Here is a 57,671-nt window from a genome sequence, read left to right as displayed (position 1 = left end):
CGTTTTCGCCGATGAGCGCTACGAGATCCGTGCGCTCTTTCACGAGCGCGATCGTCTCCGGAGTGATCATGGGCTGCCTTGATGGCCCCGTGCGCGCGGGGCCCGCAGAACATCGCGGGTGGACCCAGACAGCGTGGCGCCGTTTGCGCCAGCGCCTTGGCGGTGCGGGTAGCTCGCGAGGCGGGAGATCCCCCAGCTCCTCGCGGCCTGTGTGGAGAACAGTGTCCTGTGCGGCGGCCGCGCGCGCAAGGCGGTAGCCGCCAGGTCCGTCACTTCGGATCGGGGAACGGAGAGCCGGGTCTCTTGTGGTCCGTGAGGCTCTCGTCGGGCTGGGAGGCCTCGACCATCTCCTCGACCGACGGCGCCTCGGCGTGGTCGGCGAGGAACCGCGTATCCTCGCGAACCATCGGAGGAGGCGGATCGCCGATGAGCTCGAGCTCGGTGGCGAGCCACTGCTCCTCTTCGATGAGCTCGCGGCGGCGCGGATCAGTCAGTTCGCCTTGCCAGTGGTCGAGCTCTGCATCGACCTCCTTGAGCCGGCGGCGCACCCGGACGACGTCGACATCATCTTTCTTGGCGAAGCGCTCGGTGAGCAGCAGCGCGGTATCGTTGGCGACCTCGACGAATCCGTGGTGAACGGCCAGGCGGTGCTCCTGGCCGTTCTGGTGGTACGTCACGAGGCCAGTCCGGAGGGCGGCGAGCAGAGGCAGGTGACCCGGGAGCACACCAAACTCGCCGGCGACGCTCGGCGCGGTCACGTCCGTGACCTGCTCGCGCAGCGCGACGCCGGTCGGCGTCACGATTTCGAGGAGGATTGTGTCGGCCATGGCCGCGTCAGGCCGCCTTCCTCGACGCTCGAGCCTTCACCTCGTCGATACTGCCTACCATGTAGAAGTCCTGCTCCGCGATGTGGTCGAGCTTTCCGTCCAGGATCTCCTCGAAGCCCGAGATCGTGTCCTTGAGCGAGACGAGCTTGCCCTCGAGCCCGGTGAACTGGGCCGCGACGAAGAACGGCTGCGACAGGAACTTCTGCATCTTGCGGGCGCGCGACACGACGAGCTTGTCGTCCTCGCTGAGCTCGTCCATCCCGAGGATGGCGATGATGTCCTGGAGATCCTTGTAGCGCTGGAGCGTTTGCTGCACGCGCCGCGCGACGGAGTAGTGCTTCTCGCCGACGATCTGGGGATCGAGCATCGTCGAGTTCGAGTCGAGCGGATCGACGGCCGGATAGATGCCGAGCTCCGAGATCGCGCGCGAGAGAACGGTGGTCGCGTCGAGGTGGGCGAAGGCCGTGGCCGGCGGGGGCGGCTCCCTGTGGATCGGCGACAGCTTCTTGGCATGCACGGGGCCGGCGTCATCGATCGGTACGCCGACGACGTTCAGGATCCGGCCGAGGCACTCGTTGCCGACCGGGACCATGATGGGCTTGCCCGTGTCGCGGACTTCCATCCCGCGCACGAGGCCGTCGGTGGAGTCCATCGCGATGGTGCGCACCGTCGACTCGCCGAGGTGCTGGGCGACCTCGAGCACGAGGTTGTCGGGCTCGGCCGAGATGCTCGGGTTGCTCAGCTTGAGCGCGTTCAGAATCTTGGGTAGCTGGCCGGACGGAAAATCGACGTCGACGACCGGTCCGATGACCTGGGTGATCTTTCCAACAACCATGGAGCGGGAGTCCTCCTCGTACGAGCTTTGACGAGTCGCGCGGCCCACTAGCATGGACCTGCGCGTCCGACTAGTGGCCGCGCGCCAGAAATCCTGCCGCGCTTCGTGCCGACGCTTCGCGGCGGGTGTGCATGGCATCAGGCCCTTGGGTTCTCAAGCGGGGTCTCGTGCCTCGCGACCCGCTCCTCGGGGAGGGAACGCCCGCGTGCGGCTGCGGTCAGCGATCTCGGAGGGCGGCGATCCGCGCGAACGCCTCGACGCTGAGCGTCTCGCCGCGCGCGTCGAGCGAGATGCCGGCGTCCTTCGCGTGGCGCTCGAGCTCCTGGGACGACCAGCCGTAGAGGTTCTTCCAGGCGTTCCGGAGCGTCTTGCGGCGGGCCGAGAAGGCGGCGCGCACGGCGGCGCGGAAGGCGTCCGTCTCCTCGGCGCGCCGCGGGCGCCTCGGCGTCAGGACGACGACGGCGGAGTTCACCTCCGGCCTCGGGTAGAACGCGCCGGCGCGCGCGATGAGGAGGCGGCGCACGTCGAACGCGGCCTGCGCGAAGACCGAGAGCGCGCCGTAGTCGCCGCTGCCCGGGGCGGCGATGAGGCGCTCCGCCACCTCCAGCTGCACCATGAACACCGCGCGATCGATCTGGTCCGCGACGATGGTGGCCTGCTCGAGGAGCCGGCCGGTGAGCTGGTACGGGAGGTTGCCGGCCACCGCGTGCGGGCGCGGGTGGCCGGAGAGCGAGGCGACCCAGTCGACCTGCGCGGCGTCGGCCTCGAGCAACGTCAACCGGCCGCCCTCGATCGGGTCGGCGAGCTGCTCGCGGAGGATCGGGACGAGGTCACGATCACGCTCGATCGCGACGACGTGCGCGGCGCGAGCGAGGAGCGGCCGCGTGAGCGCGCCGAGCCCCGCCCCGATCTCGAGCACCGCGCCACCTGGCGGCGTCGTGGCTGCCTCGGCGATCCGGCGCGCCGCCTCGACGTCGACGAGGAAATTCTGTCCGAACCCCTTCTTCGGGGAGAGGCCGCGTGTGCGCAAGAGCTCTGCGATGGACATCCCTCGACCTCAGGTCTGCGGTGGGTGCGCCCCGTCGTGGGGCGCGACCGCGGTCGCGCTCGGCGCGGCCGCGGTCATGGGGCGAAGCCGCGCGACGCGCACGCCGACCTTGCGGAGCACCGCCTCGCGGCGGGTCTGCGCCACCCGCGCGCGGATGAGCACGGCCTCGGCCGCGATGGGCGCGAGCTCCTGGAACGCCTTGTCTGCCGGCGTGGGGCTCCTCTGCTCCTCGTCCCCGTCGCTCTCCAGCGGTCGCGGCGCCTCCCAGGGAGGAGCGAGTCCCGGCTCGAGATCGGGGAGCGTCCACATCACGTGGACCGCCTTCCGCGAGAGCCGTCGCACCGCCTCCGAGAGCCGGCTCAGCTGCGCGTCGGCGGGCGGCGGCGCCAGGACGTAGACCATGCTCGCGCGCGGCTTGGCGCGCGCGATGTGCGTGAGCGACTCCGCGACAGTCACGGTGGGATCGCGTCGATCCAGCTCGGACCGCGCGGGCGATTCGATGCCGTAGCTCGCGAGGTAGCGGCGCAGCGTGCGCTCGCGCTGCGAGCGTCCGAGCGGCGCCGGCGCCGAGAACGGCGCACGGGCGCGCATCGACTCGGCGCGGGCGGCCAGTCGGTCGAGGTCGCCGCGGCGCAGGTCGTCGAGGCCTCGCGCGTCGAGCGGCCTGAGGTGCTCGAGGACGCGCGCCGCGACGTCCGCCTCGTCGAGCTCGCTCCGATCCGCGTCGTACGTGCCGCACCCGACGGTGAGCGCATGCGCGATCTTCTGGCCGTGCCCGGGGCCGTGGTCGGGCGTGATCGTCACGCGAGGGCCGGGTGCCAGGAGGATGAGCCCGACGCGATCGCCGCGCCCGAGGTGCCTCGTGGCGATGGCCGAGGCCTCGTCGATCATGAGATCGAGCGGGGCGCGGCCGAGCGGGCCCGCCCAGAGCTCCACGGCCGCGTCGACGAGGATCCAGACCACATCCCGCTCCTCGCGCTCGAACTCCCGCACGAGCAGCGTGCCCCGGCGCGCGCTCGCCTTCCACGCGATCTTCCGGAAGGGATCCCCCGGCTGGTGCTCTCGCAGCTCGCGCAGGTCGTCCCCTTCGCCGCGCACGCGCCCGGGCTTGCCGGAGGCCGCGAGCAGGTGGCTGCGCCCGCCGCGCGGCTGCGTGAGGTACGCCATGAACGGCCGCGGGAGGACCTCGATCCCGTACGGGTTCGCGAAGGTCAGGGGCACCTCGAAGAGGCCCGGGGCGCCGTGCACCTCGAGCGCGAGCCCGTGCAGCCCGTGCTGGCCGACGCGCGGCGTGCGCACGACGACCTTCACCTTGAGCCGCCCCGAGGCGGAGACCTCGCCTCGGCTCGGCTCGATGCGCACGTCGAGCTGCGACGAGGCGATCGCGCGCAGCTTGACGTAGCGGGCCGCGAGCGTGTCGCGGTTCCGCACCTCGGCCTCGATCTCCACGGTGCCTCCGCGCGCGGACCGGAGGACACGCCGCGAGCCGCCCCAGAGCATCTCGAACCCGGCCGCGCGGATGCGCGCCACCGACACAAGCGTCACGCCGCGGGCGAGCGCGATCGCGACAAGGATCGCCCCGCCCCAGCCGACGATCGCCGGCTCGCGCGCGATGAGCCCTGCGCCCATGACCGCGACGCCGGCGATGGCCAGGTGGGCGGCGGTGCGCGTGGGATAGAGCTGCATGGGGGATCTACGCCGGCCGCGCCGCGCGCCGGTAACCCACGCGCTGCACCGCCTCGTCGATGATCGCGTCGCGCGCCTTCGGATCCACGTCGGCCTCGGGCACGAGCACGAGGCGGTGGGCGAGCGTCGCGGGCGCCATGCCGCGCACGTCGTCCGGGGTCACGAACGGGCGCCCGCCGATCACCGCCGCCGCCTTGGCCGCCTGGATCAGCGCGAGCGTGGCGCGCGGCGACGCGCCGAGCAGCACGCGAGGGTGCGTCCGCGTGAACCCCGTGAGGTTCACCGCGTAGTCGTACAGGTCCTCCTCGACGTGGATCCGTCGCGCGACGCCCTGCAGCATGAGGAGGTCCTGGACGGCGAGCGTCGCGCGCGCCCGCGGCGGCTCGACGTTGTGCGCGCGGAGCATCGCCACCTCGTCCTTGTGCTGCGGGTAGCCGATGCTCACGCGGATGAGGAACCTGTCGATCTGCGCCTCCGGCAGCGGGTAGGTCCCCTCGAGATCGATCGGGTTCTGCGTCGCCAGCACCATGAAGGGCGACGGCAGCTCGAAGCGATCGCCCTCGATCGTCACCTGCCGCTCCTGCATGGCCTCGAGGAGCGCCGACTGGGTCTTCGCCGGGGCGCGGTTGATCTCGTCAGCGAGCACGAGGTTCGCGAAGATCGGGCCGGGGCGCAGCGTGAAGGTCCCCTCCTTGGGCGACAGGACGTACGTCCCCGTGATATCGGCGGGCAGGAGGTCGGGCGTGAACTGGATCCGCCGGACGGACGCGCCCAGCGCCGCAGCGAACGCCTTGACCAGCGTGGTCTTCGCGACGCCGGGCACGCCTTCCAGCAGCACGTGCCCCTGCGCGAGCAGGGCGGTGATCATCAGATCGATCGCGCGCGGCGATCCGATGTAAACGCGCGTGATCTCCCGCCGGACCGCCTCGATCCGCTCCCTGGCAGCGGAGATTTCGTCGACGGCGACGGCCTGAACCTGGTTCATCGAGCGCCTTTGTCAGAGGGTGGTGTTGCGAGCTGCGCATCCGGCGGTGAGGGCCGCGCCTCCGGGGATGCCGTCGAAGGGTCGGCTGGCGCGCCGGGGTGAGGCCCCCGCGGTGGCTTCCGGCCGTCGGCGCCGCAGGCGGCGAGGACGCGCCGCACGACGTCGGCGGCGTGCAGGAGCGCGGGCCTGGACACGCTCGCCGGCTTGCCGGCGACGACGGACGCTTCGACTCGGTACATGGTGCCCAGGACCTCCTTGAAAGCCGAGAGGGCTCGTTCGTCAAGAGATCCCTCTCGGGCCACGAGCCGCGCGACCGTCTCCTGCGCCGGGTTGGCCTCGAGACCGAACCGCACGGACAGGGCCTCGAACAGCGCGCTCTTCAGCTCGAGAAACGCGAGCCCGCGCGGGGACGAGGGGGCGGCGAGGACGGCGAAGCGCCCGGCGGCGCCTCCCTGCGCGACGAGCGGCGTGGGACGGGCGTATCGAGGGAGCGGGCCTCGGTAGGGCCTCGCCGAGGCGCGCGCGGTCCAGATCGCGAGGGCGAGGCCGGCGAGGGCGGCGAGGGCGAGGAGGGCGCCGCCGGGGAGCCCGTCGCGGCGGGCGTCCTCGACGGCGCTCGCGAGCGCCTTGAGCTGCGCGTCGAAGTCCTTGCGGAGCGACGTCTCGCCGCCGAACGAGCTCTCTTCGTCGAACCGGTTCGCGACGACGTAGAGCCGCCCTCGGCGCGGCTGAGCTCCATCCTCGTCGACCAGGTAGCGGGTCAGGCCCGAGGCGAAGGCGCGGTTGCCCGGGTACCGGAGCATCATGTTCATCAGCGCCGACGGGTCGCCCATCGCGAAGAGCCGGCCCTTGCCGACCTGCCCGGCGACGGCGACGATCACGTCCGGCTCGCTGACGGCGCGGATGCGCAGCACGGGCGAGAGATTCGGGTGCCGGAGGCCGGTCGCGTGGTTCGTGACGAGCCGCTCGACGTGGCTGACGACCGGGTGCCGGCCGACGGCGTGGCCCCCGACGGTGTCGGCGACGGGCTCCGCGATGGCGAGGGCGGGGCGGTTCCGGAGCGCGGCGAGCGGCCGGGCTGGCGTCGGGACGCGCTCGATCTGGAACCGCCGGAGCGTGTCGTCGCCGCGGCCGAAATCGTCGACGATGGCGAGCCGCCCGCCGGCCTTCATGAAGGAGGTCGTCTCGTCAGCGTCGAGTGCCTGCTGCGGATGGAGCACGAGGATGCCGTCCTCCGGGCCGACCTGGCTCCAGTCGAGCACAGCGACGGGGTGGACCCTGGCGACGCCGAGCTCGGCGCGCGCGATCTCGAGAAACTCCGAGCAACCCTCCCAGCTCGTGTCGTTCACGTCGAAGGCAGCGCTCGCTGTTCGGGCGGGCGCGAGCAGCGCAATCAGAGCGACCAGAGCGAACAGCGCGACCAGAGCGCCCCGCGCGACCCGCGCGCCTCGGAGGGAGCAGGATGTGGCCCGCCGGTGCACCGGCAGACGCCGATGATCCCTGTGAAATTCGAAGGATGCGTGCGCAAGCCACGCGCCGTGCCGCGTCATGAGCGCCGCGAACATACCACTGTCAGCCCGAGCGATAACCTTGACCCGCCATCCCACATTGCTAGATTCGTTTTTAAGAGCGGGGTGCTTTCTCGCAGGCCTCGTTTCCACCAACTCGGCCGAGCACTCTACGGGGTTAGTCGATGCTTCCTCCGTTCATCATCGAGCAAATACGGCAGCGCGAAGAAGAGAAGGATCGGTCAAGAAGCGAAGAAATTCGACCGCGCCTCGAGCTGCCGATCGAACGCTACCCCGCACCTCGTCGTCTTCCCGATACGGAAGAGGACGATCCCAACCGGGGCGTCATCATCCTCGACTTGGGCTGACGCCACGTGTAGCACGCCCCCATCGCGGTCCCCGTGGAGACGCGAGACGCCGCCCCAGCGGCAAAAGCCCACGGAACGTCCCCGATACTTCCTCCGCTTTCCCCGTAAATCCCGAAAAACGGGCACCCACGCATCCTCCGATGCGCGCGCGTGGGGCTCCGTTTCTTGCCTGAACCGAGCTCGTCTGGTCCGTAGGCGACGTCCGCGGGCCCGTTCCTTGGTTCGCTGTGCGCGGCATGGCGCCGAGCGGCGTGAGGCCGAAAAATTGTCCTTCGTGGAGCTGAACACGCTCGTGCGGGGTTGACCCGAGGCGGGAACTTCGCCTAGGTTGCGCCCCCACTTCTGGCGTCGAGCACTGAACGAGCTACGCTCCGGCGCTTCAGAGCAGACCGTGCGCAACGTGAGCACGGGCTCTTCCATATCGATCGAGGTTCTACCGATGGCCGTTCATATTCGCCTCGCCCGCGCGGGCACCAAGAAGACGCCCTTCTACCGCATCGTCGTCGCCGACCAGCGCAGCCCGCGCGGCGGCAGGTTCATCGAGCGGTTGGGCACATACGACCCGCGCAGGACCGAGATCCGCCTCGATGTCCCCCGCGTGAGGCACTGGATCTCGAACGGCGCCCAGCCGACGCACACGGTGGCGCTGCTCCTGAAGCACCCTGGGCTCGCCCAGGCAGCCGCTCCGGCGGACGCCGCCAAGTAGCATGATCTCCTCGACGTCTCCGCTGGTCGATCTCGTGGCGCTCGTCGCCCGCGCGCTCGTCGACCAGCCGGACCGGGTCGTCGTTCGCGAGGTGGCGGGCGACCGCTTCCCCCGGATCGAGCTGACGGTCGCGCGCGAGGACATCGGCAAGGTGATCGGCAAGGACGGGCGCACCGCGCAGTCGATCAGGACACTGCTGAGCGCCGCTGCGAGCAAGTCGGGGCGGCGCGCGCACCTCGACATCCTCGACTGAGGCGAACCCACCGTGGAGCGACGCTACGTCCCCGTCGCCGAGATCGCCCGGCCGCATGGCGTCCAGGGAGAGCTTCGGCTTCGTATCTACAACGAGTCGTCCGACCTGCTGCTCGCGCGGCCTCCGATCAGGCTGCGCCTCCCCGATGGCGCCGAGCGGGACGCGAAGATCGTCGCGGCGCGCCCCACCGACAAGGCGCTGCTCGTGCGGCTCGCCGGGATCGACGGTCGGGACGCGGCCGAGGCCCTGCGCGGCGCGGCGGTGTGCGTGCCGCGGGACGCGTTCGCGCCGCTCTCCGAGGGCGAGTTCTACGCGTGCGACATCGAGGGCGCGCGCGTGATGACCCCCGAGGGCGACCTGCTCGGGCACGTGAAATCGCTCCAGTCGTACCCGACCTGCGACGTGCTCGTCGTGGAGAGGCGCGGCGCTGCTTCGATCGAGATCCCGTTGACCGAGAGCTTCGTCGGCAGCGTGGACGTGGAGCAGCAGATCGTTCAGCTGGTGACGCTGGAAGGCCTCGTCTGAGCCGCCGTCCGGCGCGAGGCGGCCCGCCGCGGCAAGTTCGATGCGCATCGATGTAGTCACCCTGTTCCCCGAGCTCTTCGAGGGATTTCTGGCGATCGGCATGGTCGGGCGCGGGCTCGCTTCAGGCGCGTTCGCGGTCCGGACGCGCAGCCCGCGCGAGTTCGGCCTCGGCCGGCACCGGAGCGTGGATGACACGCCCTACGGCGGCGGTTCGGGCATGGTGATGCGCGTCGACTGCATCGTCCGCTGCCTGGAGGCGCTCGACGAGGCCGCCGCCGAGGGCGAGCCGGCGGGCGCGCCCCCCGGAGAGGAGACGGCGCCCTCGGGCCCTGCGCAGCGAGCGCACCGGGTGCTGCTCACGCCGCAGGGGCAGCCTTTCCGCCAAGAGAAGGCGATCGAGCTCGCGGCGCGCCCTGCCGTCGCGCTCGTGTGCGGCCGGTACGAGGGGTTCGACGAGCGGGTGCGCGCGTTCGTCGACGAGGAGATCTCGCTCGGCGACTTCGTGATGACGGGCGGCGAGGTGGCGGCGATGGCGGTGATCGATGCGTGCGTGCGCTTGCTCCCGGGGGTGCTGGGCAACGCGGGGTCGGCGGAGCACGAGTCGCATAGCCCCGCGCTGTCCGGGCTCCTGGAGTACCCGCAGTACACGCGTCCCGTGGAGTTCCGCGGACACAAGGTGCCCGAGGTGCTGCAGCAGGGGAACCACGCGGCGATCGCTCGCTGGCGACGGGCGCAGGCCGAGCAGCGCACGGCCGAGCGCCGGCCCGACCTGTGGTGCAAGACGCGCGGAGGACAGCCTCCGCCGGACGAGGGCGGCGAGGTGCGGCGATGAGGCTGGCGCTCGCGCTCGTTCACTACCCGGTGCTCGACCGCTCCGGCGAGACGGTGACCACCGCGATCACGAACCTCGATCTGCACGACATGGCGCGGAGCGCGCGCACGTACGGGGCCGAGCGGTTGTTTGTCGTGCACCCGGTGGCCGCACAGCGCGCGCTGGCAGAGCGGATCAGGGAGCACTGGGTGCTCGGATCCGGCAAGCGCCGGATCCCGGATCGCGCGGTCGCGCTCGATGTGCTGACCGTGGTCCCGAGCCTGGACGACGTGTATGGCGCGCTGAGCAGCGCAGGGCGCACCGGCGTCGAGGTCTGGACGACGGCGGCGGCCTCGCGAGGGCTCCAGGTGACGAGCTATGCAGCGACCCGCGCTCGCCTCGCGCAGGCGAGCCGCCCGGTGCTGATCCTGTTCGGCACAGGCTGGGGGCTCGCGCCAGAGGTCATCGACGACGCCGATCTCCGGATCGAGCCCATCCGGGCGGCCGCGAGCACCGGCTACAACCACCTGAGCGTGCGCGCGGCGTGCGCGATCACGCTCGATCGGCTGCTCGGCGACTGGCACGCCGGGTGAGCCCTCGCGGTGCGCGGTGGCCGAGCGTGACGCCAGCGCCGCCGTCCGCCCCGCGGTCCATCCTACGGCCATGAGCAAGCGCGAGGCCCATCGTCCCGCAGAGGAGGCGAGCTCGGAGCGACCGACGCACGATCGGCTGGTGCGCGAGCAGGCGTTCGCGCTCGGGTTCGACGTCGTCGGCGTCGCGCGCGCGGACGAGCCGATCGGGGTCGAGCACGCGCGGTATCTCGAGTTCATCGAGCGGGGCATGCACGGGGAGATGGGCTACCTCGCGGAGTACGCGGAGCAGCGGCGCCGGGTGGACACCGGCGCGATCCTCGAGGGGGCGCGCTCGGTCGTGTGCGTCGGCCGCAGGTATGCTCGGCCCAAGGACAGCGAGGAGCGCGACCCTTCGCTCGCGCAGATCATCGCGCGGTACGCGCGCGGCCAGGACTATCACAACCACCTGAAGCGCCGGCTGCGGCGGCTCGCGTCGTTCATCCGGTCGCTCGCGCCGTCCGTCCTCGCGCGGCCGCTCTGCGACGTCGAGCCGGTGATGGAGCGCGTCTGGGCGGTGCGCGCCGGCCTCGGCTTCGTCGGCAAGAACGGGCTGCTCATCACGCCGGGGCAGGGGAGCTACCAGCTGCTCGGCGAGGTGGTGACCACCCTGCCGCTCGTCCCCGACGTGCCCATCGCAGAGCGCTGCGGCTCGTGCACGCGCTGCCTCGACGCGTGCCCAACGCAGGCGTTCGATGCGCCCTTCGTGCTCGATCCGCGGCGCTGCGTCGCGTACCTGACGATCGAGCAGCGAAGCGCGCCCGCCGAGGAGCTGCGGCCCGGCATGGGAGAGCACCTCTTCGGCTGCGACGTGTGCCAGGAGGTCTGCCCGTTCAACAGGACCGCGCCGCCGCCCCTCGATCGCACCGCGCCGTTCCATCCGCTCGCACGATGGGAAGCGCGCGACGTCGACGATCTCACGTCGCTGGATGAGCAAGAGTTCGACGCGCTGACCGTCGGGACGCCGGTGCGGCGCGCGCGGCGCGGCGGGCTCGCCAGAAACGCGACCATCGTCGCTGCGAACCGGCTCGCGCGCGGAGCGGAAGGCGAGGCCGCGGCGAGCGCGAAGCGCGCGCTCGCCGTGGCGCTCACCCATGACGACCCCTCCGTGCGCGCCGTCGCCGCGTGGGGCATGCGCCGCGCGGGCTGCGGTGAGTCGACGAGCCCGGACGCGGCGGAGCCTGCCGGGTCGCTCGAGGATCCCGGTGCAGGTTGAGGCGCAGAGAGCGTCGAGGTCGTTCGTCGCGCCGAGGCGCGGCGGCGCTCGGGCGCCCTTCGCGGGCGGCCGATGATCCGCTACGGTGTCCGCCGGCAAGACGCCGCGCGCACGAGCAAGAACGTGGATCTCCCCCCCAGGCTCCGAGCGCTCCTCGACGATCTGCGCCGGCACGACTCCGTCCTCTGGCGGCGCGCGGTCGACGCCGGGGTGACCTACGGCCCAGATCTCCTCGTCCGGCACAGCCCCGCGCTGTTCGGCCTCGTCTGCGGGGCCGTGCTGCCGGAGCACCGGCGGGCCGTGCGCAGGAACCTGCGGCTGGCGCTCGGCGAGCGGGGGGCGCTCGACGAGTACCGCGACGTCGCCCGCGTGTTCATCAACTTCGCCAGCTGCCTCACCGACGCGTTCATCGCGGGCAGCAGCCGGTCCGAGCGGCTCACCGGCCTGTGCGTGAACGACGAGCACTTCACGAGCGCGTTCCGGCGCGGCCGCGGCGTGATCGTCGTCACGGCGCACACCGGCGGATGGCAGGCCGCCGCGCCGCTGCTGCGCTCGGTGCACGCGGCCGACGTGCTGATCGTGATGCAGCGCGAGCGCGACAGCCGGGCGCAGGCCATCCAGGACGGCGCGCGCGATCGGGTCGGCGTGCGGATGCAGCACGTGGATGACGATCCGCTCGCGGTGCTCCCGCTGCTTGCGCACCTGCGGCGGCAAGGCGTCGTGGCTATCCAGATCGATCGCCTCCCGTCCGGGATGCGCGGGCGCGATGTCGAGCTCTTTGGGATGCCCTGGCGCGTCCCGGAGGGGCCGCTCCAGCTCGCCGCGGTGAGCGGCGCGCCGATCGTCCCGGTGTTCACCCGGCGGACCGACTTCATGAAGTACGAGATCTGCATCGCGCCGCCCATCTCGCTGCCCAGGCGGCCAGGACCGTCCGAGCTCGACGTCGCGGCGCGGCAGATCACGGCGGAGATGGAGCGCTTTCTGCGGGAGAACCCGACGCAGTGGTTCCACTTCGAATAAATCAAGGACTTTGAGCCTTGAATGAGAAATCACGCCGCGGTCGGCCACGCGCTGCATCGGCGCGCAACCTGGGTTAAGAGTCCGCGCTGATGGCCCGCCTCCTCGTCGGACTGCCCTCGCTCAAGGGGGATATCCAGAAGTACAAAGATCGCTTCGATCTGGTCGAGCTCCGTCCGATCGATACGTCGCTGCCCCGCGCGACCACGCTGCGCAAGTGGCGCAAAGCGGTGCCGCCGGGCTTCGTCTTCAGCGTGGTGCTGCCGCGCGTGGTCGGCGAGCTCGCGGCCGGGAACGAACTCGACGAAGCGCTCTCGACCTCGCTCGAGGTGGCGGCCGTGCTCGAGGCCCGGTGCGTCGTGCTCCAGACGCCGCCGTCGCTGCGCCCGACGGCGAGCAACCGCAAGAAGGTCGCGGCGCTCTTCGAGCGTCTGCCCGCCGAAGGGGTCGTGCGCTGCTGGGAGCCCTCCGGGATGTGGGAGCGCGACGACATCGTCGCGACCGCGCGCATCGCGAAGGTCATCCCGGTGCTCGACGTCGCGCGCGACGCGCCGCCGCCCGGGCCGATCGTCTACACACGGCTGCGCGCGCTCGGGAAGTCGTCGTCGATGGGAGCGGCCGCGCTCGAGCGCGTCGCGGATCGCCTGCGCGGACGGCGTGAGGTGTTCCTGGTCGTCGAGGGCGACCGCGCGCCACAGATCAAGTCCCAGCTCGCCGCGTCGCTCGCGCGCAAGCCCGATCGCTCAACATCGTCCGCCGTGGTAAGGCCTACCATGCCTATGCCGAACACCCTCGTCGCCGAGGACGAGGAGCAGTGATCCGCGGCGCGGCGGCCACGGCGAGTGACGCATTCGCGGCTTCGGCCGCCCGGGCCGCGCTCGAGTCGTCCGGCAGCGCGATCGATGCGATCATCGCCGGCTTCTTCGCCGCAGCCGGCGAGCAGCCCGACGTGCTGCTCGCGCCCACCGTCGCGCTTGCGGCAGGCGTCGGCGTTGGCGCGCGGGCCTTCGATGGACGGGCGATCCAGCCCGGGCGCGGCGCGCCGCGCCCGCGCGGGTTCGTCGACGGGCAAAGCGTGCCGGAGGCCGCGCGCGTCGCGGTTCCGCGCTCGCTCGGGATGCTGGTCCTGCTGCACGGCTACCTCGGGCGCGCGCGCCTCCGCGAGCTGGTTCGGGCCGGCGTGGCCGCAGCCGAGCGCGCGGGCGCGAGCGGGCGCGCCGAGCTGCTCCGCGAGGTCGGCTCGCTCGGCGCGATAGCGCTCCGGTCGCGCGACGTGGAGCGGGCGCTGCTGGCCGTGGGCGGGCCGGTCGCCGGTGGGACCCTGACCGCCGAAGACCTCGCCGAGGCGGTCCCGGCCGAGGTGGAGGCCGCGTCGACCACGATCGCGGAGGGCGCGACAGCGCTCCAGGCGCCGTGGCCGGTCGGGGACCTGGTGCGACCCGCGGACGCCATCGTCGCCTGCGATGGATGGGGTACGGTGGCCGCGCTGGCCTACGCGCGTACCGACGATGGGATCACCGTGCCCGAGCTCGACATCGTGCTCGGCCGCGACGCCGTCCCGGTGCGCCGCGGAATCACGCGCCTCGCCCCAGGCACGCCCCTGCCGGCGGCGGCGCCGATCGCGATCCTCCAGCGCAGCGCCTTCGCCGCCGCGATCGCGGTGACCGGCAGGCCCAAGCTGGACGTGACCGCCCTCGGCGCGCTCCTCCGCGGCAACGCGCTCGAGGCGGCCCTCCACGACGTCCGCACGCAGCTGAGCGCCGACGGCGCGCTCGCCGTCCTGCGCGACGACCGCGACGCGCGTGCGGTCAACCTCGCGGCCGGATTCATGGCAGGGGCACGGACGCCGCCAGCAGAGGGCTGAGGCGACGCCGACGCAGGCTGGCCGAGATCGGCCGAAGCCGACGCAGGGGAGCCGAGCGAGCAGCCGAAGCGGGCGCGAGAGGCCGGCGATCCGTCAAAGCCGGCACGGAGAGGCCGGGCGGGTTCGGCTAGCCGGAGAGCCTGCGCGGGCCGTCGAAAGGCGTTGTGGGCGGAGCGCTGCTGGCCCGAAGCGGCAGCCGTACCTCCAGCGGGTGCGTCAGCGCGGAGGCCATGGCGGTGGTCTACGAGAAGCGATCAAACCGCCAAAACACCAAGGACACCACGAAGAGGAACTCTCGGTCCTCCTGGTGTCCTTGGCATCCTGGCGGTTTTCTCGTCCGGGTCGCTATCCGCTGGCTCGCTGTTCCAGACGCGACCGAGCGCCGCTCCAGCTAGAGCGTGACGCCGTAGCGCTTCGCGTAGGCAACGACGCCGATCTTGTCGATCGTACGGATGTCACGCGTCGTGAGGTTGAGCTTCACGAAGCGGTTGAGCTCGGGGACCCAGACGCGCCGGGCCTGGATATTCACGAGCTGCCAGCGCTTCGTCTTGATGTTGGAGTGGGAGACATTCTGCGCCAGAAGCTTCCGCTTCCCAGTGATGTCGCTCTTCGCCATGACGTCCTCGGTTGGAAGGGGGACCGGACTCGGTACCCGATCCTGTATCGAACAAGCTGGCCGGGCGCACGCCCTGCACGGGGGAGCAGGGGGGCTCGGGAGCGCGGGAAAGTGAAGGAAGCCGGGGGACATGTCAAGCGTCCACCGGGGGTACTTCGTCGCAATGCACCGGAATCGCCCGCGGAGGGGTCGGGACCGCCCGCAGAGCTAGGTCAGCCACTCGCCGCCCGAGGGCGGTCGCCGGTCCCGGCCATCCTTGTCGTTGTCGTTGTCGGGGCGGTGCAGATCGATACGCCGGGCGTCGGCGGCAAGACGCCAGGCCAGGATCTGGAACAGGCCAAGGCTCGTGATCGCAGACGTCGCGGCGAACGCCAGGCCTGCGGAGAGCACGCTGACGAGATCGCGGGGCGAGAAGGCGCTGAGCTGGGTGAGCCTGCCGACGACAAGGTCGGCCGTGAAGGCAAGCACCACCGCGACCGCAAGGGATGAACCGGCGCCCGTCGTCTCCGACCCCATGAAGCCGGTGAGGCTCGACAGCACCGCCAGGATCACCATCAGGGCGCCGAGCTGGCCCAGGTGCGGATCGAGCAAGGCGAGCTGCGCGACGGCATGCCCGAACGAGGGGAGCGCGACAAGGAACGCGACGACGAGCAGCCAGCGGGCGCCGGTGTACGCCCTGTAGCGGGACCGGAAGACGAGCGCCGCCGGGAGCGCTATCGCCGCCCCAGCCCGGGCAGCGCCCCAGCCGACCGCAGGACCGGCGCTCTGGAGGCCGATGACGGTCGCGATCGTCCCCAGCACCACCATGGCGACGGCGCGCTGCCTGTAGCTCACCGACGTGAGCGCGGTGAACAGCGTGACGATGCCCAGAACGAACGCAGGCGGCCCCGCGACCACGCCGTCCGGGCGGAGCCCCGCGACCGACAGGCCACCGAACAGAAGGAAGCTCACGCCCACCACGGCGCACCAGACCCGCGCCGCGTCCTGCGCCGGACGCATCGGCGCCAGGTCCTCCATGAGCGCCTCGGACGCGAGCAGCGGCTTTGTGACATGCTCGCGCGCGCTCGGGGGCGTCTCCTCGTGCGAGATGGCCGGGCTCGACCCGGAGAGCCGCTCGGCCGGCGCGGCGCCGGATGGCGCCGCAGGAGGCCCTGCCGGGGGCGGTTCGGCCGGGCTGTCGCCGCCTGCGGCGCCCTCCGGCTGGGCTGGTGCTGCCTTGTCCCGTTCGGCGATCGCGCGACGACTCGCTGGCGGGCGGTCGCGGTTCGCCTCTCCGTAAGGCTTTTCCATGGATGGAGCTGGATCAGATCTCACGGGCGTCGATGGGGTTGCTGCGGAGCTGACCAAGCAGCTCGGCCGAGGTGAGCCGCGCGACCAGGGTGCGCCCGAAGTTTCGCACGGTAGTGAATCCTTGCCCATCCATGGCGAGGGATTGCTCGTCCATGTACAGCCGGCGTGCAATCTCGATCTGCACGGCGTGGACAGCACGGCGCGGTTGGCCGTAATGCGCGGTGCTGAACCCCCCCTTGTAGGGGTCGTCATGACGCACGGAGAAGTGGCAGGCGCGCGCGTGCTGATCGACGGCGTCGATCACCGCGCTCGCGGCGGTCGTCCGTCCGCGCGTGCCGGGGACGATGTCGGCTCGGCCGACCGCGCCCTCGGCATGGCCGCGGCGGCTCTGGCTCGGCATCGAGTGGGCGCAGAGGAGGATCGCGAAGCCAAAGCGCTCGCGCTTGCGGGCGAGGATCGCGCTGAGGGTAAGGTGGTAGGGGCGATAGAAGAGGTCGAGCCGGCGCTCGACCTCCCGCCTCGGAAGTCGAGCGCCAAGGATGGGCTCGCCGTCGGTGGTCACGCGCCAGATGAGCCCCCTCGGGAACGGCGCCCGGCCGCCGCCCTCGACCGCGTCGCCGTCGCAGTCGGACTCGCTGCGGTTGAGATCGACGACCAGCCGGCTCATCCGCGAGAACAGGAGGGTCGCTCCCTCGGCCGGAGCGTCCTGGAAGAGCGCGTCCACGTAGAGATCGGCGTCGCGCCCGATGCTGCGCGCAGGCGCGATGGTCCAGGACAGCGACTCGGGATCCATGTGGACCCCCGCGTGCGGTACTTCGACGAGGACCGGGCTTTCCGCTCCGCGGGGCTCGACGACCTCGATGGCTGACACCACGAGGCCCACTGTGACGCATTCCGCGTCCGGCTGGAACCAGGACGGGGAGGTTCCCGACCGGAAGGTAAGGACGACGTGTCGCCGTCCGGGGCACCCTGGGGGCACCTGCTCCGCCCGGCTTTCTGGCGTACTTGGCGGGTTCCGCAGTAGCGTTGGCTGTGGACCTCGCGACCTGGGTGGACGCATACCTGGACCACCTCCGCGTCGAGCGGGCTCTGGCGCCCCTGACGCTCGAGGCGTACGGGCACGATCTCGCCAAGCTCGTCGCCCATGCGGAGGCGACCGGGATCTCGACCGTCGACGGCGTCGACCAGGCGCTGATCGGCACCTACCTTGTCGCGCTCGGTCAGGCGGGTATCAGCGCGAGCTCGGCGGCTCGCCACCTCTCTGCGGTCCGCGGGTTCATGCGCTTCCTGCTCCGCGAGCGCCGGATCGAGCGGGATCCATGCGCGCTGATCGAGCGACCCAGGGTCGGGCGGCGGCTGCCCAAGGTGCTCTCGTTCGACGAGATCGCGCTCCTCATCGAGGCGCCCGAGCAGGGGAGCTTCAAGGGGCTGCGCGATCGCGCGATGCTCCACGTGATGTACGCAGCCGGCCTGCGCGTCAGCGAGGTGGTGTGCCTCAAGGTCGCCGACATCGAGCGGCGCAAGGGGATCGTGACGGCGCTCGGCAAGGGCGGGAAGCGGCGGCTCGTGCCGCTCGGCGAGCCGGCGCTCGCGGCCATCGACGCGTACCTGGAGGCGCGCGCCACGCACCCGCGCAGCGCAGCGACGCAGGTGCTGTTCCTGTCCCCCCGCGGCGGGCCGCTCACCCGGCAGGCGGTGTGGAAGCTCCTCGGGGGATACGCGCGCGCCGTGGGGATCGGCAAGCCGAGCTCGCCGCACAAGCTCCGCCACTCCTTCGCAACGCACCTGCTCGAAGGGGGCGCGGATCTCCGGAGCGTCCAGGCGCTCCTCGGCCACGCGAACGTGGTGACGACCGAGATCTACACGCACCTCGCCGACGATCATGTGCGCGCCGCGTACCGACGGGCGCACCCTCGCGCGTGAGCGCGCGGACCGCGGCTACTTGCAGCGCTTGAGGAACTTACCGCAAGGCTTGTTCGTGGCCTGCCCCGCGGGCTGAGCGGGCGCCGGGGGGATCTGGGTGAGCTGGAACTCCTGCACGAGCGGCGTGCCGGCCTTGACGACGATGCTCATGCTCCGCGGGAAGTAGCCGGCGCGCTTGACGCTGACCTTGTGCACTCCCGGCTTGAGCCCGAGCTCGACCTCAGGGGCTCCGGTCGCCTTGCCATCGACGGTGATCTCCTCGCACGCGACGGGCTTGCAGGAGATCTTCACGAGCGGGTCGGTCGCCGCGCCCGCGTCGGTCGCCGCGCCTGCGTCGGTCGAGGCGCCTGCATCGATCGGGGGCGCGATCGCCGGGGCTCCGGCATCGGCCGCCTGCGCGCTCGCGGTCGGCTCGGGCAGCGCGGGCGCGGCCGTCGGCACGGGGGCCATGGAGGAAGCTGTCGTCGATGCGGCGGGGCTCGGCTGCGGCTCTTCCCTGCGATCCATGACGTACCACGCGGCGGCCGTGCCCCCGACGAGCAGCACCGCAGCGATGCCCACCGTCAGGGAAGCCGCCTTGCCCCAGGGCGACCGCGGCGCGCTGACCGCGGTCAGCACCGCGCCGGCGCTCCGAGGGGATGCGGCAGCAGCGCTGTGGGCCGCAGGAGACGGCGCCTGCCCGCGGTTCGCGTCAGCGAAAGGGGGCGGCGGCTGCGGTGAAGAGGACAGGGCCGGCGAGGGCGAAAACGGCGCGGGTGGCGGCGGCGGCGAGGGTGAAAAAGGCGAGGGGGCCAGCTGCGTCGACGCCGCAAAAGGCGAGGGGGCCAGCTGCGTCGATGCCGCAAAAGGCGAGGAGGCCAGCTGCGTCGACGCCGCAAAAGGCGAGGAGGCCAGCTGCGTCGCGTCGACCGCCGGCCGAGGCGCGGGCGCGCCCGCCGCGGGGACGGCGTGGGCCGGCGGCCCGGGCGCCTCGTTCGCCGAGGGGGACAGGGCGAGCGTCGAGCCCACCTCGATCGCCGCGGCCGAGAAGCCGCTGAGCATGGCCGCGAGCTCGCTCGCGGAGCGGAAACGATCGCGCGGATCGTGCGCCAGCGCGCGCGCGAAGGCGGCGTCCAGCACGGGGCTCACCGGGACGCCGAGCTCCGCGGCGCGCGCCGACGCCGACAGGCGCGGCGCCATGAGCTCGCGCTGCCAGGCCGGCACGTCCACCTGACCCTGGCAGGATCGCCAGTACGAGCGGCCGGTGAGCGCGAAGAAGGCGACGAGCGCCGCGGAGAAGATGTCGGCGGCGGCGCCCGCGGGGGCGCCCGCCTGCAGCTGCTCGGGCGCGAGCCACGGGGCGGAGAGGACGTAGCCCTCCGACGTCGGCAGCAGGCTCCGCGCGACGGACGGCCCGAAATCGGTGACCTTCACGCTGCCCGGAGCGCTCGGGTCGATGAACAGGTTCGTCGGCTTGAGGCCGTGATGGGGCACCTCGCGCGCGTGCGCCGCGTCGAGCACCGCCGCGAGCGAGCGGAGCATCGCCCCGACCTCCTCGAAGCTCATGGGCCGGCGCAGCGCGAGCTCCGCGAGCGACGGGACGTGGATCATGTCCGTCACCGTGAAGGGCGCGGCCGTCCCCGGGTCGTAGCCGGCCTCGAGGATGTGCGCGACGAGCTCGTGCGGCATCCTGTTCGTCTCGGCCACGTACCGCTGCAGGTGCTGCATCGCGTCCGGCCGCTGGCCGATGGCCGGCGCGTACAGCTTGAGGGCGACGTCGCGCGCCTGCGCCGTCACCGCGCGGAAGGTGGCCGTCGCGCCCCCGTAGCCGAGGAGCGAGCGGACGGAGAACCTCCCCGCGACGACGCTGCCCGGCGCGACGTTCGGTGCCGTCACGAGATCACTCCCCCGCGACCGAGATCGACTCGATCGACTGCAGGATGGTCGCGTCGGCGCCGGAGTTGTCGTCGTCCGGCACGAAGCCGAGCCCGATCACGACCTCCCCGTCCTTGCCGGCGTCGGCGAAGATCAGCAGCGGGCCCTTCCGGGTCCCGCGCGCGGCGCCCTCCCTCTGCCACAGGCCGATCTTCCGTCCGGCGATCTCCTTGACGTCGTCGGGCTTCTTCCAGCTCACCTTCTTCTTGGGCAGCGTGACGTTGATCTCGAGCGCCAGCGCCTCGAGCGCGGCGTCGCGCTTGTCGGCCGCCTGCTTGCCCTCGCCCGTATCGACCTGCGCCGTCGCGAGGGCAGGGCCCTCGTCCGCGGCCTGCGCGATCGTGGCGCTCTCCGCCTGGGCGTAGGTCCAGCCCTTCGCGGGCGTGAGCACGAGCGAGCTCCCGGCGATCTTCGCCCGGGTCGACTCCTCTGCCTGGCACTGCTCGTCGAGCGCCTTGCAGGGCTTCGGGGCAGGAGGGGGCGGAGGCTCAGGCGCCGCGGTCACGACCGGCGCCGGCGTTACGGGTTGCGGTGGAGGCGGCGAGCTGCACGCCGTGGCGAGCGCCGCCGCAGCGCTCAGCGCCAGGGTGGGCCATCGTCGGAAGATCATTGCGCACGAGCGTTGCAGGACCGGCCCCGGGACGGCAAGTAAAGAGCGATGCCGGGGGGGCAGCTTGCGCCGCGGGACGCGGCCGGCGCCCCGTGGAACGGCGAGCGCGCCGGGGGGCTGCCCCGGCGCGCTCGCGAGGCGCAGCGGCTACTTGACGACGGCGCCGACGTCCTGTTCGACCTGCTCCGCGACGCCCACGGGCACCTTGCCGTAGAGGCGGGTGCGCTCCGTGACCAGGAAGTAGTCGGGCTTGCCGCTCGCCCCGGGAGGCCCCTTCACGAGCTCGATGAAGCCGATGTCGCCCGAGCGGCCGGTGTACTCGATGCGCGCCACGACCTCCTTCTGCTCCGGGGCAACGGCCACGTACTCCGTGGGGCGGAGGCGGTCGAGCTTGCTCATCCAGTTGCCGACGGTCTCGTCGTTCTGCTCGGGGCTCGCTGGATCGGCCCAGAACTTCTTGCCCTCATCGCCGCTGCGCACGAGCTCGCGGCGCTTGTCGCCCGCGATGACGCGCGCCCGGGTGAGATCGACGTCCTTCCACTCGTGCAGCTCCCGCTCCATGAGCCGCGACTCCGCGGTCTCGAGATCGCGGTAGACGTCGCCCTTGATGGCGTACACCTCGCCGGTGGCCTCGTCGCGCGCGTAGCGGTCCGCGCCGCCCGGGGTCGCGCCGCCGACGACCAGCTTGCGCTCTCCGCCGCGCAGCTTGACGGTGATCGTGCCCTCCGGCTCGGCCAGGCCGAACTCGCCGGCGCGGTCGTCCGCGACGCGGCCGATGGAGCGCAGCGCCTTCAGCGGCGCGATCGTCTCGGCGAGCTTGTTGCCGCCGCTCACCGAGACGAACGTCGTCGTCTTGACCGTCGGCTCCGGCTCCGCGGGCGGGTCCTCGTGCGGCTCGTCGCCGTGGTCCGCGTGGGCGTCGTCCTTCGGCTTGTTGGCCGCGGGCGTCGTCCTGCGCTCGGCTGTGCCGACGAAGTAACGGCCGTCCTTGTCCTTCTTCGCCTCGAGGACGACCGTCTTCGACTTGCCCTCGAAGGTGATGCGCTCGACGTCCTCGGCGCGGCCGGCCCAGACGGTCACGTCCGCGACCGAGAGCGCGGCGGCCGTCTTGTCGCGCGTCCAGACGACGACCGCGAACAAGGTCGCGACGACAAGAAGACCGAGGTGCACGAAAAAGCTGCGATCCAACCTCATGCGCGCCTCCCGCTCGCGCGCCGCCCGCGGCGCGTGATGAAGAGCCCGAGCCCCAGCACCATGGCCGGCGCCACGAGGATCGTGGCCCAGAACCAGACCTGGTCCTTCTCCTTCGTGTGCTCGATCCGGACGTCCTCGTTCGTCGTGATCTCCCCGGCGAAGCTCTCCTCGCCGCCGAGCCACCGGAACGCGTCGAGCGCGAGCACGATGTTGGGCTCGTTCCTGAATGCTGCGTCGCTGAACACGTCGGCGTCGGCGACGACGAACGCGCGCAGCTCCTTCTTGTCCTTGCCGTCACCGCCGCCGGGCGCGAGCTCCTTCGAGACCGCCGCGGCGAGGTTGTAGGCGCTCCGCTTCTCGCTCCCGTCGTCGAACTTGAAGTTGCCGTTCGCGTCGGCGAACGTCTCGCCCAGCGAGCGGACGACGAAGTCGATCTTCAGGTCGCCGCCCTCGACCTTGTCGAGCGACGACGCGCCCGGGAAGATCGTCGGCGCCTGCTGCGCGTGGCGGCTCAAGGTCGAGACCGAGGCGTGCGAGGAGTACCGCGTCGAGACCAGCATCGCGTGGTCCGAGTCGTTGAAGCGCCGCCGCACGTGGACCCGATCGTTCGCCAGCACCTCGGGCTTCCACGTGAGGCCCACGGCGCCGGCGAGCGGCGACAGGTCGACCTTCGCCTCCGGATCGAGCGCGAGCAGGAGGTGCCCGCCGCCGTCGGCGTACCGCTTGAGCGCCGCGACCTCCTCCGGCAGGAACTCCTTCTGCGGGCCGAGCACGATGACGACGCCCGCGTCCTTCGGGAGCTCGCTGCCGAGCCCCTGGGCGAGCCCGAGATCCTTGATGGCGTAGTTCTGGGACTCGAGCAGCTTGCGGAGGTTCTTGGCCGTCCGCCCCTCGGCGGCGGTGGTCGCCTCGTTCATCTCGCCGTGGCCGACCGTCAAGTAGGCGGTGCGCTGCGCGCGGATCACCTTGAGCAGCGCCTTCTGGAAGTCGGCGTCGAGGCTCTTCAGCTTGGCGCCCGCGGTCTTGATGTCGGCGCCGATGGTGAGCGTCTCGCGCGAGGTGTCGCGCGAGAGCACGATCACGCCGTCCTGCGTGACCTTCGCCTCCTTGGCGAGCGCGGGGACGAGCAGCCGGTCCTGCATCTCCACGGTGATCTGCGGCGACGCCGCCTTCACCTCGCGCAGGTAGCCCTCGACATCGGCGCCCACCTCGCTCTGCTGCGGGAAGAAGGCCGTGAGCTTGAGCGGCTCGGTCAGGCTCTCGGCGACGCGCTTCGTCGAGTCGCCGGGGCGGGCCGTGCGGTAGTACGAGAAGTCCGCCTTGAGATCGAGCTGGCTCGCCGCGTACACGAAGAGCGCCGAGTAGACCGCCGCGAACGCGAGCGTCACGCCCGAGAGCGTCGCGGCGCGCACCCGCCGGCCCTCGATGCGCTCGGCGCGCCGCATCGGCGCGAGCGCCGCCTCGCCGAAGAACAGCGGCACCGTCGCGATGACGAGCAGCGCGATCCATCCGACCATCGTGGCCGCGTCGATGCGCGCGCGCAGCTCGGGCGCGGCCTGCGAGACGCCGAGCAGGTCGCGCCCCGCGTCGGTCGTCGTGAAGTAGGCCGCCACCGCGACGACCCCGAGCGCCGACAGGATCGCGAGCGAGCGCTCGACGACGCGGCGCTCGCCCGTCTCGCGCACGGCCGTCGCGAAGCGCAGCGCGGTGACGAGGACGAGCGTCAGGAGCCCGAGCCCCGACAGCGCGTAGCGGAGCCCCTCGATCGTGGGCACCACGCGCTCGCCCAGGAAGATGGCGAGGAGCGCGCCCCCGTACGCCGGCACCATCCAGCCCCCGGCGCTCAGCGCGGGCGCCCCGGGCTGCGCGGCGGGCGCCGGCTGGCCAGCCGGCGGGGCGTCTTGCTCCGATCCCGGCGCAGGCGCGGCGGCGCGCTGCGCGGCGCTCGCCTCCTCGCCCCTGATCTCGGCCTCGTCGGCCTGGGTCTTCTGGTCCTTCACCGCCACCTCCGTGCCCTGAGGGTGTGGGTCGCGGCGAGCAGGAAGAAGTACGCGACCGCGACGTAGTACAGGACGTTCTCCAGCCGGAGCACGCCGTTCAGGAACGGCTTCTGGTTGAGCGGGTAGAGGTTCAGCGCGCTCACGAAGTCGTTGAGCGGCGGCGCCGTCACGCGCGCGACAAGGAACAGGAAGCCGAGCGTCCCGAGGATCGCCGCCCCGAGGATGACCGCGATGACCTGGCTCGCCGCGAGCGTCGAGGCGAAGAGCCCGATCGCGAGCGACGCGGCGCCGAGCAGCAGCACCCCGGAGTAGCCGACCAGGATGTGCCCGACGGACACCTTGCCGTTCACGAAGATCATCAGCGGCATGTAGATCGTGATCGCGGTCATCACCCCGACCAGCGCGAGCGCGGCGAGGAACTTGCCGACGATGATCTCGCCGTCACGCACGGGCGCCGTCCTCAGCAGGATGAGCGTCCCGCTCTCGCGCTCGCCGGCGATGAGCCGCATCGAGAGGATGAGCGCCGCGACCATGGTGATGAACGCCGTGCCGTCGAAGAACTTGAGCAGCACCTCCGCCGACAGCCGCGCGCCCGAGCCGAGCGCCGCGACCTGGAAGTAGATGCCGTCGATGAGCAACGCCGCGGCGGCGACGACGTACCCGAGCGGTGACCTCAGGTACGCGGACAGCTCCCGCCGCGCGACGAGCAATGTCCCTCTCATGTTTCGCCCTCGCCTTCCTCCGCCTGCTCTTCAGCAGGGGCCTTCTTCGCCTGGCCGCCGGCCCTCGCCCCGTCGGCGGCGGCGGGCCTCCCCTTCGTCGCGTGCGGCGCGCGCGTGGCGAGCCGCAGGAACACCGACTCGAGCTCGCGCTCGCTCCGCTTCACCTCGAGGAGGCCGATCCCCGCCTGCACGAGCTCGGCGCACAGCGCCGCCCGCACGTCGCGATCGGCCTCGACCGCGAAGCTCACGACGTCGCTCCCCGGCTCGGTCGTGGCGAGCTGCTCGACGGACGTGACCCCCTCGACCTCGCGGGCGAGCTCGAGCGCCCGCGCCGCCTCGCCGCGCGTCACGCGGTAGCCGGCGCCCTCGGCCGCGGGGCCGCGCACCGTGAGCTCGATCCGGACGCCGTGGAGGAGCTTCGCCGAGAGCTCCTGCTCGGTCCCCTGCGCGCCGATCTCGCCGTCGCGGATGACGAGGATGCGATCGCACGTCTCGCTGATCTCGGAGAGGATGTGGCTCGAGAGCACGATGGTGTGCTCGCCGCGCAGGCTCCGGAGCAGGGAGCGCATCTCGACGATCTGCACCGGATCCAGCCCGCTGATCGGCTCGTCGAGGACGAGCAGCCGCGGCTTGTGCACGATCGCCTGGGCGATGCCGACGCGCTGCTTGTAGCCGTGCGACAGCGCGCTGATGGGATCGGCGGCGACGTCCTCGAGCTGCGTCACCGCGAGCGTCTCGGCCACGCGCTTGTCGGCGGCGCCGGGCTCGACGCCGCGCAGGCGCGCCGCGAAGTGGAGGAAGGCGCGCACGCTCATCTCCTCGTAGAGCGGCGGCCGATCGGGGAGATATCCGATGCGGGACCGCACCTCGTGCGGGTGGTCGACGACATCCAGCCCATCCACGAGGACCCGGCCTGCGGATGGCAGGAGGTCGCAGGCGAGGATCCGGAGCGTCGTCGTCTTGCCGGCGCCGTTCAGGCCGAGCAGCCCGACGATCTCGCCTGTTTCGATGGAGAACGACAGGGGCCCGATGGCCTTCCGGTCGCCGTAATACTTATATAGGTCGCTGATTTCGATCACGGCCGTGCACCCCTCCGCGCAGGGAAGAAGCTCTCCGCGCCGGCGAATCGGACGCCGCTGAGCGCGACGGTCCTGGCGCCAGCGGCCCCTTACAACAGCGGGTGACGGAAATCATTCCCCACGCGGCGTCAGCGGGGTCGTCCTCCGGAGGACAACAGCCCATCCGCCAGACGCGATCGACCGGGACATGTGGCGGAGGCGGTGAGCAGAGCGACCGGGACGTGCAGGATCTCAGCGTCCGGCGAGGAGATTGGCGCCCGGCGACGATGGAATCGCCGGCGTCCGGCGACGATGGGCGACCGGAGGCGAGCCGGCGGCGCGCTCGACCCGCCGTCAGCAATGCTCGGCGATGATCGCCCAGCAGGCGTCCGCGAACTCGCGGTAGGTGGAGCGCTCGAGCGTCGCCTGCTTCACCGGCATCACGTCCTTGTGCTCCGCGAGCATCGGGCGCAGCGCGCCCTCGATGTCCGCGCTCGTCTCGATCCACAGGAACTCCTCGATGCCGTCGGTGATCTGGCCGCGGATGAGCCGCGGCACCTCGCTCAGCCGGACCTTCTTCGGGCTCCGCCGCGCGATCGATGAGGCGATCTGCTCGGCGTGCGCGGGCCAGCGCTTGAGCGCCTGGTGGAACGTCGAGCCGACGAGCCTCAGGATCTGCTGCGCGAGCCTCGCCACGCGCGGGCGCTGCACGCGCTCCTCGTTCTCCGCCACCATCGCCAGGTAGTCGTCGGACAGGAGCTTGCGCAGGTCGCTCGTGAGGATCTGCTGCGACTCGGGCGTCATCCGCAGATCCGCGATGTGCGCGAGGGAGATGTCCCGCAGCATGGTCAGCCGCGCCGTCAACGCGCCGGTCGGGGTCGTGTCGAGGATCTCGGCGAGCGGGTCGATCAGGCGGCGGCCGAACGTCGTGAGGATGTGATCGAGGATCCGCTTCTGGTGCTGCTTGTGGCCGAGCACGGACAGCGCGCGGGCGATGTGCGCCTTGCTCGGGGCGTCGACGAGGATCTCCAGGGGCTGGCCCTGCGGCTTCCCCTCGTACATGCGCAGCGACGCGAACATCTCGCGGAAGGCGTCCGCCGCGGCCGCCCCCTCGCCCGACTCGCCGTAGACGCGGATGACGAGCCCCGAATCGGGGCCGGCGTCGAACAGGCGCCGGAGCTCTTCCCGGATGTCCTCGTCCGTGACGAGCGGCCCCGGGGGGAGCGACTTCCCGCGTGGATCCATGGATGTCCAGCCTACGGCAAAGTGCGGTCCACCTGAACCTCTGTGCCCAAGAGAAGCCGAGATAGCGAGCGCCGGGGACGCCCTTGTGGCGCGCTCGCTTCGCCGGGTACCCTCCACCGGTCGTTCCCGTCACATCCCGTGCGGGAGGCGCGGGCATGGGAGCATGTATGGACGACGGTGCGAACCCGGCTCATCGGATGAAGGGGAATGGCGTGGCCGGCGCGCTCAGCGCGCGCGGCGAGGCCCGGGCGGAGGTGCACGTCGCCTCCGGGGACATGCTCGATGTGCGCCAGTTCGCGGTCTCCGACCGCATGTCGGCGCTCTTCGAGGTGCGTGTCGTCGCCGTGTCGGACAACCCGGACATCGATTTCGAGGCCGTCATCGGCCGGCCGATGCGCTTCGCCGCGCACAGCGACAAGGTCCGCGCGTGGTCCGGCATCTGCAGCCACCTCCGGCAGATCGCCGTCGAGGAGCGCCACCTCTCCACGTACGAGCTCACGCTCGTCCCGGCGCTGTGGCTCGCCACGCAGCGGCGCAACCACCGGATCTTCCAGCACATGTCCGAGATCGACATCGCCCAGAAGCTCCTCGAGGAGTGGGAGATCTCCCCGGCGCTGCGCCTCACCGGGAGCTACAGGAAGCGCAAGTACCGCGTCCAGTACGGCGAGAGCGACTACACGTTCCTCTGCCGCATGCTCGAGGACGCGGGGGTGAGCTTCTATTTCGAGAGCGGCGGCGACAGCCAGCTCGTCCTCGACGACGGACCGCACGGCAACCCCCGTCGCCGCCCGATCGCGTTCCGCGACCACCCGACCGACGCCGACAGGGAGCACGTCACCGCGGTGCACGTCGCCCGCCGGCTGCGCCCGGGCAAGTACACGGTCCGCGACCACGACACCCGGCGACCGGCGTCGTACGAGCTCGCGGCGAGCGCCTCCGGCCCAGGCGGCGTCGAGGAGCGGCTCGAGCGGTTCCACTACGTGCCCGGGGCGTTCCTGTTCGAGAGCGACCGGGGTGAGAGCACGCCTGCCGCCGATGACAAGGGCAAGTACCGCGCGGACGAGTCCGAGGGGGCCGCGCTCGCGCGGCGGCGGCTCGACGCGAAGCGCGCCTCGGCCCGCGAGATCACCTTCGAGACAAGCGCGATCGATCTCGCGCCGGGCACCGTCCTCTCGTTCCTCGACCATCCGAAGGCCGAGCTCGGCCCGGACAGGGCGCTCCTCGTCCTCGAGTCGACGCTCACGGGAGAGATCCCGGGCGGCTTCCGGCACGCGTGCCGGGGCGTGACCGCGGACGCCCCGTACCGCCCGCCGCTCGGCACGCCGAAGCCGCGCGTCCAGGGGGTCGAGTGCGCCACCGTGGTCGGCGCGCCCGGCCAGGAGATCCACGTCGATGAGTTCGGCCGCGTGCGCGTGCAGTTCCACTGGGACCGCGAGGGCCAGATGAACGACGGGTCGTCGTGCTGGATCCACGTGAGCCAGCCGTGGAGCGGCGCCGGCTTCGGCGGCACCAGCCTGCCGCGCGTCGGCCAGGAGGTGATCGTCGACTTCCTGGGCGCCGATCCCGACCGCCCGATCATCACGGGCCGGGTGTACACGAACCTCCAGAAGACGCCGTACAAGCTCCCCGCGAACAAGACGCAGAGCGGCTGGAAGAGCAGCTCGTCGCCCGAGACCGGCGGCTACAACGAGATCATGTTCGAGGACGCGGCAGGCCAGGAGCTCGTCCGGATGCAGGCGGAGCGCGACCTGCACAAGACCGTCAAGCGCGACGAAGAGGTCACCGTCGGCAACGATCGCGTGAGCGCGATCGGACACAACGAGGATCAGACCGTCGGCAACGACTTCGCGAAGCAGGTGATGAACAACGCGCGCGAGGTGGTCGGAATGAACCGATCGCGCGCCGTGGGCAACAACGAGACGGTGGAGATCGGCAGCGTGCAGGCGACCCGGGTCGGGGACAGGGTCGAGATCGTCTGCGGCAAGTCGAGCATCGTGCTCGAGAAGTCGGGCAAGATCGTGATCTCGGGGACCGACATCACGGTCCACTCGAGCGGCCACACGCAGGTCTACGGCGATCCGATCGACCTCAACTAGTCGTCCTCTCTAGGCCTCCGCCGCCCTGCGCATCGCCGCGCGCACCTCCTGGGCCGCGCTCGGATCCTTCACGATCCTCTCCAGCCACACGCGCCGGAGCCGGAGCAGCACGCCGTCGGGCAGGCCGAGCTCCGCGCGCGTCTGGGCCTCGTTCCCGCGCTCGGACGCGATCACGAGCCGGGCGTACTCGTCCGCCGTGATCGGCCCTCGCTCGGCCTCCAGCGCCGCGATGTACGCCGCGTCGTACGACGAGAGCAGCCGCCTCTTTCCGCGCCCCACGTCGGCGCGGATCGCGTCGAGCCAGTGCGCGTGCAGCGCCTCCCATGTGTCCGTCGAGAGCGCCTCCGCCGCGAGGATCGCGTCCAGCGTTTCGGGGCGCTTCGCGAGCCGCGCCGCGATCGCCGCGCATCGCGCGAGGGGGTACGCATCGACCGGCAAGGTCGGCTCTGACGGCCCCTCGGCGGGACGCTTCTCGGGGACAGCCGCGGGATGTCGCTCGGCGACGGCGGCGTCGGGCGCGGTCGCCGCCGCCCGGACGGGCTCCGCGACGTGCATCGCCGCGAGCCGCGCCGGCAGCGGGAGCGGCGCCGGCGGCGCCGGCGGCGCGCGCGGCGTCGGCGGCTCTTCCTCCGGCTCGTGCTCGTGCGGCGCGAGCGAGCGACCGGGGGATCGCTCCGGCGGGAGCGCGTGGAACGGGAGCGCCGGCCTCGGGAGCACCGCGGCGGGCACGACGGTCTGCGCGGGATCCTCCTCGACGGGGCGCGACGACGGGGGCGCCGGCGGGAAGCGCGGCTCCGCTGGCGGGAAGCGCGGCTCCGCCGGCGGGAAGCGCGGGTTGGCCGCGTCCGGCGCGGCTCCGGCGGGCGGCTCCGGGGCGAGCTGCGCGGCGGCCTGCAGGAACGGGAGGACCGAGGAAGGCCTCGACGAGAGCGGGGCCATCATCGTGCCCGTGAGGCTCGGCGCGAGCTCGCCCTGGCTGACGAGCACGACCCCCTCGCCCGGAGGGCGATCGAGCATGAGCTGCCCACGCCAGACGAGCGCCGCGACGCCGTGATCGGCGTCGATGACGAGCGTGTCGCACCGGAGGGGGACGCGCTGCTCGACGCCGTTGAGCGCCGCGATCGCGCTCGGCGCCGGCGCGAGGAGGCGCGTCGCGAGCCGCGGGAAGCGCGGGTGCAGGTGCTCGAGCACGAGCTGCTCCGTGCCCGTGAGCTCGTTCGTCACCTGATCGAGCGGCGCGACGTTGAAGTACCCGGCGTCGATGCCCTCGGGCAGCGCTCGTTCGGTCCAGCGCGCGTGATCCCAGCCTGCCGCGTGCCGGCGCAGGCGCTGCGCCCGGTCGGGCCACTCCGGCCGGAGCGGGCCGAAGCCGGCGGGCCCGAGGAGACCGTGCCGGATCGCGGTCGACGACGCCATCGGCAGGAGGTTCGGCGCGCGCGCTCGCCCCCAGCCATCGGCGAGCGCGCCGCTGCCCGTCGGCACGCCGACCGGGTTCGAGCTGAGCGGACCTCCCGCGGCGCGCTCCCAGCGGAGCGGCACGCGCGTGAAGGGCGCGGGCTCGCCGAGCGAGCCGTCCGGCGCGAAGCACGAGTCGCCGCGGACCTCGATCGCCTTGTCGATGTCGCCGACGGAGAGCCGCGCGATGAGCGACGTCACCGCGCCGCCCTCGGGCGCGTGCGCGTGGCCGACGACGAGCACCTCACCCCACCGCTTGAACGGGGCGACCGGGCCCCACGGCTCGACGAACCGCCGCTCGTCCCCCTCGTCTTCCAGCGGGGCCGCGGGGCCGCTCGTGATCGGCGACTCGAACGGCGCGAGCTCGAACAGCGCATGGCACGCGACGGTGAGCACCCACGCGTCGGGTCCGGGGCGCCATTCCAGCGAGCTGGCGCGTATCAGGCCTTGGCAGACGAGGTGCATCAGGAGAAGAACAGACGGGGAGCAGGTGAAGAACAGACGGGGAACAGGTGAAGAACAGACGGGGAACAGGGGAAGAACAGACGGGGAACAGACGCGGACTGGACGCGCGTCGGGGGTCCATCCCGCGTGCGCCGGGCGACGTGCATCGCAGCGATGTCCCTCAGGATATCCGAGTCGGCAGGGCCGCGTCCGGGCGAACCTCCGCCGTCACGCCGCGGCCACGCGCGGGCTGCTCCCCCGCCGCACGAGGTGGCGCGACGCGACCCCGCGACAGCGCCGTGGCGCGTCGCCGTTGAAGGCGATGGCGCGCTCCGATAGCGTCGCGGTGCGACGATGGAGTGCCGGAACCTCACCCCATTCGACGCCCTCGCCTACAGCGCCCTGGATGCGCACGACGAGGAGCACCATGTGTTCGCGCTCAAGGCGGCCTACCGCCTCGTCCCCGGAGACGGCGGGGAGGTGACCCACCGCTGCGAGCTCATCCCGGACGACAGCGCCGGGAGGTTGCTCCTGCGCGACGCGTTCGAGGGGGAGGTGAACGCGTCGAGCGTCCGCGCCGAGAGCGACCTCTCGCCGTTCAAGCCGCGCTGCGACGTGCTCGTGCGCGCGACCGCGTGGGCGCCCGGGGAGGAGCCCGCGGAGCGCTGGACGGCCCGGCTGCGCGTGACGGCGCCCGACGCCCCGCCCCCTCTCGGCGGCGCCGGCGCGCGCGACCTGCCGCGGCGCGCCCTCATCGACAAGACCCTGGAGGTGTGCGGGCCGCGGTGGTTCGAGCGCACGGCGGAGGGCTGGCAGCTCACCCGGCCCGAGCCGGCGGCGAACGTCCCTGTGCGCTGGGAGCACGCCTTCGGCGGCCGCAGCCTCGTGAGCGCCGAGCCCGGGGAGGCGCCCCTCCTCGACGAGGTGTGCTTCACCAACCCCGTCGGCCGCGGGTGGATGGAGGCGCGCTACCTCGACGCGCTGCGCGACGCCGGCGCGCCGATGCCCGACCGCGTGGCGGCGCCGCAGATCGAGCGACCCGACAGCCGGGTGACGCGCCTCGTCGTGGCGTCGCACCCGCCGCACGCCGTGGAGGCCCCGCAGATGGCGGAGATCGCGGCGGACTACCCGTTCGCGCCCGCAGGCCTCGGCTGCGTGGGGCGCGCGTGGACGCCGCGGCTCCAGCGCGCGGGCACCTACGACGACGCGTGGGTGGCCGGCCGGCACCCCTTCCTCCCCGACGACTTCTCCTTCACGTACTGGAACGCAGCGCCCGACGATCAGCAGATCCCGCACCCCGGCCCCGGCCTGCGCGTCGAGCTCTGGCACCTCGCGCGCCCCGACCTCGCCGGAGGCGGGCGCGTCGCGTTCGAGCTGCCGCCGCACCGGGCGTTCGCGATGGCGTGGATCGCGGGGCTGCCGGTGCCGGTGCCCGCGGCGCTCGACACGCTCGCGGTGGACGCCGAGTCCATGGTGGTGACGTGCGTGTGGCGGGCGCTCGTGGCGCGCGCGCTCGGGGTGCAGCGGATGGAAGCGCGCTTCGAGGTCGACCCGCGCGCTCCGCTCCTGAAGATGGCGGTGGGGCGTGGCTGAGAACGTCCTCTCGCGCAAGCAGGAGCCCTGGATGGCGGTGTCGTGCGCGCCCGACGTGTGCAAGACGCCGATGGGGTCGAGCACGCCGCCCGTGCCCTACAACGTGGTCTCCAGGCTGGCGCTCGCGCAGGACCCCAGCGAGGACGTGTACGCCAACGACGGCCTCGCGCAGAAGCACGGCGCGACCGTGATGCCCACGACCGAGGGCGACGAGCCGGGCAGCGCGAAGGGGGTCGTGAGCGGCACCGTGGGCCAGCAGAGCTGGTCGCAGGAGCACAGCCCGAGCGTCAGGGTCAACGCTCACCCGGTCGTGCGCCACGGCGACATGGCGCAGATGAACGGCGACAAGCCGGCGCAGGACAGCGCCGACAAGAAGGCCCGCTACAGGTGCCGCAAGGAGCAGATCGAGGCGGGCAAGCAGAGCGACGACCCGGCGACGCGCGAGGCCGCCGAGCGCTTCGAGCGCAACACCGTGGCCGCGGAGAAGGCCGCGCTCGCGGGCCACAGCTACGACCCCTCGAAGCCCGCGCCGGCGGGCTGGCGCGACATCAGCGACGACCCGGAGGCGCTCGAGCGCTACGGGCTCACGCCCGGCGACCTGGACGGCAGCCGCCCCGGCGCCACGCGGCTCTACGAGCCCGACCCCGACGTCTTCGGCGACGACCAGCGGCCGACGGTGGCCTTCCGGGGGACGGAGAGCGGCGCGGGCGCGGACTGGCAGAACAGCTTCGCGCAGGGGCTCAACCTCGATTCGCCGTACTACCGCGACGCGGTGCGCGTGGGGAACACCCTTGGGAACAGCGTGGACTACACGGGCCACTCGCTCGGCGGGGGCCTTGCGTCGGCCGCGGCGACGGCGGGCGGCTCGCAGGGCTGGACGTTCAACGCGGCGGGCCTCAACCCGGGCACGGTGAGCGGCTACGGCGGCACGGAGCGCCCGGCCGACATCGCCGCGTACCGCGTCGAGGACGAGGGGCTCACGGGCCTCCAGGAGCAGGGGTGGGAGAGCACCCTGGCCGCGTTCTGGGTCGGCGGCCTGTGGGGCGCGGCGGCCAAGGTGGGCCTGAGCGCCGTGATGCCCGACGCTGTCGGCACCAAGCACGACCTGCCCGCGTCGAGCCTGGACCCGTATCACCGTCACCTGATGCCCGACGTCCTCCAGGGCATCGAGCGGCAGAAGCAGGAAGACCAGCGGAAGATCGCCGCCACGACCGGCAAGAGATGCTGAGCTGAGCCCCCATGCGCGCGCCCGACCCCGACCGCTTCTTCCTCGGCCCGCAGCGCGAGCTCGCGCGCGCCATCGCGGCCGGTGACCTCGCGGCCGTCCGCGCGCTCGCGCCGGCGACCGATCTCGACACCCCCGGCGCGGAGGACATGACGCTCCTTGTGTTCGCGATGCAGCGGGCGTCGGGGCTCGAGCCCGGGCGGCTCCAGATCGTGACCGAGCTCGTGCGCGCGGGCGCCGACGTGCACCACGTGGTGCCGCTCCTCACGAGCGCCCTCGATCTGGCGCTCCTGTCGAGGAGCCCGGCGTTCCTGCGGGCGATGCTCGACGGCGGCGTGTCCCCCGACGCGCGGGTCGGCCGCGGCCACACCCCGGCGCTCTTTCACGCGGCCGCGGAGGCCACGGTCGAGAACATGCGCCTCCTCCTCGATCGCGGCGCGGACGTGGACGCCCGCGACGCGCTCGGGACGCCCGCGATCACCTACGCGCTGCGCGCGATGCAGCTCGACCAGGTGGAGCAGCTGCTCGACCGCGGCGCCGACCCGCGCGCGGTCAACCGGCTGGGGCAGTCGTTCGCGCGGGTGCTGGAGGAGCTCATGGCGCGGCAGCTCCCGGGCTCGGCCGCGCTCCGGAAGATGGCGGCGCTCCGCGACCGGATCGTGCGGGAAGGCGTGCGGTGGCCACCCGACCCCCCCGAGGTGGAGCGCGAGCGCATGCGGCGGCGCGGCGAGGCGCCGATCGTCCCCGTCGGCCACGTGCGGTGAGGTGACCCATGGGAACCGGCAACACCATCGGGCGCATCGTCGGTCAATCCCCCGTGCGCGCGGTTCTCCCGGAGCTGGCCAACCCCGTCGTGCAGCTCGTCCAGGGCGCCGAGCGGCTCGTGCCGATGTGGCAGCAGCTCGACGGGCTCGTGCAGCAGCTCGGGGGCGGAGGGCGCGGCGACGCGCCGGCGTCGCGCGGCGGATCGAGCGGGGCCGGGCCGGGCGCGCGGGGGCTCGGGGGCGTCGCGTCGCCCGAGGCGCTCTGCGCGCAGCTCACCGAGCTCGGGCGCCTTGTGCGGACCCCGGCCGAGGCGATGGAGGGGACCGCGCGGCCCGATCAGCTCCGGACGCGCCAGATCACCGAGGAGATCCTGCGGCAGGCGATGGCGGTGTCGGGGCCCCGCGGCCAGCCCGTGCACGCGCTCTCGCTCGACGCGGCGCGCGAGCGGATCGCGGCGCTCGCGGGGACGGCTCCGTCGCCGGCGCAGGCGGCGCAGGCCGTGGACAACGCCGCGACGATGGCGCTGATGCGCGGCACCAACAGGCCGGTGCTCGAGATGCTCCAGGCGGTGCTCGCGGGGCTCCACCAGGCGCTGCGCCTGGTTCAGGGCATCACGGGCAGGACGGACGGCGCGCAGATCCGGAAGTGAGATCGCGCAGGGGCGTGGATGTGGGATGTCCAGATGACCGGGGGGGATGTCCAGATGACCGGGGGGGATGTCCAGATGACCGGGGGGATGTCCAGATGACCGGGGGGGATGTCCAGATGACCGGACTGTGCCCCTCGTGCGTTGGATCAGATGGATCCGATGAAGACGACGGGCTGCTCCCAGATCGCGAGGACGATGCAGCCCTCGGCGCTCGATACGCTGTGCCGGGTGCCCGGCGTGTTCACCACCAGCGTGCCGGCGCGGTGGTGCCCGCGCTCGTCCGTCTGAGAGCCCGCGAGCACGAGGATGTGCTCATGGCCGCGATGGACGTGCTGCGGCACGGACGCGCCCGGCGCATAGCGCAGGAGCGCCGCCGAGGAGCCCGCGTCGCCGCTCCCGTGAAGGCGATGGATCTCGACACCTTCCCGGAAGCGACGCCAGGGGACCAAGTCCGGATGAGCGGTGAGCGCCATCACGTCTGCAACGATGAACGGCAAATGCCCAGGTGCCACATCCCGCGTTGTTGCTGGATTCATGGACGTCATCGCGAATCTCCCATGTTGGTGGAACCATGGCACGGCAAGCGGTCCGCGCTCAACGGCGATCGCGTGGCGCGCGAACAATTCATGGACGGGAAAACTCTCGGAAATGAAGAGGCGCGTACAGATCCAGGGGGTGAAGAACACCCTGAGAACTCCGCTCCTCCCCGGTGGGGCCGACACGCCGCGCCGCCGGAGCGTCCTCGCCCTCCTGCGTCCACTGCTCCTCTCGCTCTCGCTGCTGCCGGCGGCCGGCTGCAGCAAGGAGGCGTCCAGCGAACAGCCGCTCACGGTGGGCTTCATCTATGTCGGCCCCAGGGACGATTACGGCTACAACCAGGCGCACGCCGAGGGCGCCGCCGCGGTCGCCAGGCTGGCCGGCGTCAAGACGCGCGAGGAGGAGAACGTCGCCGAGACGGTCGCCGTGCAGAAGACGATCGAGAGCATGATCCACCTCGACGGCGCGGCGGTGATCTTCCCGACGTCCTTCGGCTACTTCGATCCGCACCTCCTCAAGGTGGCGGAGAAGTTCCCGGACAAGGTCTTTCTCCACTGCGGCGGCCTCTACGACGCGTCGAAGCACCCGAGCAACGTCGGCAGCTATTTCGGTTACATCGACGAGGCCGAGTACGTGTCCGGCATCGTCGCCGGGATGACGACGAAGAGCGGTAAGCTCGGGTTCATCGCGGCCAAGCCGATCCCGCAGGTGCTTCGCAACATCAACGCCTTCACGCTGGGCGTCCGGAGCGTGAACCCGAGCGCGACGACGGCCGTGATCTTCACCGGAGACTGGTCGATGCCCGTCAAGGAGGCGGAGGCGGCGAACAGCCTCATCGATCAAGGCGTCGACGTCCTGACCGCCCACGTGGACTCGCCCAAGGTGATCATCGAGCTCGCAGAGCGCCGCGGCGCCTTCAGCACCGGCTACCACACAAACCAGGCGACGCTCGCCCCCAAGGGGTACCTGACCGGAGCCGAGTGGAACTGGTCCAAGGTGTACACCGATTACATGACGTGGATCCGCGAAGGAAAGCCGTATCAACACCTCCTGCGCGGCGGCTTCAAGGAGGGGTTCGTCAAGATCTCACCCTATGGGCCCGCCGTCTCCGAGGAGGCGAAGAAGAAGGCCGAGGAGGCGAAGGCGGGGTTCACGGACGGCACGCTCGTCATCTTCAAGGGGCCGGTCAAGGACAACACGGGCAAGGTGGTCATCGCCGAGGCCGTCGAGCAGATGCAGACGGACCTCGTGCTCGAGAGCATGAACTACCTCGTCCAGGGCGCCCTAGGCTCCGTCCAGTAGAGCGCCGCTCTGGGACGGCTCGGGGGATTTAGAGGGCCTTGAGGACGGCGGCAGCGGGGGCGGTCCAGCCGACGATGGCGCCCTGGGCGCGGACCATCTCCAGGGTCGCCGCCTTGAACTCGGGGAAATAGCTCTCGGTGGCGTCCTCGATCAACAGACACTCGTAACCGCGATCGTTCGCCTCGCGCATCGTGGTCTGGACGCAGACCTCGGTCGTCACGCCGGCGATGAGCAGCTGAGAGACGCCGAGCGCTGCGAGCCGGGCGTCGAGGCCCGTCCTGTAAAAGGCGCCCTTGCCAGGCTTCGGGACGACGAGCTCCCCAGGCGCCGGCGCGAGCTCAGGGACGAAGTCGTTGCCAGGCTCGCCCAGGACGAGGATGCGTCCCATCGGGCCGGGTTCGCCGATCCGCAGGCCCGGCGCGCCTCGATCCCGCTTCGCGGGCGGGCAGTCCGAGAGATCCGGCCGGTGACCCTCCTTTGTGTGGATGATCGACAGGCCGCGCTCGCGGAACGCGTCGAGCAGCAGGCGAACCGTCGGCACGATGCGCTGGAGCCGGCGGACGTCGTTGCCGAGCGCCGCGCCGAAGCCGCCCGGCTCCAGGAAATCACGCTGCATGTCGATGACGAGCAGCGCCACCGCGTCCGGCTCGGCGAGGCGGAACGGGCGCGGGCTCGCCGCGATCTCGGGGGCCCGCGCCGTCATCGGTGCCCCGCCATCGCGCGTCCGATCGCCGCGACGTCGGCCGAGGCGATCGGCGACTCGTGGACGATGCGGCCTTCGCTCATCACGAGGATGCGGTCGGCCAGGGCGAAGATCTCGTCGAGATCCGCGCTCACGAGGAGGACGGCCGTGCCGCGGTTGCGCGCCAGGAGGATGCGGGAGCGGATCTCGGCCACGGCCGCGAAATCGAGCCCGAAGCACGGGCTTTCGGCGATGAGCAGCTCGATGTCCTCGCCCGAGCCGAGCTCGCGCGCGAGCACGGCCCGCTGCACGTTCCCGCCCGAGAGCCTGCCGATCGGCGCGTCGACCGAGGGCGTCTTGACGGCGTACTCGGCGACGAGGCGCTCGGCCGACCGCCGCAGCGCGGCGCGGCTCACGCCGAAGCGGAGCGCGGTGAACGGCGGCCTGTCGAAGACGCGGAAGCCGAGGTTCTCGGCGACCGACATCGCAGGCACGCAGGCGTTGCGCAGCGGCTCCTCGGGCAGGCACCGCACCCGGTGCGCCCGGGTCTGCTCGCGTCCGGCGCCGTACGGCTCGCCATGGACGAGCACCGCGCCCTCCCGCGCGGCCCGCTGGCCCGCGAGCACCTCGACGAGCTCCTCCTGCCCGTTGCCCGAGACGCCGGCGATGCCGACGATCTCGCCGCGGCGGACCGTGAGCGTCACGCCGTCGAGCGCCCGCCGCCCGCGGCCGTCGGTCGCGGCGAGCCCCTCGATGCGCAGGACCGGCTCCCCGGCGGGCGCGTCGCCGCGCGCCGCGGAGACGTGCGCCGGCTGCGCGCCGACCATCATCTCGGCCATGGCCGCCGGCGTGAGGTCCCGGGCCTTTCCACGGCCCGCGACCCGGCCGCGCCGCAGCACCGTGACCTCGTCGGCGAACGCCATCACCTCGCGGAACTTGTGCGAGATCATGAGCACGCTGATCCGCTGCTCGTCGGCCATCCGCCGGAGCATCCCGAGCACCTCGTCGGCCTCGGCGGGCGTGAGGACCGAGGTCGGCTCGTCGAGGAGGAGGATCCTGCTGCCGAGGTAGAGCTGCTTCAGGATCTCGAGCTTCTGCTTCTCGCCCGTGGCCAGCTCGCGCACGGTCCGCTCCGGATCGATCCGGAAGGGCATGCGCGCCATGAACGCGCGGATCGCCTCGCGCTCCTTGCGCCAGTCGATGACGAGGGGGAGCGACGGGCGCGCGAGCACGAGGTTCTCGGCGACCGTCATGTTCATCACCAGGGTGAAGTGCTGGTAGACCATGCCGATCCCCAGCGACTGCGCCTCGCGCGGGCTCCTGATGGACAGGGCGGCGTCGCCCACCCGCACCTCGCCCGCGTCGGCCGGGTGATAGCCCATGATGCACTTGACCAGCGTGCTCTTGCCGGCGCCGTTCTCGCCGAGGAGCGCGTGGAAGCTCCCGGGCGCGAGGTGCAGCGACACGTCGTCGAGCGCGAGCAGCGGCCCGAACCGCTTCGTGATCCCGGCGGCGGAGAGCGCCGGGGGCGGGCCGAGCGGGCCGGGGTCGCGGGCGGCGGCGGCGCGGATCGGCCTCGCCGCCGGGATCGAGAGGGCGCGCGGGTCCATCACGACGCGAGCGCCTCCAGGAGCGCCGCGGAGGTCGAGACCGCGCCGAACACCCCGTTCTGCATCGTGATCATCTTCAGGGCCGCGGCGTGGTTGCCGGGATCCGTGGCGGCGCAGCAGTCGGAGAGGAGCACGCACTCGTAGCCGCGATCGTTCGCCTCGCGCAGGGTGGTGTGCACGCAGACGTCCGTCGTGATCCCCGTGAGGATCAGGTTCTCGATGCGGCGCTGGCGGAGGATGAGATCGAGGTCGGTCGCGCAGAACGAGCCCTTGCCCGGCTTGTCGATGATCGGCTCGCCGGGCAGGGGCGCGAGCTCCGGGATGATCTCCCAGCCCGGCTCTCCCCGGACGAGCACCCGCCCGCACGGCCCCAGATCCCCGATGCCGACGCCCGTGCCGCGCCCGCCGTCGGTCCGGCGCGAGCGCCACCGCTTGTTCGCCGGGAGGTCGGAGAGGTCCGGCCGGTGCCCCTCGCGCGTGTGCAGGACGTGGACGCCGCGGCGGCGCACCTCCGCGAGCACGCGCTGGATCGGCGCGATGCAGGCCCGCGTCAGCGAGATGTCGTACCCGAGCCGATCGATGTACCCGCCCTTGCCGCAGAAGTCGGTCTGCATGTCGATGACGAGCAGGGCCGTCGTCTCGGGGCGGAGCTCGCCGTTGTACGGCCAGGCGTAGGGGTCAGCGGCCACGTAGGTCATGCGTCGAGTCCTCCTGTTGTTCAGCGTTTCGCACCGTTTCGCGTGGTTCCTGGGGGGGTCGCGTCTCCTGGGCTCATCGGGCGAGCGTGAGCTCGGCGGGCTGGTCGCGCAGGGGCCGGGTCGCGGAGCTCGCGGCGATGAGGATGGTCAGCGTGACGATGTACGGCGCGGCGTTGAAGAGGTGGTATCCCCAGGTGACGCCCACCGACTGGAGCGCCGGGCCGAGCGCGCTCGCGCCGCCGAAGAGGAGCGAGGCCGCGAGGCAGCGCACCGGGTTCCAGCGCGCGAAGATGACGAGGGCGACGGCCATGAGCCCCTGTCCGCTCGACAGGCCCTCGTTCCAGCTGCCGGGGTAGAAGAGCGAGAGGAACGAGCCGCCGACGCCGGCCAGGAAGCCGCCGGCCATCGTCGCGCGCCGCCGGACGAGGTTCACGTCGACCCCCATCGCGCGGGCGCTGTCGGCGCTCTCGCCGACGGTGCGGAGCACGAGCCCGGAGCGGGTGCGGCGCAGCATCCAGAGCAGGAGGGGGGCGAGCGCGGCGCCGAGGAGGAAGAGCGCGTTCACCTCGAGCGCGGCGCGGACCTGCGGCAGATCGCTGAAGAAGCCGAGCGAGATCGCGGGCAGGCGGGGCGCCGTGGGCTGGATGAGCGGCTTGCCGAGGAAGAAGGCGAGGCCGACGCCGAAGAGCATGAGCGCGATGCCGACCGCGATGTCGTTGACCCGCGGCTTCGAGCACAGCCACGCGTGCAGCGCGCCGAGCGCCGCGCCGATGAGGCCGGCGGCGAGGACGCCGAGCCAGGCAGAGCCGGTGAGGTAAGAGACGCCGTAGCCGCCCATCGCGCCCATGACGAGCGTGCCCTCCAGGCCGAGGTTCACGCGGCCGCTCTTCTCGGTGAGGCACTCGCCGAGGCTCACGAAGAGGAAAGGCGTGCTGATGCGGATGGCCCCGGCGGCGACCGCGAGGGGGATGCCCCAGAGACCCAGCGCCGTTGCGTCGCTCATCACGCCACCGCCGACGCAGGCGCCGCCTGCCGGACCTCGGGCTCGCGGGCGGCGCGGGGGCGCCCGCGGAGCGTCTCGCTCGCGAGGATCGCGATGAACAGGATCCCCTGGAGGACGTTCACCGTCGCGTCGGGGAGCTGCGCCGTGCGCTGCAGCAGGCCGCCGCTCGCGCCGATGCCGCCGAGCAGGAGGGCGACCGGCAGGATCGCGAGCGGGTTGTGGCGCGCGATGAACGCGACGAGGATCCCGGTGGTCCCGTAGCCGCTGACCAGCGACGCGCTGGCGCGGCCGTGGACGGCCGCGACCTCCACCATGCCGGCGAGCCCCGCGCACGCGCCGGCGAGCATGCAGGTGATCACGACGAGGCGCTTGACCGGCAGCCCGGCGAGGAGCGCCGCGCGGACGTTGCCGCCGCTCATCGCCGCGGCGAAGCCGAACGTCGTCCGGTGCATGAGCACGTAGCAGAGCGCGCAGGCGAGCACGCCGTAGGCGAGGCCCCAGTGGACCTCGACGCCGGGCAGGCTCCCGAGCGCGTTCTCGGCGCCGATCGGGGCCGTGGACGGCTTGTTCAGGCTCGCCGGGTCGCGCAGCGCGCCCTCGACGAGGTGGTTCAGGATCGCGATCCCGATGTAGTTGAGGAGCAGGCTGCTGATCGTCTCGCTCACGCCGCGGTACACGCGCAGCGCGCCGGCGAGGCCGATCCAGAGCGCGCCGGCGGCGAGCCCCGACAGGAGCATCGCGGCGAGCACCGCGACGGGCGGCGCGCCGAGCGCCCGCGAGGCCAGCGCCGCCGACGCGGCCGAGAGCCCGCCCACGACGACCGCGCCCTCGCCGCCGATGACGATCAGGCCGAGGCGCGCCGGGAGCGCCGTGCAGAGCGCGGTCAGCATGAGCGGCGCGGCGCGGAGGAGGGTGTTCTGGAACGAGAACCACGTGCCGAAGGCGCCGCGGTACATGTCGTGATAGACGCCGAGCGGGTTCGCCCCCTGGGAGGCCACGAAGGCGCCGAACACGAGCAGCGAGGCCGCGAGGGCCCCGGCGGGGATGGCGATCACCTCGGCGGTCTCGCGTCCGAGCAGCGCTTGCGGGAGGAGCTTCACGCCGCCGAGGATAAGGCCTCCTCTATTTCCGCTCTTTTTCGGGGAGCTTGCGGGGCGTGACGCCGCGGTCCGAGGGATGCTGCGATGTGGTGGCCGCGGCGACCGCGAACGATCCGCACAGCGCGCCCTCTTCGGCCCGGTCCCCGCCTTGCACCCGGCGCACGTCGGCCCGGTGAGCCCGGAGCCGGAGGTGTCTTTGGCATGCGGTGCGGCCGATCGTTCCTTCTCGTCCTGAGCACCAGCGTCCTCCTGGCGACGCGCTCGACGGGCGCCACGGGCGCCGTCGAGCTGACGTGTCCATCGAGCGTGACCCTCGAGGCGCTCGTGGGGTGCCTTCGCGACCAGATGCCCAGCCGGGGATCAGGGACGTTCGTCGCCCCGAGCTTCGCGGAGATGAGCGCCTGGCGGAGCGTCGCTTCCGCCATGATGCGCGGCGATTGCGGCTTCGCGCTCCCTTACAGCCTGTCGCTCTTCGTGCAGATCCGGCGCTTCCGCGACGCGGAGAACGGCCGCGGCTACTGCGTGCTCATGGAGACCGCCGACTGGAACGGGGACGGGGTGGTCGATCGGGGCTTCGGGGCCTTCATCGTCGACGCGAGCGCCGAGCGGGAGCTCAGCCACCAGGTGTCGCACCCGATCGCGGACGAAGGGACCGAGACGCAGGCCGTCACCGTCTTCAAGAAGACGAGATCCCGCACCTTCCTCCTGGCCGGCGCGCACCGCGACGCGAGCCCGGGCGAGGGCGGATTCCAGGGCTTCTCGGCGAGCTCGGACGCCACCCGCAACGCGGCGACCATGTTCCACATAACGCATGTGGAGGTCATGGCCCATTACGGGGAGAAGCCGTGGTGGGCCATTCAGTGGCACGGCATGGCCGAGGACACGTGCGCGCCCGTGGATGTGCACCTCTCTCACGGCGTGGGCACGCCCCCCGCGGCGGAGGACAAGATCCTGGAGCTCAGGAAGCACCTCCTCGCCCGCGAGCCGACATGGCGGATCGGCGTCGCCGGCAGCCGTGCGTGCTCGCTGAACGCGACGAGCAACGTCCAGGGGCGGCTCCTCAACAGCGCGCCGACGGAGCTGGGCTTCGGCAGCGCCCCGGCGCCCCCTCCCCGGCGATCTCGGCGATTCGTGCACATCGAGCAGCACCCCGAGTTTCGCGATCCGGAACGGTGGATTGCCCCGGTGCTGGCCACCTGGCCGTGAGCCCCATTCCATGGGGGTGGGGGCATGGGCCCGGAGAGATGTCACATGAAGGCTGGAAGGCGGGAAGGTTTGAAAATCATTGATGATTTTCTTCCCGCCTCCCCGCCTTCATGTCCAAACGACCCCACCGCATCGTCCGCCGCGTCCCGGAGCTCCCCCGGTGTGTCCCGCCTGCCACATCGCGCGCCCGACTTCCGCCGCGGACAGGCCTCTTGCGCCCGCGGCATCCCCATTGCTGAGTCGCGGGACCATGCTCGCCGCTCCGCGCCTCCGGTTCGCGCCTGCCGCCCTCGCGGCCATCGCCCTCAGCCTCGCGTGCGTTCAGGGCGCGCGCGCCCCCAACGTTCCGCCGCGCGGGACGCTCGCCCCGGGAGCGCTCGATCCGGGCGCCAGGGCCGCGGAGGGGCCGTTCGCGGTGGTGTTCGGCGCGCCCCGCGGGCAGACGACGAGCCCGGCCGAGATCAGCCTCGTCTTCAACCGGCCCATGCGGCCGCTCGACCTCGCCGGCGGCGAGACCGCGGCCCCCGCGATCCTCAGGCCGCCCGCGCCGGGGAGCTGGCGATGGGTCGGCACGAGCGGCCTCACGTTCGCCCCCGAGGGGCGCCTGCCGCGCGGCACGGCGTTCACCGTCGAGGTCCCGGCGGGCACGCGCGCGCTCGACGGCAGCGCGCTCGCCGAGCCCTACGTGCTCACCTTCCGCACCGAGCTGCCCAGCGTCGCGCGCGTCGAGCCGTGGTCGGGGAGGGACGACCTCAGGCCGGACTCGCGGTTCGAGCTGAGGTTCAACCAGCCGGTCGAGACGGCCGAGGTCGCGCGGAGCGTGTCCATCCGGGCGGCCGGCCGCGCGGCCAAGGTGGCGTTCGACGTCCGGCGCCCCGACCCGAAGAACGAGATGCTCGCCGAGATCGTCCCGCGCGCGCCGCTGCCGCTCAACAGCGAGGTCGAGGTCGTCGTGGCCGGGAGCCTCCGCGGCAGCGAAGGGCCGCTGCCGGCCGGCGAGGAGCAGCGGTTCTCGTACCGCACCTACGGGCCGCTCCGGGTGCTGGGCCACCGGTGCGATCGCGACACGCCGCAGGGGGGCTGCGCGACCGACGGCGGCGTCACGCTCTCCTTCTCGAACCCCGTCCGCTTCGCGGACGCGAAGCGGGCGATCTCGGTGGAGCCCGCCGTCAAGCTGACGTGGCCGACGTGGCTCGAGGACGAGACGCTCACGAGCCACCTCTCCCTCGGCGGGCGCTTCGTGCCGGGGCGCAGCTACAAGGTGCGCGTCGCCGCCGGCCTGCGCGACCAGCACGGACAGGCGCTCGCCGGCGCCGCCACCGAGCAGGTCGCGTTCGGCGATCGCTGGCCCGAGGCGCAGATCGGCCTCACCGGGAGCATCTTCGAGCCGGCGCAGCGGCGCGAGATCCCCGTCGTGTCCGTGAACGTGCGCGAGCTCTCGCTCGCGCTCGGCGCGATGACCGAGGAGGCGGTGCTCGCGCTGGAGGCCGACCCGAACAGCCCGGGGCGGAGCCCGAAGATGAGCGAGATCGCGGCGCTGCCCGCCGGCAAGCAGTCGGTCCTGCGCCCGGCCGCCGCGACAAACGCGCCGGCGACGCACCTCGTGCGGGCCAGCGAGGTGCTCGGCGGCGAGGGCAAGCGCGGGCCGCTCGCGATCGGGATCAGCTACACCGCGCGGCCAGGGACGCGGCACGCGCGCACCGCCTCGGAGGCGGTGATCGCGCAGGTGACCGACCTCGGGATCAGCGCGAAGGTGTCGCCGAACGGCTCGGTCGTGTGGGTGACGCGCCTGTCGACGGGCGCGCCGGTGCCCGGCGCCAGCGTGTGGATCCGGACCCCGGGCGCGCCCGCGCCCGCGGCGGTGCTCACCGACGCCGAGGGGTTCGCGACCGTCCCGGCGACGGCGTACCGGCCCGGCGCCACGCCCGGCCCGGAGCGCGGCGTGATCTTCGCGCGCTCGGGCGACGACTGGACGTACCGCCGCGTGGCCGACGCGCTCAGCGGGTGGCGCTTCGGCGCGCAGTCCGACTTCAGCGAGCCGCGCCCCTTCGGGATGGTGTTCTCGGATCGCGGCATCTACCGGCCGGGCGACACGGTGCGCGTGAAGGGGATCTTCCGCGAGGAGGCGGCGCGCGGGACGAGGACGCCGGCGGGCAAGAGCGTCGCGTTCAAGGTGGAGGGGCCCGACGGCGAGGCGCTCGTCACCCTCTCGCCGTCGCTCAGCGCCTTCGGCACGTTCTCGGCCGACGTGAAGATCCCGGAGACCGCGCGGCTCGGCACGTACGGCCTCGCCGCGACGGTCCAGGGGGGCGAGGCGGGGTGGCCGGACGTGACGGGCAGCGTCGAGGTCGCCGAGTACCGCCCCGCCGAGTTCAAGGTGAGCGTCGAGAGCGACAGGCCGAGCTACGTCCGCGGCGACAAGGCGCGCTGGATCGCGCGCGGCGACTACCTGTTCGGGGCGCCGATGACGAACGCGGAGGCGCGGCTCTCGGTGACACGCGCGCCGTCGGCGTTCTCGCCGCCGGGGCTCGAGGGCTTCACGGTCCGCGAGGACGAGCTCACCGACGCCCTGCTGGACGAGGCCCCGCGCGAGTTCGAGGTGCAGAGCGGGCGCGAGATGCTCGACGCGGCCGGGCAGGCGGCGATCGGCGCGACGCTCGCCATGCCCGGGCAGCGCGGCACCGAGCTCGTCACGTGCGAGGCGGAGATCACGGACGTGTCGCGCCAGGCGATCGCCGGGAGCTCGACGGCGCTCGTGCACCCGGCCGAGTTCTACGTCGCCCTCAAGGAGCCCGATCGCTTCGCGAAGGCGGGTGAGGTGCTCCGGCCGGAGATCCTCGCCGTCGATCCGAAGGGGGCGCGCGTGGCGCAGGTCGCCGTCCGGGTCGCGCTCGTGCACCGGACGTGGACGCTCGCCCGCGCGGAGAGCGGCAGCGCGTACCGCAGCATCAGCGTGCCGGTCGACAAGGTCGTCGCGCGGTGCGGCGTGACGACGGCGGCGACGCCGCGCAGCTGCGAGCTCGCGGTGCCCTCCGGCGGCTACTACCTGCTGCACGCGACGGCCAAGGACCGCCGCGGCAACCCGGTCGGCGCCGCCGCCGGGGTCTACGCGCTCGGCGAGGGGGGCGGCGGCGGCTTCGGCGACAGCGACGAGCTCAAGGTCGAGCTGGTGCCCGACAGCGACAGCTACGAGATCGGGCAGACGGCGCGCGTGATCGTGAAGTCGCCGTTCGCGTCCGCCGACGCGCTCGTCACGGTCGAGCGCGCCGGGATCTCGTCGCACCGGAAGGTGAAGCTGTCGGGCGCCATGCCGGTGATCGACGTCCCGATCACGGAGGACCTGCGGCCGAACGCGTTCGTCTCGGTGCTGATCCTGCGCGGCCGGACGAAGCCGCCGCCCGCGCCCGGGAAGGGCGGGGCGCCCGGGCCCGACGTCGGCGCGCCGGCGTTCCGCCTCGGCTACGCGCCGCTCCGCGTGAACCCGGAGGCGCAGCGGCTCGCGGTGCGCGTCCGCCCGGACAAGGCGGACGCGCGCCCCGGCGATCCGCTCCGCGTCGACGTCGACGTGCGCGATCGCGCCGGCCAGCCCGCCCGCGCGGAGGTGACGCTCTACGCCGTGGACGAGGGCGTGCTCTCGCTGACCGGCTACGCGACGCCGGATCCGATCCCCGTGTTCGGCGCGCCGCGCAGCCTGAGGGTGGCGACGGTCGAGACGCGCGAGGCGCTCGCCCGCGTGCGCAACCCGTTCGCCGATCTCGGCGCCGACAAGGGGCGCGCGGGCGGCGGCGGCGCCCAGGGCAGCACGGGCGTGCGCCGCGATTTCCGCCAGAGCGCCTACTACCACCCCGCGCTCGTCACCGACGCCTCCGGGCAGGTGAGCGCGAGCTTCAAGCTGCCCGACTCGCTCACGACCTACCGGGTCATGGCGGTCGTGACCGCCGAGGACGACCGCTTCGGCTACGGCGAGTCCCGCGTGACGGCGAGCCGGCCGCTCATGGCCCGGCCGGCGCTGCCCCGCTTCCTCCGCGCCGGCGACGCCATCGACGCGGGCGTGGTCGTCACGTCGAAGGGGCTCGCGAAGCCGACGACGGTCGAGGTGGAGCTCACCGCGTCGGGGCTCACGCTCGCGGGCAGCGCGAAGCGCGCGGTGGAGCTCGCCCCGGGCGGGTCGGCAGAGGTCCGCTTCGCGCTCTCGGCGCCGCGGGCCGGCCCGGCGACGCTGCGCTTCCGCGCGACCGGGGGCGGCGCGTCGGACGTCGTCGAGGTGACGCGCGAGGTCAGGGCGCCCATGTCGCCGGAGGCCGTCGCGCTCTACGGCGACACGACCACCGCGAGCGCGGAGAAGCTCGGGGACCTGTCGGCGATCCGCGACGACACGGGTGGGCTCACGGTGAGCCTCGCGCCGACCGCGCTCGTGGGGCTCGGCGGCGGCGTGGAGCAGCTGCTCGAGTACCCGTACGGGTGCACCGAGCAGCTGACGAGCCGGATGGTGCCGCTCCTTGCGCTGCGCGATCTCTCGAAGGCCTACGGGATCGCGCTGCCGAAGGACCTGACGGCGGTCCTCGGCAAGACGGTCCGGGAGATCCTCTCGCACCAGCGCGGGGACGGGGGCTTCGGCTTCTTCGCCGAGTCGGACCGGGCGGACCTGTGGACCACCGCGTACGCGCTGTGGGGCCTGACCGAAGCGAAGCGCTACAGGGTCGCGGTGCCGGCCGACGCGCTGGAGCGCGCGACGTCGTTCCTGCGCGGGCGGCTCAACGAGGCCGGCGACGATCCGCTGCTGCGGGCGACGGCGCCGTTCATCCTCGACGTCCTCGCGGCGAGCGGCGCCCCCGACCCGGGGCGCGCGAGCCAGCTGTTCGACGAGCGCGCCAAGCTGCCGCTCTTCTCGAAGGCGCTGCTCGCGCACGCGATGGTGATCGGCAAGAGCGACAGGGCGGCCGTCGATGAGCTCGTGCGCGAGCTCGAGGGGGCGCTGCGCCTCGACGGCCCGATCGCGCGGGCCGTCCACAACCACGGCGACGCGTACGCGGTCCTCATGGACTCCGAGGCCCGCACCTCGGCGCTCGTGCTGCGCGCGCTGCTCGCGGCGCGGCCCGCGCACCCGCTCGGGCCGCGGCTCGCGGCGGGCCTGCTCGCGGCTCGCCGCGGGGGCACGTGGCGCAGCACGCAGGAGACGGCGTGGGCGCTGCTCGCGCTCGACAAGTACCGCGCGGCGCAGGAGAAGTCGGCGCCCGACTTCGACGCGCGGGTGTTCCTCGGGCAGGCGGAGCTGTTCTCCGCCCCGTTCCACGGCCCGACGACCGAGCAGGTCAAGACGTCGATCCCCGCGGCGCGGCTCACGAGCGCCGCGGGCGCGCCGCTCGCGTTCACCGTCGACGGGCGCGGCCGGCTCTTCTACGAGGCGCGGCTCCGCTACGCGCGCAAGGAGCTCCCGACGGCGGGGCTCGATCGCGGCTTCTATATCGAGAAGTCGCTGCGCGCGCTCGCGCCCGAGGAGCTCGCCGCCGCGCTCGGCGGCGGGGCGCCGGACGGCGCGCCGCGTCGGCCGGGCGCGGCGCCCTCGTCGCTCGCCTTCGCCGGCAGCGATCTCGTGCTCGGCGAGATCCTCGTCGTGACGCCCTCGCCGCGCGACTTCGTGGTCATCGACGATCCGCTGCCGGCCGGCCTCGAGGCGATCGACGCGCGCCTCGCCACGTCCGCGCGCTCGCTCGACGTCGACGCGGCGGAGGGCAGGGCGGACCACGACGACGACGACGACGATCAGGACGACCTGCGCGCGACCGGCCGCGCGTACAACCCGAGCCGCTTCGTCCGCGAGGTGCGCGACGATCGGGTCCTGTTCTTCGTCGACCACATGGCCGCCGGGATGTACCGGTACCGCTACCTCGCGCGCGCCACGACGCTCGGGTCGTTCGTGGTCCCGCCCGCGCGCGCGGAGGAGATGTACAGCCCCGAGGTCTTTGGCCGGACGGGCGCCCTCACGGTCAAGGTCGGGAGCCGGGCGCCGGACGCGGCGCCGCGCCCGCGCTGAGCCGTGCGCGCGCTCTCCCCGCCCGGTCCCGGCCGCGCAGGGCGCTGGCTCGCGCGCGTCCACCCGCGCCTGCCGCTCGTCCTGCGCCGCGCCGCGTGGCTCGCGCTCGCGCTCGCCGTCGCGCCGTGGCTCCTGCTCGCCGTCGCCGCGGCCCTCACGCCGCTCCCGCCGGCGCTCGGGGCCTCCGAGGAGCGCGCCGTCTCCACGGTGCTGCTCGATCGCCACGGCACCGTGCTCCGCGAGCTCCGCGCCGGCGACGGCGCGCGCGCGCGCTGGCTGCCGCTCGCCGAGGCCGGCGATCGCATCCAGCGCGCGCTCCTGGCCGCGGAGGACCGGCGGTTCGCGCGCCACCCCGGCGTCGACCCGATCGCGATCGCGCGGGCGCTCGGCCAGCTCGCGGCGGAGCGGCGCGTCGTCTCGGGCGCGTCCACGATCACGCAGCAGCTCGCGCGCGCGCTCGTCCCGCGCCCCCGCACCGTGCGCGGCAAGCTCGGCGAGATGGCGCTCGCGCTCCGCATCGAGGCGTCGCTCTCGAAGCGCGAGATCCTGGAGCAGTACCTGAACCGCGTCGCCTTCGGCCCGGGCCTGCGCGGCGTCGAGGCGGCCAGCCGCTTCTACTTCGACAAGCCCACCGCGGACCTGTCGCTCGCGGAGGCCGCCGCGCTCGCCAGCATGCCGCGCGGCCCCTCGCTGTACGATCCGCGCCGCGGCGCGGGGCCGCTCGAGCGCCGACGGAACCGCGTCCTCGATCGCATGCTCGCGGCCGGCCTCGCCGGCGAGGCCGAGGTCGCGCGCGCCCGCGCCGAGCCCATCGCGCTCGCCCCGAAGGGCAGCGGCCTCGGCGCGCCGCACCTCGTCCACGCCGTGCTCGACGGCGCGCTCGGCCCGGCCGCCGTCCCCCCCGAAGGCGGCGCGGCGCCGCTGCGCGGCCGGGCGAGCTCGATCACCCTGACGATTGACCGCGGCCTCCAGCGCGAGATCGAGGTCCTCGCGCAGCAGACCGTCCGGGGCCTCTCGGACCGCGACGTCGGTGCCGCGGCGGTGGTGGTGCTCGAGAACGCGACCGGCGAGATCCTCGCGTACGTCGGGTCGCACGACATCGAGGACGCCGCCGGGCTCGGCCACAACGACGGCGTCCTCGCGCTGCGCCAGCCCGGCTCCGCCCTGAAGCCGTTCGTCTACGGGCTCGCCATGGAGCAGCTCGGGTTCACGGCCGCGACCGTCCTGCCCGACGTCGAGCTCTCGTTCCCGACCGCGGAGGGCGGCAGCTACGTGCCGCGGAACTACGACGGGCGCTTCCACGGCCCTGTCCGCCTCCGGGACGCGCTCGCCAGCTCGTACAACGTCCCGGCGGTCTGGACGGCGGCCGCGCTCGGCCCCGAGCGCGTCCTCACGCGGCTCCGCGAGCTCGGCCTGGGCTCGCTCGATCGCGAGGCGTCGCGCTACGGCGTCGCGATCGCGCTCGGCGACGGCGAGGTCCGGCTCCTCGATCTCGCGAACGCGTACGCCACGCTCGCGCGCGGCGGCCTCTACTTGCCGGTGCGCGCGGTGCGCGCGCTCTCTCTCTCGTCGCCCGCGGGCGGCGCCGGCGCGGCCCCCGTCGAGCCGCCCGCGGCGCCTCCCGGGCGCGGCGCGCGCGTCCTCGACGCCGCGCGCGCGCGGGTGATCGTCGACGTCCTCGCCGACGACAAGGCGCGCATCGGCTCGTTCGGCGAGGGCAGCGCGCTCGACCTGCCGTTCCCTGTGGCCGCGAAGACGGGCACCTCCAAGGGGTTCCGCGACAACCTCGCGGTCGGCTTCACGCCCGACGTCACGGTCGCCGTCTGGGTCGGCAACTTCGACGGCTCCCCCATGGGCGGCGTCAGCGGCATCACCGGCGCGGGCCCGCTCTTCCGCGACGCCATGCTCGCCGCCGCGCGTGTCCGGCCGCCGCGCCCCTTCGATCCGCCCGATCCCGAGCTGCTCGCCGAGGTCGAGGTCTGCGGCCTCTCCGGCATGCGGCCGACCGCCGCGTGCCCGCACCGCCGCCGGGAGCTCCTCCCGCGCGGCGACGCCGCGGCGCTCGCGCCGTGCGACATGCACGAGGTCGTGCGCATCGATCGCCGCAACGGCCTGCGCGCCGGCGCCTGCCCGGACGCGGCGGTCGAGGAGCGCGTCTTCGAGCGCTACGACGCGGAGCTCACCGCCTGGGCGCGCGCCGCCGGCCGCCCCGTCGCGCCCGAGGAGGCGTCGCCCCTCTGCGGCCCGCTCCCCGGGGGCGACGGCGTCCCTCCGGCCGGCGCGCGCGTCCGCGTCGCGTACCCGCCTGACGGCGCCCGGTTCATCCTCGACCCCTCGGTCAACTCGCTGCAGGCGATCCGGCTCCGGGCCGACGTCCCGCCGGGCGTGCGCCGCGCGCGCTTCGTGCTCGACGGCCGCCCGATCGAGGTCGGTCCCCCGTTCGCGCTCGACTGGCCGCTCGTCGCCGGCGCGCACCGGCTCCGCGTCGAGGCGGACGGCGCGTCCGCCGGCGAGGAGATCGCGTTCTCGGTGGAGTGAGTGGCGGGCGAGGGGAGGCGCCCGCCGGTCGTGTTCAACCGGGCGCCCCCGCCGCGCGCGTCATCCGAAGAGCGGCAGGTCCTCTTCCTCGGAGAGCGGGAATCGCTGCACGAGCGGGTCGTCCGCGATCCCCGCGAGCTTGCGCAGCGCCTTGTGGACGTGCCCCGGCGTGATCCGGACGCCGCCCTCTCTTGGCTCGAGCGTCACCGGATCGACCTCGATCGGGTTGTGCCGATCGTCCGTCGCGCCGATCACCCGGTTTCCCGGGATGCCTGCGCCGACAAGCATCATGCTCGTGATGTTCCAGTGGTCCTTGCCGTTGCCCTCGTTGTAGCCCGGCGTCCGCCCGAAGTCCGAGCCCACGACGATGACGATCCGGTCGGCGATGCCCTGCTCCTCCGCGGCGGTCAGGAGGAAGTCGACGCCGTCGCAGATCTGGGTGAGCCGCGGGATGTGGCTGTCGTCGTGGTTGCCGTGGGTGTCGAACCCGCCGATCGTCAGGTTGGCGCTGACGCAGATGCCGGCGCGGTAGGCCGCGAGCGCGACCTGCGCCTGCCGCTTCAGCGAGGCGCTCTCGAACTCCTCGGGCAGGAACTGGATGAGCTGCTTGAGCTCGTTCTGCCCGACGCGGGATGTGAAGAGCGTGCTCATCGCCTGCTTCACGTGGGGCAGGCGCTGCTGCTCGAGCTTCACCCCGTGCCGCGCCTGCCGCGCCTCGAGGATCCGCGTCATTGTCGCGTCGGTGTGGTACTGATCGAGGTTCTCGTTGTTCGACGGATCGATCCTGTTCGGGTAGGCGAGCCGCTGCAGGAGGCCGGTGTCGGGCACGCGGGTGACGGCCACGAGGTTCGCCGTCGTGTCGTAGCCGCCGTTGCTGATGAACCCCATCGGCAGCTCGCCGCCGTGGACGCCGGCCACGAGCGCCGCGAAGCCGGGCTTGCCCTCGCGGAGCGTCCCGGACCACGTGTTGCGCACGCCCGCGTCATGGCTGTTCGTCGCGGTGTCGATGCCGTTGATGACGAGCAGCCGGCTGTGGTGCTTCTGGAAGAACTCGGCGTTGCCGCCGACCGGCGCGAACCTGAGGTTGCCGGCCGTCCCGATGTCCGCGTTCAGGTAGCTGCGGTTCATCGCCTCCCGTCGCTCCTGCTCCTCGACGCTCATCGCGCCCTTCGGATCGCAGAGGCTCGTCGGGTCCCAGCCGCCGCTCGCGTGGAGGTGGACCCAGAGGGGGCCTGTGTAGGGGCCGGCCGCCGCGGCGTCCCTCGACAAGGAGCCCGCTGCGACGACGCCAAGGCCCGCCATAGATGCCAGTTTGAGGAAATCTCGACGTTCCATGGCTGCTCCTACTGGTAAAGAAACCTGAAGTCCGACAGCAGATACGTCATCACGCTCATCCACGCGCGGATCGTGTACTTCTCGTCCCGCTGGAGCCTCTCCTCGTCGGGCAGCCCGTCGCGGGTCCAGTAGTCGTTGTTCACGTGGCAGGCGCCCGGCAGCCACGTCGAGAGCCGGCCCTCCTCGCCCTCCGGCTTCTTCATGCCCGCCTTGCCCTCTTCCCACGTCTCGAGGAAGACCTTGTAGGTCCGCTCGATCTCCGGGTCGCCGAGCTCGAGCGACTCGCCGAGCACCCGCTTGTGCAGGTACTGGATGTTCTGCTTGATCGCCTCGACGGCCGGCAGCACGTCGAAATCGTTCGTGTCCCGCGGCTCGAACGTCGCCTCGATGAAGGGGAAGAGGAGCCGCTCCTCCTGCGGGAGCTTCAGATCGCGCGGCACCGAGATGCACGACATCTCGTTCGCCATCCGGTCGGCGACGTTGGCCATGATCCCGTTCGGCTCGGTGATCCGCTGGATCACCTCCTCCGAGTCGATGCCGCCGTACAGCAGGCGGTAGGCGTCGCGCCGGAGCAGGAAGTCGTAGCGGCTGCCGTCGTCCTCGAACGCCCTCGGGCGCCACGGATACCCCGTCACCGCCCAGATCTTCCGGTGCAGCTGCTCGGGCCCGAGGAACCGCGTGCCGCCGAGCTGCGAGGGCGCGTTGCCCTGCGACGACGCCTGCTGGACGTTGCGCGCGCGAAAGTAAGGACTCTTGACGATGGCCTTGACGACCGTCTTCAGGTTGTAATCGCCGTCGGCGAAGTCGCGCGCCATCGCGTTGAAGGCGTGGTACTGGGCGAGGTACGCCCGGAACTTGGCGCTGAACTCCGGATCGTCGTTCGTCGGCGCGACGAGCGGCTTTTGCCCGGTGAGGCCGGTGTACATCGTGTAGACCGCCGCGAGCGCGAAGCGGGGGTCGTCGGCGACGCGCTTCGCCACCCACGAGAGCGCGCTCGGGAACTCGCTGAACGGCACCGACACGGCGCCGAAGCCCGGCGGCCGCATGTCCTCGTACCAGGCGTCGTCCGCCCGGTACCGCCCCGTCGAATCGAAGGTGTGGAACCCGCCCGACAGCGGGTCGAGGGCGGCGTGGCAGACGGTGCACGCCGCGTTGTTCATCGTCGGGTTGAAGTCGGTGATCTTCGTCTGATCGAGCGGCTGCTCGGCCGTCTTCAGGATGTCGGTGCCGAGGAAGTACTGATAGACCATCCTCGCCCGGTGGCGGTTCCTGTTGGTGCTCGTCGTCGGGTGCCTGGAGAGGAAGACCGGCGAGGTGAGCACGCCCGCGAGCGGGATCGGATCGCGCTTCGCCGGGACGAACTCCTCCGGATCCGCGTCGTTCTCGAACTCGGCCGTGACGCCGTACGCCCTGGCGGAGAACGGGTTCACGACCGTGTAGTCGGCGGTGAGGACCTCCTTGAAGGACCTGTCGTTCCGCACGATGTAGGCGATGAGCTCGAGCGGCTCCCGCCCGACGCCCCGGTTCGTCCAGGACTTCATCTTGTTGATGACGTCCTCCAGGTCGCGCGCGCCGTATTTCTCGACCAGCGCGGGATCCTGCGGGAGGCTGTTGTACCACTTCGGGTCGTACGCGTCGCTCCTCAGCAGATCGACGGCCGCCTCGCCGTTCAGGTAGCGATCGGTGAGGAAGAGATCGTTGTAGATCTCCTTCAGCCGCACATAGAACGCCTCCTCGGTGAGCAGCTGGTCCAGGATCGGCTCGAGCGCGTCCATGCCGCTCTGCGCGACGGCCTGCTCCTCGGCCTCGGTGGGCAGGCGGCCGGCGAGCTCGAGGCTCGCCGTGCGGAGCGTCTCCTGCGGCCCGCTCATCACCACGCCGCCGAAGGACGCGTTGACGTCCGTCTCGCAGGACGACGGGCTCTTCGTCCGGTCGACCATCTCCCGGAGCGCCTCGTACTCGGGGCTGTCCACGCCGATGACGTGGCCGCCGCCGTGCTCGATCGTCTTCGTCGGCTTGAGGAGCACGTACGACTCGCCGCTCAGCTCGAGCCCCGCGAGCGATTTGAACGTCGCGAGGTTCTTGTCGAGGAAGCCCGCCTCGCTGCTCCCGGCGAGGATCAGCTTCGATTCCGCCGCCTGCCCCTGCGGGTTATGGCAGCCGATGCACTTCGTCGAGAGGATGGGGACCCACACCTTCTCGGCGAAGAACTGCTCGTCGGAGATGCACGGGCCGCCGGCCTCGCTGCTGCAACCGCTCGACGCGGACGCGAGCGCGGTCGCGCCCGCGGAGAGCCCGAGGAGCCCCAGGGCCGTCGCGGCGCGCTTCCGGAGTAACCATCCTGTTCTCGGCATAAGCATCCTCGCCGGGAGCGCCTGCGCGCGCCCCCGCGTTGAAGGGACCGGGAGTGCGGAGCCCCGAACCGCGTTGATCGACGCACGGTCGAACAACCCAATGTGGGCTGTCGTTCAACGACGCCCGATGAAGCGAGCTGGAGAAGCGCCCGCATCATCTCCTGCGTAGCCTCCCAGTCTAACCTCTCGATGGCCTCTCCCGCTATGCGCCAGACACATCGAAGGATCTGAATTTTCCCCGATACCTCTCGTGGTTGTGAAGTTTTGCGATACCACGCTGTGACTCCTCCGGAAGGCGCGTACCCGGTGCGCCCAGGTGGGCGCAGTCATGCGGTGGCGGGGGCGTACGTGAATGTGGTCAAGTCCGGAGAAATCGAATAACCGTTGGAGATGAGCTCCACGAGGGATGCGACCCGCGCTCGCGCGGTTCAGTGGTTCGTTCGCGGCGGCACGCTGCGGGTGGCCGGCCGGGATCCTGTCAAGATCGGCGTCGCGCCGGTCGTGGTGGGGCGCGATCCGAGCTGCGGTGTGGTCGTCGACGATCCGGAGATCAGCTCGACGCATTGCGAGCTGCGCGCCGAGGGGCCCGGCGTGCTCGTCCGCGATCTCGGCAGCAAGAATGGGACGTTCGTGTCGACGGTGCGCATCCGCGACGCGATCTTGACGGCCGCGTGCGTGATCCAGGTCGGCGGCTCGGTGCTGGGCTTCGAGCCGCTCGACAAGGAGCGCGTCGACGTCGGCTTCGACGAGAGCTTCGGCCCGCTGATCGGCGCCTCGCCGCGGATGCGCCACCTGTTCCGCCTGCTGCGCGAGGTGGCCGCGACGGAGCTGTCGCTGCTCATCACCGGCGAGACCGGCACGGGCAAGGAGCTCGCGGCGCAGGCGATCCACGACGGCTCGGGCCGGCGCGGCGGCCCGTTCATCGTCGTGGACTGCGCGTCGCTGCCCGGCGCGCTGGCCGAGAGCTTCCTGTTCGGGCACGAGCGGGACGCCTTCCCGGGGGCGACCGAGCGCAAGGGCGGCGCTTTCCACGAGGCGAACGGCGGGACGATCTTCCTCGACGAGCTGGGCGAGCTGCCGCCCGAGCTCCAGCCGAAGCTGCTCCGCGTGCTGTCCGAGCGGAAGCTGAAGCGCGTCGGGTCGCGGGTCTACGAGCCCGTCGACGTGCGGATCGTCGCGGCGACGCGCCGCGATCTCGGCCGCAGCATGAACACCGGGCGCTTCCGGAGCGATCTCTTCTTCCGGATCGCCCAGATGCGCGTCGAGCTGCCGCCGCTCCGCGAGCGGCGCGAGGACATCCCGCTGCTCGTCGAGAGCGTCTGCGCGCGCCTCGGGTGCCCGGAGCGCGCCGTGGAGATGGTCAATCTCATCACGACGACGCTCGGCCAGCACGATTTCCCGGGCAACGTCCGCGAGCTCATGAACGTCACGAGCGTGGCGGCGAGCCTGCCGCCCGGGGCCGAGGCGATCGCGGCGATCCTCCCGCTCGAGGGCGGCGGCGACGTTGTCGCGCCGACGTCGGCCTTCGGCGAGGCGAAGCGGAGCGCCGTCGCGGCGTTCGAGCAGCGTTACTTCAGCGAGCTGATCCGCGCGACGAGCGGCAACGTCAGCGAGATGGCGCGGCGCGCCGGCATGGAGCGCCACCACGTGCGCATGTTCCTGCGGAAGCACGGGCTGACCGCGAAGCAGTGAGGCGCGGGCGGTGACATAAAATGCGCTCTCTGGGGTCTGCTTCGCTGTCCGAGCGCTAGGCGCCGCCCGCGCCGCCTGTGCCGGCCGGGTCGCCGCCCGCGCCGCTGCCGCCGGTGCCGGCCGGGTCGCCGCCCGCGCCGCTGCCGCCGGTGCCGGCCGGGTCGCCGCCCGCGCCGCTGCCGCCGCTGCCGCCCTCGCCGCCGCCCGTCGTGGCCGCGGTGGTCGTGGCCGGCTTGCCGCCGCAGCGCTCCGCGGAGCGGCAATCGCCGCAGGAGCAGCCCTCGAAGTACTGCGCGCACGAGCCGTTGTCGGTGCAATGGTCGGTGCACCGCGGCGTGTCCGTGCAATCGGGGCAGGTGCAATCCTCGTTGAGGTTGCACCCCTCGGCGTCGTTGCACCCGCGCGACGGGCTGCATTCGGCGACGCTGTTCGCGCAGTCCTGGCAGGTGCAATCCTCGCCGTCGGTGGCGTCGGGCCGCAGATCGCAGGCGCCGTCGTCGTTG

The 57,671-nt window shown here is 72.5% G+C and carries 48 protein-coding genes (2 of these 48 cut by a window edge); 21 read left to right on the top strand and 27 right to left on the bottom strand.

Features of this window, described 5'->3' with window-relative positions:
• The 7 genes from dnaG to WME75_RS23565 form a co-directional block, all read right to left on the bottom strand.
• On the bottom strand, positions 1-70 hold the beginning of the coding sequence (gene dnaG, locus WME75_RS23595) for a DNA primase (protein WP_437475521.1). Its footprint begins 1,880 nt before the window's first position; the window shows 70 of its 1,950 coding nt (coding positions 1-70); it begins with the start codon at positions 68-70; its stop codon lies beyond the left edge, outside the window.
• 199 nt (positions 71-269) lie between these two features.
• Complete coding sequence (gene atpC, locus WME75_RS23590; protein ID WP_437475518.1) at positions 270-827, bottom strand: ATP synthase F1 subunit epsilon; 558 nt, start codon at positions 825-827, stop codon at positions 270-272.
• Between the two features lie 7 nt (positions 828-834).
• Positions 835-1,662 (bottom strand): ATP synthase beta subunit C-terminal domain-containing protein, encoded by an 828-nt coding sequence (locus tag WME75_RS23585; RefSeq protein ID WP_437475516.1) that lies wholly within the window; start codon positions 1,660-1,662, stop codon positions 835-837.
• A gap of 217 nt (positions 1,663-1,879) precedes the next feature.
• Positions 1,880-2,710 carry a 16S rRNA (adenine(1518)-N(6)/adenine(1519)-N(6))-dimethyltransferase RsmA gene (gene rsmA / locus WME75_RS23580; RefSeq protein ID WP_437475513.1) on the bottom strand — a complete coding sequence of 277 codons (831 nt, stop codon included), beginning with the start codon at positions 2,708-2,710 and terminating at the stop codon, positions 1,880-1,882.
• Between the two features lie 9 nt (positions 2,711-2,719).
• Positions 2,720-4,396: a DUF58 domain-containing protein gene (locus tag WME75_RS23575; RefSeq protein WP_437475512.1), complete on the bottom strand. Its 1,677-nt coding sequence runs from the start codon at positions 4,394-4,396 to the stop codon at positions 2,720-2,722.
• A gap of 7 nt (positions 4,397-4,403) precedes the next feature.
• Positions 4,404-5,381: an AAA family ATPase gene (locus WME75_RS23570; protein ID WP_437475510.1), complete on the bottom strand. Its 978-nt coding sequence runs from the start codon at positions 5,379-5,381 to the stop codon at positions 4,404-4,406.
• Positions 5,378-6,730, bottom strand: coding sequence for a DUF4350 domain-containing protein (locus WME75_RS23565; protein ID WP_437475508.1), 1,353 nt, complete (start codon positions 6,728-6,730; stop codon positions 5,378-5,380). Before WME75_RS23565 ends, WME75_RS23570 begins: the two co-directional genes overlap by 4 nt.
• Before the next feature lie 344 nt (positions 6,731-7,074).
• Between WME75_RS23565 and WME75_RS23560 the strand changes: the two genes are divergently transcribed.
• The 10 genes from WME75_RS23560 (at position 7,075) to WME75_RS23515 (ending at position 14,278) form a co-directional block, all read left to right on the top strand.
• A complete protein-coding gene (locus WME75_RS23560; protein ID WP_437475505.1) occupies positions 7,075-7,257 on the top strand; it encodes a hypothetical protein in 183 nt (60 codons plus the stop codon).
• A 439-nt stretch (positions 7,258-7,696) separates the two neighbouring features.
• Positions 7,697-7,963 (top strand): 30S ribosomal protein S16, encoded by a 267-nt coding sequence (gene rpsP / locus WME75_RS23555; protein ID WP_012237071.1) that lies wholly within the window; start codon positions 7,697-7,699, stop codon positions 7,961-7,963.
• 1 nt (position 7,964) lies between these two features.
• On the top strand, positions 7,965-8,216 hold the full coding sequence (locus WME75_RS23550) for a KH domain-containing protein (RefSeq protein ID WP_437475502.1): 252 nt from the start codon (positions 7,965-7,967) through the stop codon (positions 8,214-8,216).
• Between the two features lie 12 nt (positions 8,217-8,228).
• The gene (rimM, locus tag WME75_RS23545) at positions 8,229-8,741 is read left to right on the top strand and encodes a ribosome maturation factor RimM (protein ID WP_437475500.1); all 513 of its coding nucleotides are present in this window, start codon (positions 8,229-8,231) and stop codon (positions 8,739-8,741) included.
• A 40-nt stretch (positions 8,742-8,781) separates the two neighbouring features.
• The gene (gene trmD / locus WME75_RS23540) at positions 8,782-9,573 is read left to right on the top strand and encodes a tRNA (guanosine(37)-N1)-methyltransferase TrmD (protein ID WP_437475497.1); all 792 of its coding nucleotides are present in this window, start codon (positions 8,782-8,784) and stop codon (positions 9,571-9,573) included.
• Positions 9,570-10,145 (top strand): RNA methyltransferase, encoded by a 576-nt coding sequence (locus tag WME75_RS23535; protein ID WP_437475494.1) that lies wholly within the window; start codon positions 9,570-9,572, stop codon positions 10,143-10,145. The genes trmD and WME75_RS23535 overlap by 4 nt, the downstream gene beginning before the upstream one ends.
• Positions 10,146-10,215: 70 nt before the next feature.
• Positions 10,216-11,397 carry a tRNA epoxyqueuosine(34) reductase QueG gene (gene queG / locus WME75_RS23530; RefSeq protein WP_437475491.1) on the top strand — a complete coding sequence of 394 codons (1,182 nt, stop codon included), beginning with the start codon at positions 10,216-10,218 and terminating at the stop codon, positions 11,395-11,397.
• Between the two features lie 72 nt (positions 11,398-11,469).
• Positions 11,470-12,417, top strand: a complete 948-nt coding sequence (locus tag WME75_RS23525; RefSeq protein WP_437475488.1) for a lysophospholipid acyltransferase family protein — start codon at positions 11,470-11,472, stop codon at positions 12,415-12,417.
• 89 nt (positions 12,418-12,506) lie between these two features.
• Positions 12,507-13,232, top strand: a complete 726-nt coding sequence (locus tag WME75_RS23520) for a DUF72 domain-containing protein (protein WP_437475485.1) — start codon at positions 12,507-12,509, stop codon at positions 13,230-13,232.
• Positions 13,229-14,278, top strand: a complete 1,050-nt coding sequence (locus WME75_RS23515) for a hypothetical protein (protein ID WP_437475482.1) — start codon at positions 13,229-13,231, stop codon at positions 14,276-14,278. Before WME75_RS23520 ends, WME75_RS23515 begins: the two co-directional genes overlap by 4 nt.
• 391 nt (positions 14,279-14,669) lie before the next feature.
• On the opposite strand, the gene rpmB is transcribed toward WME75_RS23515, so the two are convergent.
• The 3 genes from rpmB to WME75_RS23500 form a co-directional block, all read right to left on the bottom strand.
• Positions 14,670-14,894, bottom strand: a complete 225-nt coding sequence (rpmB, locus tag WME75_RS23510; RefSeq protein ID WP_437475479.1) for a 50S ribosomal protein L28 — start codon at positions 14,892-14,894, stop codon at positions 14,670-14,672.
• Between the two features lie 207 nt (positions 14,895-15,101).
• Positions 15,102-16,184, bottom strand: a complete 1,083-nt coding sequence (locus WME75_RS23505) for a hypothetical protein (RefSeq protein WP_437475478.1) — start codon at positions 16,182-16,184, stop codon at positions 15,102-15,104.
• A 13-nt stretch (positions 16,185-16,197) separates the two neighbouring features.
• The gene (locus WME75_RS23500; RefSeq protein WP_437475475.1) at positions 16,198-17,058 is read right to left on the bottom strand and encodes an N-formylglutamate amidohydrolase; all 861 of its coding nucleotides are present in this window, start codon (positions 17,056-17,058) and stop codon (positions 16,198-16,200) included.
• A gap of 158 nt (positions 17,059-17,216) precedes the next feature.
• On the opposite strand from WME75_RS23500, the gene xerD reads away from it, so the two are divergent.
• Positions 17,217-18,107 carry a site-specific tyrosine recombinase XerD gene (xerD, locus tag WME75_RS23495; protein WP_437494909.1) on the top strand — a complete coding sequence of 297 codons (891 nt, stop codon included), beginning with the start codon at positions 17,217-17,219 and terminating at the stop codon, positions 18,105-18,107.
• A gap of 15 nt (positions 18,108-18,122) precedes the next feature.
• Here the strand turns inward: xerD and WME75_RS23490 are convergent, their stop codons facing one another.
• The 7 genes from WME75_RS23490 to WME75_RS23460 form a co-directional block, all read right to left on the bottom strand.
• A complete protein-coding gene (locus WME75_RS23490) occupies positions 18,123-19,982 on the bottom strand; it encodes a serine/threonine protein kinase (protein WP_437475472.1) in 1,860 nt (619 codons plus the stop codon).
• A gap of 4 nt (positions 19,983-19,986) precedes the next feature.
• Positions 19,987-20,631, bottom strand: coding sequence for a hypothetical protein (locus tag WME75_RS23485; protein WP_437475469.1), 645 nt, complete (start codon positions 20,629-20,631; stop codon positions 19,987-19,989).
• Between the two features lie 147 nt (positions 20,632-20,778).
• Positions 20,779-21,825, bottom strand: a complete 1,047-nt coding sequence (locus tag WME75_RS23480) for a DUF4340 domain-containing protein (RefSeq protein ID WP_437475466.1) — start codon at positions 21,823-21,825, stop codon at positions 20,779-20,781.
• Positions 21,822-23,825: a Gldg family protein gene (locus WME75_RS23475; protein WP_437475463.1), complete on the bottom strand. Its 2,004-nt coding sequence runs from the start codon at positions 23,823-23,825 to the stop codon at positions 21,822-21,824. Before WME75_RS23475 ends, WME75_RS23480 begins: the two co-directional genes overlap by 4 nt.
• Positions 23,822-24,547: an ABC transporter permease gene (locus WME75_RS23470; RefSeq protein ID WP_437475460.1), complete on the bottom strand. Its 726-nt coding sequence runs from the start codon at positions 24,545-24,547 to the stop codon at positions 23,822-23,824. The genes WME75_RS23475 and WME75_RS23470 overlap by 4 nt, the downstream gene beginning before the upstream one ends.
• On the bottom strand, positions 24,544-25,626 hold the full coding sequence (locus tag WME75_RS23465) for an ABC transporter ATP-binding protein (RefSeq protein ID WP_437475457.1): 1,083 nt from the start codon (positions 25,624-25,626) through the stop codon (positions 24,544-24,546). Before WME75_RS23465 ends, WME75_RS23470 begins: the two co-directional genes overlap by 4 nt.
• A gap of 333 nt (positions 25,627-25,959) precedes the next feature.
• The gene (locus WME75_RS23460) at positions 25,960-26,850 is read right to left on the bottom strand and encodes a hypothetical protein (RefSeq protein ID WP_437475455.1); all 891 of its coding nucleotides are present in this window, start codon (positions 26,848-26,850) and stop codon (positions 25,960-25,962) included.
• A gap of 212 nt (positions 26,851-27,062) precedes the next feature.
• Between WME75_RS23460 and WME75_RS23455 the strand changes: the two genes are divergently transcribed.
• Positions 27,063-28,946: a type VI secretion system Vgr family protein gene (locus WME75_RS23455; RefSeq protein WP_437494722.1), complete on the top strand. Its 1,884-nt coding sequence runs from the start codon at positions 27,063-27,065 to the stop codon at positions 28,944-28,946.
• 9 nt (positions 28,947-28,955) lie between these two features.
• Here WME75_RS23455 and WME75_RS23450 read toward each other — a convergent pair whose 3' ends face one another.
• Positions 28,956-30,866, bottom strand: a complete 1,911-nt coding sequence (locus WME75_RS23450) for a DUF2169 family type VI secretion system accessory protein (protein ID WP_437494720.1) — start codon at positions 30,864-30,866, stop codon at positions 28,956-28,958.
• Between the two features lie 333 nt (positions 30,867-31,199).
• Here WME75_RS23450 and WME75_RS23445 point away from each other — a divergent pair, with 333 nt between their 5' ends.
• The 4 genes from WME75_RS23445 to WME75_RS23430 are packed head-to-tail and all read left to right on the top strand — an operon-like array spanning position 31,200 to position 35,077.
• Complete coding sequence (locus tag WME75_RS23445; RefSeq protein ID WP_437494718.1) at positions 31,200-32,438, top strand: DUF2169 family type VI secretion system accessory protein; 1,239 nt, start codon at positions 31,200-31,202, stop codon at positions 32,436-32,438.
• On the top strand, positions 32,431-33,666 hold the full coding sequence (locus WME75_RS23440) for a DUF4150 domain-containing protein (RefSeq protein ID WP_437494716.1): 1,236 nt from the start codon (positions 32,431-32,433) through the stop codon (positions 33,664-33,666). Before WME75_RS23445 ends, WME75_RS23440 begins: the two co-directional genes overlap by 8 nt.
• 11 nt (positions 33,667-33,677) lie before the next feature.
• Positions 33,678-34,427, top strand: coding sequence for an ankyrin repeat domain-containing protein (locus WME75_RS23435; protein ID WP_437494714.1), 750 nt, complete (start codon positions 33,678-33,680; stop codon positions 34,425-34,427).
• Positions 34,428-34,435: 8 nt separating this feature from the next.
• Positions 34,436-35,077, top strand: a complete 642-nt coding sequence (locus tag WME75_RS23430; RefSeq protein WP_437494713.1) for a hypothetical protein — start codon at positions 34,436-34,438, stop codon at positions 35,075-35,077.
• 146 nt (positions 35,078-35,223) lie between these two features.
• Here WME75_RS23430 and WME75_RS23425 read toward each other — a convergent pair whose 3' ends face one another.
• Positions 35,224-35,550 (bottom strand): cupin domain-containing protein, encoded by a 327-nt coding sequence (locus tag WME75_RS23425; protein WP_437494711.1) that lies wholly within the window; start codon positions 35,548-35,550, stop codon positions 35,224-35,226.
• Between the two features lie 175 nt (positions 35,551-35,725).
• Here WME75_RS23425 and WME75_RS23420 point away from each other — a divergent pair, with 175 nt between their 5' ends.
• Complete coding sequence (locus WME75_RS23420; RefSeq protein WP_437494709.1) at positions 35,726-36,916, top strand: BMP family ABC transporter substrate-binding protein; 1,191 nt, start codon at positions 35,726-35,728, stop codon at positions 36,914-36,916.
• A gap of 28 nt (positions 36,917-36,944) precedes the next feature.
• Here the strand turns inward: WME75_RS23420 and WME75_RS23415 are convergent, their stop codons facing one another.
• From WME75_RS23415 to WME75_RS23395, 5 genes are all read right to left on the bottom strand, one after another.
• Positions 36,945-37,619 carry a cysteine hydrolase family protein gene (locus WME75_RS23415; RefSeq protein ID WP_437494707.1) on the bottom strand — a complete coding sequence of 225 codons (675 nt, stop codon included), beginning with the start codon at positions 37,617-37,619 and terminating at the stop codon, positions 36,945-36,947.
• The gene (locus WME75_RS23410) at positions 37,616-39,208 is read right to left on the bottom strand and encodes an ABC transporter ATP-binding protein (protein WP_437494907.1); all 1,593 of its coding nucleotides are present in this window, start codon (positions 39,206-39,208) and stop codon (positions 37,616-37,618) included. Before WME75_RS23410 ends, WME75_RS23415 begins: the two co-directional genes overlap by 4 nt.
• Complete coding sequence (biuH, locus tag WME75_RS23405) at positions 39,208-39,906, bottom strand: biuret amidohydrolase (protein WP_437494705.1); 699 nt, start codon at positions 39,904-39,906, stop codon at positions 39,208-39,210. Before biuH ends, WME75_RS23410 begins: the two co-directional genes overlap by 1 nt.
• Before the next feature lie 73 nt (positions 39,907-39,979).
• Positions 39,980-40,909, bottom strand: a complete 930-nt coding sequence (locus tag WME75_RS23400; protein WP_437494703.1) for an ABC transporter permease — start codon at positions 40,907-40,909, stop codon at positions 39,980-39,982.
• Entirely contained in the window at positions 40,909-42,009 is a 1,101-nt protein-coding gene (locus tag WME75_RS23395; protein WP_437494701.1) for an ABC transporter permease, read from the bottom strand. Before WME75_RS23395 ends, WME75_RS23400 begins: the two co-directional genes overlap by 1 nt.
• Positions 42,010-42,210: 201 nt before the next feature.
• On the opposite strand from WME75_RS23395, the gene WME75_RS23390 reads away from it, so the two are divergent.
• From WME75_RS23390 to pbpC, 3 genes are all read left to right on the top strand, one after another.
• The gene (locus WME75_RS23390; protein WP_437494699.1) at positions 42,211-43,215 is read left to right on the top strand and encodes a hypothetical protein; all 1,005 of its coding nucleotides are present in this window, start codon (positions 42,211-42,213) and stop codon (positions 43,213-43,215) included.
• A 250-nt stretch (positions 43,216-43,465) separates the two neighbouring features.
• A complete protein-coding gene (locus tag WME75_RS23385) occupies positions 43,466-49,249 on the top strand; it encodes an Ig-like domain-containing protein (RefSeq protein WP_437494697.1) in 5,784 nt (1,927 codons plus the stop codon).
• 3 nt (positions 49,250-49,252) lie between these two features.
• Complete coding sequence (pbpC, locus tag WME75_RS23380; protein ID WP_437494695.1) at positions 49,253-51,787, top strand: penicillin-binding protein 1C; 2,535 nt, start codon at positions 49,253-49,255, stop codon at positions 51,785-51,787.
• A gap of 60 nt (positions 51,788-51,847) precedes the next feature.
• Here pbpC and WME75_RS23375 read toward each other — a convergent pair whose 3' ends face one another.
• Together WME75_RS23375 and WME75_RS23370 are read right to left on the bottom strand one after the other, a co-directional pair.
• Positions 51,848-53,089 (bottom strand): DUF1501 domain-containing protein, encoded by a 1,242-nt coding sequence (locus WME75_RS23375; RefSeq protein ID WP_437494693.1) that lies wholly within the window; start codon positions 53,087-53,089, stop codon positions 51,848-51,850.
• Positions 53,090-53,130: 41 nt separating this feature from the next.
• Entirely contained in the window at positions 53,131-55,476 is a 2,346-nt protein-coding gene (locus tag WME75_RS23370; RefSeq protein ID WP_437494691.1) for a DUF1588 domain-containing protein, read from the bottom strand.
• A 390-nt stretch (positions 55,477-55,866) separates the two neighbouring features.
• Here WME75_RS23370 and WME75_RS23365 point away from each other — a divergent pair, with 390 nt between their 5' ends.
• Positions 55,867-57,168 carry a sigma 54-interacting transcriptional regulator gene (locus WME75_RS23365; RefSeq protein ID WP_437494689.1) on the top strand — a complete coding sequence of 434 codons (1,302 nt, stop codon included), beginning with the start codon at positions 55,867-55,869 and terminating at the stop codon, positions 57,166-57,168.
• Between the two features lie 55 nt (positions 57,169-57,223).
• Here the strand turns inward: WME75_RS23365 and WME75_RS23360 are convergent, their stop codons facing one another.
• Positions 57,224-57,671 carry the 3' portion of a hypothetical protein gene (locus WME75_RS23360; protein WP_437494687.1) on the bottom strand. It continues 251 nt past the right edge of the window, so the window shows 448 of its 699 coding nt (coding positions 252-699); its start codon lies off the right edge, out of view; its stop codon occupies positions 57,224-57,226.

Source organism: Sorangium sp. So ce1014, from assembly GCF_051521505.1.
Taxonomy (GTDB): domain Bacteria; phylum Myxococcota_A; class Polyangia; order Polyangiales; family Polyangiaceae; genus Sorangium.
This window is presented reverse-complemented; position numbering and strand designations above follow the sequence as displayed.

Coding starts and splice junctions, on each gene's coding strand:
- atpC (WP_437475518.1), bottom strand. CDS start 827: ATGGCCGACACAATCCTCCTCGAAATCGTGACGCCGACCGGCGTCGCG.
- WME75_RS23585 (WP_437475516.1), bottom strand. CDS start 1,662: ATGGTTGTTGGAAAGATCACCCAGGTCATCGGACCGGTCGTCGACGTC.
- rsmA (WP_437475513.1), bottom strand. CDS start 2,710: ATGTCCATCGCAGAGCTCTTGCGCACACGCGGCCTCTCCCCGAAGAAG.
- WME75_RS23575 (WP_437475512.1), bottom strand. CDS start 4,396: ATGCAGCTCTATCCCACGCGCACCGCCGCCCACCTGGCCATCGCCGGC.
- WME75_RS23570 (WP_437475510.1), bottom strand. CDS start 5,381: ATGAACCAGGTTCAGGCCGTCGCCGTCGACGAAATCTCCGCTGCCAGG.
- WME75_RS23560 (WP_437475505.1), top strand. CDS start 7,075: ATGCTTCCTCCGTTCATCATCGAGCAAATACGGCAGCGCGAAGAAGAG.
- rpsP (WP_012237071.1), top strand. CDS start 7,697: ATGGCCGTTCATATTCGCCTCGCCCGCGCGGGCACCAAGAAGACGCCC.
- WME75_RS23550 (WP_437475502.1), top strand. CDS start 7,965: ATGATCTCCTCGACGTCTCCGCTGGTCGATCTCGTGGCGCTCGTCGCC.
- trmD (WP_437475497.1), top strand. CDS start 8,782: ATGCGCATCGATGTAGTCACCCTGTTCCCCGAGCTCTTCGAGGGATTT.
- WME75_RS23535 (WP_437475494.1), top strand. CDS start 9,570: ATGAGGCTGGCGCTCGCGCTCGTTCACTACCCGGTGCTCGACCGCTCC.
- queG (WP_437475491.1), top strand. CDS start 10,216: ATGAGCAAGCGCGAGGCCCATCGTCCCGCAGAGGAGGCGAGCTCGGAG.
- WME75_RS23525 (WP_437475488.1), top strand. CDS start 11,470: ATGATCCGCTACGGTGTCCGCCGGCAAGACGCCGCGCGCACGAGCAAG.
- WME75_RS23520 (WP_437475485.1), top strand. CDS start 12,507: ATGGCCCGCCTCCTCGTCGGACTGCCCTCGCTCAAGGGGGATATCCAG.
- rpmB (WP_437475479.1), bottom strand. CDS start 14,894: ATGGCGAAGAGCGACATCACTGGGAAGCGGAAGCTTCTGGCGCAGAAT.
- WME75_RS23505 (WP_437475478.1), bottom strand. CDS start 16,184: ATGGAAAAGCCTTACGGAGAGGCGAACCGCGACCGCCCGCCAGCGAGT.
- WME75_RS23485 (WP_437475469.1), bottom strand. CDS start 20,631: ATGATCTTCCGACGATGGCCCACCCTGGCGCTGAGCGCTGCGGCGGCG.
- WME75_RS23480 (WP_437475466.1), bottom strand. CDS start 21,825: ATGAGGTTGGATCGCAGCTTTTTCGTGCACCTCGGTCTTCTTGTCGTC.
- WME75_RS23470 (WP_437475460.1), bottom strand. CDS start 24,547: ATGAGAGGGACATTGCTCGTCGCGCGGCGGGAGCTGTCCGCGTACCTG.
- WME75_RS23460 (WP_437475455.1), bottom strand. CDS start 26,850: ATGGATCCACGCGGGAAGTCGCTCCCCCCGGGGCCGCTCGTCACGGAC.
- WME75_RS23450 (WP_437494720.1), bottom strand. CDS start 30,866: ATGCACCTCGTCTGCCAAGGCCTGATACGCGCCAGCTCGCTGGAATGG.
- WME75_RS23445 (WP_437494718.1), top strand. CDS start 31,200: ATGGAGTGCCGGAACCTCACCCCATTCGACGCCCTCGCCTACAGCGCC.
- WME75_RS23435 (WP_437494714.1), top strand. CDS start 33,678: ATGCGCGCGCCCGACCCCGACCGCTTCTTCCTCGGCCCGCAGCGCGAG.
- WME75_RS23430 (WP_437494713.1), top strand. CDS start 34,436: ATGGGAACCGGCAACACCATCGGGCGCATCGTCGGTCAATCCCCCGTG.
- WME75_RS23425 (WP_437494711.1), bottom strand. CDS start 35,550: ATGGCGCTCACCGCTCATCCGGACTTGGTCCCCTGGCGTCGCTTCCGG.
- WME75_RS23420 (WP_437494709.1), top strand. CDS start 35,726: ATGAAGAGGCGCGTACAGATCCAGGGGGTGAAGAACACCCTGAGAACT.
- WME75_RS23415 (WP_437494707.1), bottom strand. CDS start 37,619: ATGACGGCGCGGGCCCCCGAGATCGCGGCGAGCCCGCGCCCGTTCCGC.
- WME75_RS23410 (WP_437494907.1), bottom strand. CDS start 39,208: ATGGACCCGCGCGCCCTCTCGATCCCGGCGGCGAGGCCGATCCGCGCC.
- biuH (WP_437494705.1), bottom strand. CDS start 39,906: ATGACCTACGTGGCCGCTGACCCCTACGCCTGGCCGTACAACGGCGAG.
- WME75_RS23400 (WP_437494703.1), bottom strand. CDS start 40,909: ATGAGCGACGCAACGGCGCTGGGTCTCTGGGGCATCCCCCTCGCGGTC.
- WME75_RS23390 (WP_437494699.1), top strand. CDS start 42,211: ATGCGGTGCGGCCGATCGTTCCTTCTCGTCCTGAGCACCAGCGTCCTC.
- WME75_RS23385 (WP_437494697.1), top strand. CDS start 43,466: ATGCTCGCCGCTCCGCGCCTCCGGTTCGCGCCTGCCGCCCTCGCGGCC.
- WME75_RS23375 (WP_437494693.1), bottom strand. CDS start 53,089: ATGGCGGGCCTTGGCGTCGTCGCAGCGGGCTCCTTGTCGAGGGACGCC.
- WME75_RS23370 (WP_437494691.1), bottom strand. CDS start 55,476: ATGCCGAGAACAGGATGGTTACTCCGGAAGCGCGCCGCGACGGCCCTG.
- WME75_RS23365 (WP_437494689.1), top strand. CDS start 55,867: ATGAGCTCCACGAGGGATGCGACCCGCGCTCGCGCGGTTCAGTGGTTC.